We start from the raw sequence: 56,009 nt of genomic DNA, 5'->3' as shown, positions 1-56,009 counted from the left end.
CACGATCATCTGGGGCGTGCTGATCTATGTGCGGTTCCTTGGGTTTGCGGACCTGCCGCACGCGTTTGCGGACTGGATCACGTCGCTCCACTACAGCCCGATGACGATCCTGATCTGCATCCTTTTGGCCTATGCGGTGCTGGGGATGTTCATGGACGCGATCGGGATGTTGCTGCTGACCTTGCCCGTGGTTTACCCCGCCGTCATGGCCCTGAACGGGGGCGAAGCTGTCAGCGCCGCTGACGCGACCTTTGGCATGTCGGGGCCCATGTGCGCGATCTGGTTCGGTATTCTGGTGGTCAAGATGGCCGAGTTCTGCCTGATCACCCCGCCCATCGGTCTGAACTGTTTCGTGGTCGCAGGCGTCCGCGATGACCTGAGTGTTCAGGACGTGTTTCGCGGGGTCACGCCGTTCTTTGTGGCCGATGCCGTGACCATCGCGCTGCTGGTGGCGTTTCCGCAAATCGTGCTCTGGTTGCCCTCGATGGCATAGGGTTCTCCGAAGAATCACCACAACCACACAGGCCGGCCCGCTTTCCCGCGGACCGGCCTTTTGATTGGCTGATAGTCCGCGATTTGCGGCGCAATGGTTCTGGTCGCCCGTCCTTCGGCGACCGCCGCGTATACCTTCGGACTATACGGCGGCGTTTTGTGCAGACGTTTTAACAGGATGCGGAGAAATCGCGCCAAGTCCACAATTGGGCATCGCGTTTTGTACTGCACCAAAGCTGCGCGGAGGACCCAATGGACAAGATCAAGATTAACCTGTCGTCGCAGATGACCACCACTCTGGCTGACCTCGAACCCGTCCGTTTCGGTTTCGAGGAGGCTGCCGGCACCGAGAGTGCGGAACTGACCACCGACATAGACGATGATAGCTCTGACGTGGTGCTGTTCGGCATTGCGCAACTGATCATGGTTGCTCTCAAGGAACAAGCCGTCACCAAGGATCAGGTGACAGCAACGCTTCTGACCTCACCCAAACTTGCAGAAGCATTCGTCCGTATCGGGCTGAGCGATGCGGAAATTGCTGCGCTGTCTGCGCGGCATTGATCCCCCTCCTTATTGGAAGACTAACATGAGTAAAGAAATCCTTATCGTCGATGACTCACCGTCGGTGCGTCGAATGGTTTCCATGACGCTTCAGCAGGCTGGCTACTCGGTCACCGAAGCCGTCGATGGCGCCAAAGGGCTGGAGGCCGCGAAGGCCCACCGTTATGCGATGGTCATCACCGACCAGAACATGCCCAACATGACCGGCCTTGAATTCATTCAGGCCTACCGCTCGGACCCCAGCAGTTCGGGCGTTCCGATCATCTTCCTGTCGACCGAAAGCGAAGGTGGACTGAAAGAAGCCGCCCGTGCCGCTGGCGCACTGGGTTGGATGGTGAAGCCGTTCGAAACCGAACAGCTTCTGGCTGTGGTCAAGAAGGTAGCCGGATAATGATGGACGCGGAAACGCAGGAGATCTTCCGTCAGGAAGCTGAAGCCCTCATGGAAGCCCTCCAGGAGGGGCTTTTGGTTCTTAAGGACACCCCCGACGACCTCGAGGTCGTCGCTGGCGTTTTCCGCGCCCTTCATACGATCAAGGGCACAGGCGCGATGTTCGGATTTTCGCGCCTCGCATCCTTTGTCCACAACTTCGAAGCCGCGTTCGAGGCCGTCCGGTCCGGCAAGGCCGTCGTCACCCCCGAATTGGTGAACGTCGCGCTAACCGCCTATGACCTGATCGCCGAACTGCTGGAAGGGGGCGATCCCGATCCGGCCAAGGACGCGGAACTGACCGCCGCCCTGAACGCAGCAACCACAGGAGAGGCCGCGCCGGCAACGGCTGCGGCCCCTGCTGCGAAAAAGGACGCCGCCCCCGCCAAGATTGAATCCTGGGATCTGCAGTTCCGTCTGCCTCAGGACTTCATGGAGATCGGCGGCAACCCCATCGCCATGCTGGACGAGCTGCGTGAAGTTGGCGGCGACAGCGTATCTGTCCGCCTCCTGACCGACCGCCTGCCTCCGATCGCGCAGATGGACCCGCGCGCGCTCTATGCCGGTTTTCAGGTGACCCTGCCCGGCACCATCAAAGAAGGCGCGATCCGCGATGTCTTCATGTTCCATGAAGACCAGATGGAACTGAACCTGACCGCCGTTCACGCCGCCGAGGCTGCTGCCCCTGCCCCCGCAGAGGCCCCCAAAGCCGCCGCACCTGCAGCCCCCGCTGCCCCTGCGGCAGAGCCCAAAGCCGAAACCGCCGCCAAGGCGAACAAGGCCGCATCCGCTGCCGTCGCCCAACTGCGCGTGGCCGCCGACCGCGTGGACCTGATCATGGACCGCGTGGGCGAGTTGGTCATCGCCGAGGCCCGTCTGGCCGCCATCGCCGCCCAACTCCAGAACGAAGCGCTGCTTGGCGTGGTCGAGGACATCCAGCGTCTGGCGCTGGGTCTGCGCGACTCCACCATGGCGCTGCGGATGACCCCGCTGTCCAGCATCATGGGCCGCTTCCGCCGCCTGAGCCACGATCTGGCCGAAACCACCGGCAAGACCTTTGACTTCATCGTCGAGGGCGAAGAGACCGAGCTGGACAAAACCGTGGTCGAAAAGCTGACCGACCCGCTGGTCCACATGATCCGCAACTCGGTCGACCACGGTCTGGAAACCCCCGAACAACGCGCCGAGGCCGGCAAGCCCGAGCGCGGTCTGGTCAAACTGTCGGCCCGCCATGCCGGTGCCGAAGTGATCATCGAGATCATCGACGACGGACGCGGCATGAACGAAGCCGCCATCCGCAAGCGCGCCATCGAGCGCGGCCTGATGACCGAGGACAGCGACATCCCCCGCAGCGAAGTGCTGAAGATGGTGCTGGAGCCCGGCTTCTCGACCGCTGAACAGGTGACCGCTCTGTCCGGTCGCGGCGTGGGTGCGGACGTGGTGAAACAGGCGATTGAATCGCTGAACGGCTCGATCGACATCACCTCGGAGCCCGGTTTCGGCACGACCTTCTGTCTGCGCCTGCCGCTGACCCTAGCCATCATCGAGGGCCTCTTGATCGGCGTTGCGAACGATCGCTACGCCCTGCCCCTGCTGGCCGTCGAACAGATCCTCGAGCTGCCCGAAAAGCTGGCCAAGGGTGACAGCGCCACCGACGTGATCGAACTGAACAACGAACTGGTGCCCGTGCTGCGCCTGCGTCAGGTGTTCAACCGTACCGGCACCCCTGCGGCCCACCCCAAAATCGTCATCGTCGGCGCCAACGACACCCGCGTGGGTCTGGTCGTGGACGAGATCATCGGCACCAACCAGACCGTGATCAAGCAACTCTCGCCGCTGCACAGCCGCCTGAAAATCTTCTCGGGGGCGACCATCCTCGGGGATGGCTGCGTGGCTCTGATCCTTGACGTGATCCACCTTGTGACTCTGGGACAGGAAATCGAGCAGCGCCTGAAAGGAAACGCAGCATGACCAAGAACAAAGGCTATGCCGACCTGATCCCGCGCCTGAACAGCGTGGTCGCCTTCGAGATGGGCGGCGAGTTGATGGCCCTGCCCACCGATGTCCTGCGAGAGGTTCTGGAACTGCCGAACCTGACCCCCGTGCCCTGCGCGGGGCCGTTCTCGGCGGGTCTGATCAACATCCGCGGTGTGGTTCTGCCCGTGGCCGACCTGCGCCCGCTGTTCCGGATGCCGGTCAAGGAAAACGACCGCGAGACCCGCATCCTGATCATCGAAACCACCGTCCACGAAAAGTCGCTGACCGTCGGTGTCATCGCCGAGGCCGTCCACGCCATCGCCGAAATCGACCCCGAAACCCTGCGTCCCGTGCCCGCTGTGGGCACCCGTTGGCCACAAGGCACGCTTCATGCAATGGCCCGCTGGAATGACCAGTTCGTTGCGATCCCGGATGTTGTGCAGATCTTCGAAACCCACATCGCCCAAGAACCCCAGCTCGTGTCGGTAGACTGAGAAAGACCCATTATGCGATTGACCATCAAAGCCAAGCTTGTCGTAACCTGTGCGGTCCTGATCGGCCTGTCCACGACATCTGGGATGATTGCCCTGCGCGACCTTCAAAAGATGAAAGAGCGCAACGAATTCGTCGTGATCGAGAACGTGGACGCCATCGAGCATTCCTTCGAGATGATGCTGCTGCAGGACAAGATCGACGAAGCGATCCGTGATTACGTGCTGTCCAGCGACGTGGCAACCAAGCGCGATCTGGACACCAAGATGCTGGAACTGCGCAACGCGCAGACCGACATGATCGCGCAGGCCCGCGAGCACGCCTTTACAGACGAAGCGCAGGCCACCATCGACGAGTTTGAGAAGCTGCGCGACGAAGTCGCTTCCATGAACAAAGAAGTCATGCAGCTGCTGCTGTTCGACATGACCAAAGAGGCCGGCACCCTGCTGCGTGAAAAGGGCGGCGAGCTGAACGAAAAGATGACCGAAGTCACCGAGCGTCTGCTTGTCCAGAACGACAAGGTGATGGCCGACAGCATGGTTGTTTCGAACGCAGAGTTCCGCAAGACCCAGATCCTGATCTGGACCCTCAGCGGTCTGGCGGCGACCTTGGGTACTTTGGCCGGTCTGTGGATTCTCATGTCCCTGTCGCGCGGCCTGAACCGTGCCAAGGAACTGACCAAGGCCGTGGCCGAAGGCGACCTGACCCGTACCGCGACCCTCAAGGGCAGCGACGAGATCACCGAAGTGCTGCGCCACGCCAACACCATGGTCGAGCGTCTGCGCACCGTCGTGGGCGAAGTGGCCTCGGGGGCCAGCAACGTGTCGACCGGCGCGAACCAGATGGCCAAAACCTCTGAGGAAATGAGCGACGTCGCGACCCAGCAGGCGGCCTCGACCGAAGAGGCGTCGGCCTCGATGGAGCAGATGGCCTCGAACATCGCGCAGACCGCCGAGAACGCCCAAGAGACCGAGAAGATGGCCAAGCAATCCGCCGACCGTGCCCGCGCCAGCGGACAGGCCGTGCGCGAGGCCGTGAAGGCCGTGAACACCATCGCCGACCGCATCAACGTGGTGCAGGAAATCGCCCGTCAGACCGACCTTCTGGCGCTGAACGCGGCTGTTGAGGCCGCCCGCGCGGGCGAGCATGGCCGCGGCTTTGCTGTGGTTGCCTCCGAAGTGCGCAAGCTGGCCGAACGCAGCCAAGCCGCCGCAGGCGAGATCAACGAGCTGTCGGTCCAGACCATCACCGCCGCACTGGATGCGGGCCAGATGATCGACAAACTGGTACCCGATATCGAACGCACCGCCGATCTGGTTAGTGACATCACCCGCGCCAACACCGAAATGTCGGCAGGTGGCACTCAGGTGAATAACGCGATCCAGAACCTTGACCGCGTGACCCAGTCGAACACCGCCGCCGCCGAAGAGATGTCCGCCACCGCCGAGGAACTGGCCGCTCAGGCCGCGACCCTGCGCTCGTCGATCTCGTTCTTCCGCACCGGCGATTACGACACCACCGTCACCGCCGAGGATATCCTCGACATGACCTCGCTGGCCCCTGCCCCCGAGGCCCCCAAGCCCGCCGCAGCCCCTGCGAAAAAGGCCGAAGCCAAGCCTGCACCCAAGCCCGCAGCGGCGGCCCCTGCGCCTGCGCCCGCAAAGGCCCCCGCGGCCACCGTCAAAACCCAAGAGAACGTCGTGTCGTTCTCTCCGGCGCCGATCAAGAATGGCGGGTTCTCGTTCGATCTTGGCGAGACGCAGGATGACGACAAGGTAGATTTCAAACCGGAGCAGCCCCATGCCTGAGCAAAAGAAACAAGCACCGGCCTCTAGCGGCACTTTCCTGAACTTCATGCTTGGCGATGCCCTGATGGCCATCCCCGTCGAGCGTGTCCGCGAAATTCTGGATGCCCGTGACATCAACCCGCTGCCGCAGGCGCCCGACTATATCATGGGCTTTATCGACCTGCGCGGCGACAGCATCGTCGTGGTGGACCTGCGCACGCTGATCGGCCGCCCCTACAAGAAAGACGATCTGGACACCCGGATCGTCGTTCTGTGGGTGCAGGAAGGCGAGCGCGAGCAGGTTCTGGCCCTGCGCACCGACAAGGTAACCGAGGTCAGCCGCTTTGACGGCGACCGGATCGAGCCCATCGAAACCGGCACCATGCTGAACTGGGACCACCGTATCGTCTCGGGTCTGGCGCGCCGCAGCGGCAACTACGTCACCCTGCTGGATCTGGACCGTCTGCTGAGCAGCAAGATCATCGCCAGCCTCGACAAACACATCGAGGACGCGGTGGGCGGTGCACTTGCATGAGCCCCGCGACCGAAACGGCCGAGGATAGCAGAAAGGCACGCTTTCGTGCCATCGTCACGCAGGCAACTGGGATCCAGATGCCTGCTTCCAAACAAAGCATGATCGAAGGGCGGATGCGCCGCCGGTTCTCGTCGCTGGGACTGTCGAACATGGACGCCTATCTTGAGCACCTGTTCGAACAGAACGCGCTCAAGGACGAGCTGCCCCATATCGTGGACCTGATGTCCACGAACAAAACCGACTTCTTTCGCGAGCCTGCCCACTTCAAGTGGCTGATGCACAAGATCATCCCCGAGCACCCCGCCGGTCAGCCCTTCAAGATGTGGAGCGCGGCGTCATCCTCGGGACAAGAGGCCTATACGGCCGCCATGCTGCTGTCCGAGCACGCCCGTAAGGACACCAGCTTCAAATACGGCATTCTGGGCACCGACATCTCTCAGGGGATCGTCGACGAGGCCCGTGCCGGCGTCTATTCCGAGGACCAGCTTCTGGACATCCCCGAGGCCCTGATCGACCGCTATTTCGTAATGGGACACAACTCCAAGGGGTTACGCTGCGGGCGCGTCGTAAAAACTTTGCGTCAGCGCGTGCGGTTCGAGCAGATGAATCTGATCCACGGAAATTATCCCGTCGACACAAATCTCGACGTGATTTTTCTGCGTAACGTCCTGATTTACTTTGATGTTCCCACACAAACCCGAGTCATCCGAGACATCACCGATCACCTGAAAATCGGCGGTCATCTGTTTGTCGGCCACTCTGAATCGATGGTCGTGACGGATTCCCGCTTAAAACAAGTGTCGTTTGCCGTTTTCAAGAAGGAGAGGGCAACATGAATACAGTCAAGAAACATGCCGATGCTATCCGTGTCATGATCGTGGAAGACTCGATCACGGCCCGCACTATGCTCAAGATGATGCTTGAGAGTGCGCCGGATATCACCGTTATGGAAACGGCACGCGATCCCTTTGACGCGGTCGAAAAGATGAAAGCGGGCCTGCCCGACGTCATCTTGCTGGATATCGAAATGCCCCGCATGGACGGCCTGACCTTCCTGCGCCGGATCATGGCACAGCACCCGCTGCCCGTCGTGATCTGTTCCAACCATACCGAAGCCGGATCGCAGACCGCGATGAAGGCTCTGGAGATGGGCGCAGTGGAAGTCATGTCGAAATCGCAGCTTGGCAACTCCATGTCGGACGAAGCCAAGATCCAGATCTGCGACTCTGTCCGTGCTGCTGCCCATGCCCGCGTGCGTCCGAACAAGAAACCGGTCGAACGCCAGCTGGTCGCTGAAAAGAAGCTGTCGGCAGATGTGATCCTGCCGGCGCGCCCCGAAAACGCTCCGCCTGTGCCGCGCACCGAACCGATCATCTCGATCGGCGCGTCTACTGGCGGCACCGACGCACTGGCCAAAGTCCTGACCGGCCTGACCCCCGATTGCGCTCCCGTGGTGATTGTACAGCACATGCCCGAACGCTTTACCGAAGCGTTTGCGCGCCGTCTTGATGGCCTGTGCAGCATCCACGTCAAGGAAGCCGAAGACGGGGACATGCTGGAAAAGGGTCTGGCCCTGATCGCGCCCGGTCATTCGCACGTCACCCTGACCCGTCTGGGTCGTGGCTACCGCTGCAACGTCATCGGCGGCCCCTATGTCAGCCGTCACCGTCCCTCTGTGGACGTGCTGTTCCGCTCGACCTCTCGCGAGGCAGGGGCGAACGCACTGGGGATCCTGATGACCGGCATGGGCGACGATGGCGCCGACGGTATGTGCGAAATGCGCAAGGCGGGGGCAATGACTCTGGCCCAGGACGAAGCCTCGTGCGTCGTCTACGGGATGCCCCGCGAAGCCGTAAAGCGCGGCGGTGCAGTCCGGTCGGTCAGCCTGAACAATATCGCCGGTGAAATCATGAATTTCTCGGCGGGCAAACTCGCATCAAACACCGCAATGGGACGCTAAAACCATGGCAGCCTCTGTACAAAACGAACATAACGCTATCCTGCGCAGCCCCCTTTTCCGTCTGGAATCGGTCTTCAGTCGTGTGACTGACAGCCTGTTCTTTGCCAGTGAAAAGGCCGCGCTGCTCAAGGGCGCTATGGGGGATCTGGTCGAAATCACCAACCAGCACCAGATCGACATCGTGTCTCAGGGGCGCAAGGACATCAACACGTTCGCCACCCAGGTCGACGAGCGCATCAGCCAGTCGTCCGGTTTCCTGCGTGAAATCGGGCGCAAGCGCCAGATGATGAACGCCGAAATCAAGGATCTGGCCCAGAACATCCACTCGGCCAGCATCGTCTCGCTGAACGCCCGCATTATCGCGCAGGGGCACCGTACCCTGAAACAGGGCGAACAGCTGGTCCGTCTGGCCGAGAATATCTCGGGCATCACCGACAACGCCTCGCAGCAGGTTGCCGAGATGCTGAAGGCCACCGAGAGCATCACCAAAGCCCTGCAAAAGCTGCTGGTCTACGCAGAGGACCAGTCGCTGACCCTGGCCGACACCATCCGTCCCGAAATCCGGTCGCTGGAGAAATCTCTCCAGACCCTGAGCCGCGCGCTGGAAAACTCGCACGAGGCGGCGGAATGGATGAACGAATACTACCGCAAAGCCGAAGGCGACGTGATGATGGTCATCCAGTCGCTGCAGGTGGGCGACCGTGCCCGCCAGCGCGCCGAGCACATCCAGCAAATCCTGCACGAAGCTGCATCGTTCCCCACCGGATCGCACGAAAACCAGCTGCTGACCGCGCTGGCCGACATCCAGATGGAACAGGCCGTTCAGGAAACCCTGACCGACGCGGAAAAGGCCATGGTCACCCTGACCGGTCTGGCCGCCGATCTGGACCGCTACCAGCAGAACAACAGCGCCCTGCGCAAGGCTTTTGCCGACCGTCACGAACTGAACAACGGCGTTTTGCAGACCGACCTTCTGAACAAGCAAAAGGCCGAAATGGCTGGCGGTTCGAATGAAAGTCAGGCCCTGATGAACCAGATCCGCGAGAGCGACGAGCGCCTCAAGGAACACAGCCGCAACCTGAACAACGCCGCGTTCCAGATGCAGCTGGCCTCGCTGAACACCATCATCGCCTGTGCCCGCGAAGGCCGCGCCGCAGCCGATATGATCGTGATTTCGCAGCAGGTGAACTCGGTCGTGTCGACCGTGCCCGAGATCTATGTGACCTTCAGCGCCGCCTTGGACAGCACCAAGCAGCACCTCGAGGATTATCTTGCGGGCGTCACCTCTAGCAGCAGCGGCAACATCAACGCCGAAGTCATTGCGATGATCCCCGTGGTCGTCACCGTCGTGTCGGACCTGATGCCCAAGCTGGCATCGGACTCCGAACAGGTGGCCCGCGCGATCGAGGCCAGCGACCGCATGCTGCGCGAACTGGTCAATGACCTGAAGCAGACCAACCGCAAGGGTACTTCGGTCAAGCGCCGCTTCCCGACCTCGCTCGAGCTGGAGCCGCGGTTCCAGCGCGTGTCTGCCCGTATTCGCAAGCTCTACACCATGCAGGCCGAACGTGACCTGCACGACGGCCTGCTGGCGAACTACATCGAAGCCGACGAAGCGCCCGCTCCGGCGGCCAAGAAAGACGATGTGAAGTTCGAGATGTTCGACGAGGCCCCCGCACCCAAGGCCGAAGCGGCCCCCTCGGGTGGCAGCGATCTGTCGGATATCCTGTTCTGATCAGCCAGCCATTGCGCTGACCACAGTCACCGGAACCATCGCGGCGGCGGCCATCAGGACTGCCGCCGTTGCTGCGAACAGACCATCCCGCGTCAGCAGCGCGGTCGAGATCAGCAGCACAGCCAGCCCCAGAATGGACGAGGAAAACGGCACCAACTCCAGAAAGGGCATCGCCCCCCCGCACAGGATGCACATGAACTCCAGCCCTTTGCGCATGGGGCCGCGAACCATGAACAGCATCCGGCGTTTGGCCCGTTCGTCCAGCCAGTCCGCCCCTCTGGTGATGCGGCGCAAGGCTCCGCACAGGCGGGTACCGCTGACCTTCTGGTTCATCACGAATTTCGGCAGCCAAAGATGATCGCGCCCCATAAACATCTGCGAGGCGACAAAGGCGATCGACAGCCCGCACACCGATGAAAACAGGGGAATGCCGCTGAGCGGGGATACCACGAGCAGCGCGGCGGCCATCATCACCGGCAGAAAGGACGTCTGCCCGAACCCCGCGATCATGTCGCGGACGGTCACTTCGGGCTTGTCCGCATGGACCGTCAGGCGATCCACCACGTCCCTCACCGGCCCGTTGGGGCTGTCGGGGATAATAAACCGTTTGGGGAAATACACACGCATCGCAACTCCGGGAGCCATCGAACGATCCGCCGCTGAAAATATGAGGGAAAAGAAAAGGCAGGCCGCACAGCCTGCCGGATGACGCTGATTACTGAGCTTCTTGCGAGGCGTTGGTGATCGCTTCGCCGGTATGCTCGATATCGCGGCCCGCGCCTTCGATGGTCTCGCAGGCGGCAAGGCCGAAGATCACCAGAAACGATGCCAGCACGTAATTGGACTTGAACATCTAAATAACCCTTCCGTGTTTTTCTTTATAAGAAATCAACGCAGAAGGGTTATATTTGTTCCCGATCAGGCGGCCTCTTCGTCATCTTCTTCGTTATCGAACATGATCCCGAAAGTGACGTGAATGCCGTAGCGTTCGGGCAGGTCCTCGACCTCGATCCGGCCTTGCAGTTGCGAGGCAAAGGACTGGATCAGGCTGCGCCCCAAGGAGGGTTCATCAGCGGCAGAGGCCTTCAGGGGCTCGCCCTTGGAGTTCACTATGGAAAAGCACACCTCGTCCTGACCCAGATCGGACAGAACCAGCGAAATCCACCCTGCCCCGTCCTGACGGGCGCCGCAGTATTTGATCGCGTTGGTTACGGCCTCGGTCACCATCAGGGACAGCGGCACGGACTGTTCGGGCGTAATCTCGATCGGGGCGAAGTTAGTGCTGATTTTCACGCGGCTCTTGGCGCTGTCCATACCGCCCACAACGACCATCTGGCTGATGATATCCTCGAGCAGCAGGTCGGCCCGCACCATCGACAGTTTGCGCGCGGTGTACAGATAGCGGTGCACGGCGGCCAAGGCCATCACACGCTCTTGCACGCGGCGCAGCAGGCGCTTGGCCTCGTCGCTGCGAGCGTTGCGCACCTGCATGTTCATGATGCTGCAAATGAGCTGGAGGTTGTTTTTGACCCGGTGGTGGACTTCTTTCAGCAGGATGGTCTTTTCGGTCAGATCCTCGGCCCGCTGGCGTTCCTGATTGCTCAGGCGCTGCGCCATATCGCGGAAGGCTTGGGCGACGGCCTCAAGCTCCTCCGGGGCGTTGTCCAGACGGGCGCTTCTGACCTCGGACCGGCCAGCCGCATAAAGACGCATCCACACCCGCAGGCGCTGGATGTGACGGATGACCAGACGGTGTGTGCCGAAATAGGCGACCAGAATGCCCACGCCCCACATCAACAGCGGGAAATACAGCGCCATCACGCGGCCCATCAGCGGGAACGGCGCGACGTCCTCGGGCTCCCAACTGCCCATGACAAAGGCCTGATCTTCCATGATCGGCACAACGGCGAACTGGCGCTTTTCGCCCTGCTGGTTCAGGCCGGTATAAAGCTGGCGCTGGGGCTGGACGAAATCGTTCAGGGACCGCCCTTGGGGCAAGAAGGCGAAGAGCTCTTCTTCGGTGAAATCCGCGGCCAGGGGCGCGCCGGTGGCGTCGAATATCACCAGATCCACGTCAGAGGTGTTGTTCTGGAGCAGCGTGTTGGCCAGCGCGTAGGGGATCGAAATCCAGACATAGCCCTGACGTTCGGCCACCGGACCAACCGGCACAGCAAGGCTGAGCGCCGCTTGGGGGCCGCTGGAGGTGTTGGACCAGAATTCCGCGTCCCCGTTGCTTTGCTGGATTTTCGAGAACATGTCCCGACCGATGCGCAGGGTCTCGTCATTCATCGCCGAGGCGCAGGCCACGCGGCCCGACGCCGTCAGATACCCCGCCATAGAATAACTGTTGTCGCCTTTGACCAGGCTTTGCAGAACGCCGTTACACAGGTTCGCATCCTCGGCCATAACGATTTCGGTTTCCGCCAGCGCCTTGGCCGCGCCAAGGGCCGACTGGATCAATTCGCGCTCGCGCGAGGCGGCGCGTTCTGTCCGGTCCAGTAGAACGGTTTCGGACAGGTTGTCGGACTCCTTCATCACTTGGGCAGTCTGATAAAAGGAAATGAGCGCCAGCGGTAAAATCGCCAGCGTCATCACACCGATCAGCCGCAGCGCCAACCCACCGGTAGCGCTGCGCATTGCCTCAAGCTTTTCGTCCATCATGCCGCCGGTTTCCCCGACAGTACGGCCAGCGTTCTGGCATCGGTGACTTCGTAGGTCTCGTTCTCTTCCATGCCCATCAGCTCGGCCAGACGCTTGCGGGCGCGGTTGGTCCGGCTTTTGATGGTGCCTACGGCGCAACCACACATGTCGGCTGCTTCCTCATAGGAGAAGCCCTCGGCGCCAACCAGCGTCAGCGCTTCGCGCTGTTCGTCGTTCAGCTGCATAAACGCCACTTGGAAGTCACGCATGGCAAGGCTGCCATCATGGCTGGGTTTGACCGACAATTGACCGGCCATCACTCCATCGGGGTCCTCGACCTCGCGGCGACGTTTGCGATGCAAAGAGTAGTAGGTGTTCCGGAGAATGGTAAAAAGCCATGCCCGCATGTTGGTACCGGGCTGGAAACTGTCAAAGTTGGACCACGCCTTGACCAGCGAGTCCTGCACCAGATCATCGGCGGCGGCACTGTTGCGCGCAAGGCTCAGCGCGAACGCCCGCATTGCCGGCAAGTGTGTCACCAGTTCGTCTCTTGGATCGCTCATGTCGGACCTCACGCATCCGCCTCGCTTTTTTCGGAATCTGTCTCGCTCTTGCGCAATTGCGCAAGAAGTTGGGCGAAACGATCGGGCACAGGCTCGTTCACCGCGGACTGGTAGACGCGACGCAGGTTCTCGTCGATCTGCTCGTCCAATCGGTTTTTGGGCTTTTCGGACATTCGGTATGACCTGTTAAATTTTTCACTCTCTCGGGGAACCAAACACGTTTCGTTGCATTAGGTTCCCGACACGATCAAAAATTTTGAGGAACGAAATGTCTAGCACCGCAGGGACCCCTGATATCTCGGCACAGATTGCAGCCGACCTTCCCTACCTGCGCCGGTATGCCCGCGCGCTCACGGGTAGCCAGACCACTGGTGACAAGTACGCGATTACCACCCTCGAAGCGATTTTGGCCGACCCTGCCATCTTTGACCGCATGACCTCGCCTCGGGTGGCATTGTTCAAAGCTTTCAACTCGATCTGGATGTCCTCGGGCGCGCCGATCGAAGCAGACATTGATTTGACCGGCCCCGAAGCCCGCGCTCAGATGCGTTTGTCCCGCCTGACCTCGGGCACCCGCGAAGCCCTGCTGCTGCAGAGCATCGAAGGTTTTACCGCAGACCAGATCGGCGAGATCGTCGGCGTGTCCGGTGACGAAGCTGCCAGCCTGCTGGACATCGCCCGTGATGAAATGAGCAAAGGTATTCTTGGCAACGTCATGGTCATTGAGGACGAGGCCATCATCGCCATGGATATTTCGGAAATCGTTGCCCAGATGGGCCACGAGGTTACCGGCATTGCCCGCACCAAGACCGCCGCCGTGGAACTGGCGCGCCGCACCCCGCCGGACATGATCCTTGCCGACATCCAGCTGGCCGACAAATCCTCGGGCATCGACGCGGTGAACGAAATTCTGGCCGAGCTTGGTGATCGTCCTGTCGTCTTTATCACCGCCTTCCCCGAACGCCTGCTGACCGGCGACCGCCCCGAACCTGCGTTCCTGATCACCAAACCCTATTCCGAAGATCAGGTCCGCTCTGCCGTGAGCCAGGCCATGTTCTTTACCAGCACCGAAACTCTGCTGGCCTAACCGGTTTTTGTAAGCCGCTCAAAGCTTGTAAGTGGTAAAAGGAAACGCCCCGCGGATCGTCACTGCGGGGCGTTTTCTATTGGCCCCGAGGGGCGGTGGCGCCGGATTACTCCGACGCGATCGCCCGCAGCATCCAAGCTGCTTTTTCGTGGAATGCCGAACGCGCGGTGGCCATGTCGTCGGTCACAGGGTCGTTCGCCTTGCCTGCCAGTTCGACCAGCGCGTGCATCCGGTATGCGATGCGTTCGTGATCTTTGGCCAGCTCTTCGATCATGGCGCGGGCGTCGGGCGTGCCTTCGGCATCCTTGATCACCGAGCGTTCAACGATCTCGGACAGTGTCATCGGCGCCAGAGCCCCCAAGGCACGCATCCGCTCGGCCAGTTCATCTGCGGCCTCGAACAGGTTTTCGTACTGCTCTTCGGTCAGATGGTGGATCGAGTAGAACAGCGGTCCTTCTACGTTCCAGTGGTAGGCGTGGGTTTTGTACAGCAGGCAGTACGTATCGGCCAACACATCGGCCAGTCCGGTGGCGACCGAGGCAGGCTCGGTCACGCCGGTGTTTACGTCCTGGGTTTGCGGGGTGGTTTGCAGAATATCTTTCATGATCCCTCTCCGGTCAGGTGTGAATGTGGGGTGGGCGCAGCGTTAGCTACGCACCAGCCGCGCAATCAGGGTCACCACGAACAGGATCAGGAACAGGAAGAACAGAATTTGCGCGATACCCGCCGAAGCAGAGGCGATCCCGCCGAAACCGAACACGCCGGCAACAAGTGCAACAACAAAGAAAACAAGAGCCCAGTAGAGCATTGGTCTATCCTCTCGACAAAGAATGAAATCTGGCTGCTCAACGTAAGCGAGAGGGAAATGGTTCCCCGAAACGGACTCAATTATTTTCTGGGTGGAATTTCATTCTATAGGGAACCTTTTTGAGCCCCGTGCGTTCTGCTTTCAACGACGCATTCAACTCAAGAGGTTTCCAAATGGCTATGACCAAAACCAACCCCGATGTTAATGATCTTTCGGCTCAGATCGACGCTCTGAAGGCAGATATCAGCCGCATCACCACCACCCTGACCGAGATCGGCTCGGCGAAAAAAGACGCCGCTGTCGCATCGGCCCGCGAAGGTGCAGCCACCCTGCGCGCCGAAGGTGCCAAGCAGGTCGAGTACGCCCAAGCGACCGCCGAAGAGTACGGCGCACAGGCCGCTGACGCGATCCGCCGCCAGCCCGCAGCTGCCGTGGGTATCGCAGTTGCCGCCGGTTTCCTTGCTGGCATGCTGACCGGCCGCAAGTAATGATGTTGCTCCACAGCCTGCGGCGCTCGGTGCGCCGCACGGTGGGGCGTCTTGCGCTGACTTCGGTCGCCGGACTTTTGGTAGCGGTCGGGATTGGGTTTCTGACCGCCGCCTTATGGATGCTGATCGCCGCCACCCACGGCGCCATGATGGCCGCTACGATTATCGGTGGCCTCTATGTGGGTGTAGGCCTGATTATGATGGCCGTGGCTATGCCAAGCCGCAGCCGCCACCATCACCACCATGCCCCCGCCGTTGACCCCACTGCCCTTGTGCTGGCGCAAATCGCCGAAGGGTTTGTCACCGGAATGCGGGCCGGTCGCGCCACCCGCCGCTAAATCCCGAGATTGAATAAAAAAAGCCCCGCCATAAGGCGGGGCAGTTCCCGTTAAGGGATTGGGACGAGCCGCCAGAAATCTGGGAATGTATGACATCCGGCAGGAATGCGGGGGACAAGGGATGGTCCCGCATATCTGTTACTATAACGCAGGAATCGCGATTTGGTTTCCTGTGTTCGTAAAAATTTATTTCAGATCCGTTTCGACCGGGGCCCGAAGAAAAGCCACAGGATAAAGCCAAGGATCGGCAGGAACAGCACCAGCAAAACCCAGATCACTTTGCTGCCCGTTCCACGGTGCGAGCCCACGATCGACACCAGCGCCCAGATGTCGAGCACCAGCACGATAAAGCCGCCAATTCCCGAATATTCCATCATCGTAATTATCCTTCTCCGAATACGAACCGGTGAAAATCTGTCTGTTTCAAGGAACCGCCAGCGCGGTGAAGCGTTCCTTTGGAAACCTTTCTTTTTTGCTTCAGGTTCCAAAATGAACATGACCGCAGTCCAAGAATTTCAGAAAACCCATACCGCTGCTTCTGTAGGTGGGGACGTTTGTGTCGTTCTCAACCCGCGTTCGGGGAAAAAGGACACCAAGCCCGAAACTCCCGACCTGTGCGGCATGATCCAGCAGTCCCTTGGCGGCAATTGCGAGATCAAGCAGGTGTCGCGCGATGCCTCTCCGACGCAGCTGGCCAATCAGGCGATCAAAGAGGGCTATTCGACCGTCATCGCCGCCGGTGGCGACGGCACAATTGCCGGTGTCGCAACCGCCCTGATGGAGACCGACGTGGTGATGGGCGTTCTGCCCATGGGCACCTTCAACTATTTCTCGCGGGGGCTCGGCCTGCCCGAAACCATCCCCGAGGCTGTGTCCGCGCTGGGGCAATCCTCGGTCCAGACGATGCATATCGGCGACATCAACGGACGCATTTTCCTGAATAACGCGAGCCTCGGGATCTATCCGACCATCCTGCGAGAACGGGAGTCCCTGTATAAAAAGTGGGGCCGCAACCGGATCACCGCCTATTGGTCGGTGCTGCTGGGGCTTGCGGGGCTGAAGCGCCCCTATCACCTGAAAATCACCGTCGATGGCGAGACCTTTGAAAAGAAGACCGCCCTGGCATTCGTGGCGAACAGCGCCTACCAGCTCGAGGCCTTTAGCCTCGAGGGGGCCGAGGCCGTGCGCGACGGAGAGCTCGCGCTGTACCTGACCAACGCCACCCGTTGGGGCGAGTTGGCCCGCCACTCCATGAACCTGATCCGCGGCGGCGCCATTCATGGCCGAGAGTTCCAACTGGTGACTGGCCAGACCATTACCATTGAGGCCGCGCGCAAAAACACGATGCTGATCGCCCGCGACGGCGAGAAAGAGCGTATGACCGCCCCCTTCAAATTTACCCTGCGCCGCAATGCCTTGAACGTACTGGTGCCTGATCCGGCATGACCACCCTTTACCACATCTCTGACCTGCACTTCGGGCGGGACCGCCCCGAACTGATCCCCCCGCTGCTCGAGGAACTGCAAAAGGCGGATATCGTCTCGGTGTCCGGCGACCTGACCCAGCGGGCGCGATCCGCGCAGTTTCTGGCAGCGCGGACGTTTCTGGACGGGATCACGGCGCCAACGCTGGTGGTGCCGGGGAACCATGACATTCCCCTGCATAACCCCCTGCGCAGGTTTCTGACCCCCTACCGCAACTACAAACGCTACATCACGCGGGACATGACCCCCGAAATCAGCGCCCCCGATATGACCGTCACCGGCATCAACACCGTTGCGCCTTGGTACTGGCAGCGGGGCAGCATCTCGTCCTCTCAGGTCAGCCGTTTGTGTCGGCGCATTCCGCAGATGCAGGGGCTGAAGATATTGGTGGCCCATCACCCCTTTGATCAGGACGACAGCAGCGACAAAGCCCGCATGAAGGGCGCGACCAAGGCGATGGGCAAGCTGGCCCATGCCGGTCTGGACATGGTGCTAACGGGGCACCTGCACCGCTGGCGATCAGAGCCCTTTGCGGCACGGCACGGGGGGCGGCAGGTCATTCATATCCACGTGGGCACCGGTCTTTCGACGCGCCTGCGCAACGAACAGAACGATTTCGCCATCATCCGCACCGAAGGGGATCAGGTCGAAATCACACGCATGACCGAAGATGGCGGCAAGTTTAACCCCGCCCTGACCCGCGTATTCCGCAGATCAGAGCGGGGCTGGCAAAGCGCTGACCAGAGCGGCTGAGTAATGGTCAGTGGCGGAGACCTGCTTTGCACTCTTGGGGAGGAATTTCAGTCGCTATGGTATGAGGACGTCCGCGCCCCCAATCAAGTTTCACGTGGCAACGAAAAATGTGAAACCTCTTATGACGAATCAAAAAGAGGCGCATCCGCGCCTCTGTCTGTTTCGGTATTTTGCACGGGTCAAAGGGTGGCTAAACTTTGGGATAAGTCACCCATGACCCGATGGTTGCGGTCAGCCCATACTTGCGACAGCGTCCTGACGGCTTTGACCCAGCCGGTACACGACCACCAGCGAGACCAGCGTCGAGACCAGCGTCGCGGCCAGAACCAAGAGCAAAATTCCGACAAGACCCTGAAAACCTACTACAATTCCGTACACAACAAGCACTGACAACGGCACATGGATACCCACAAATGCCACTGCCATCAGCTGGAAGGTGACCTTGTCCATCCCCTGAAGAAGTGATTGCATTACAGACGTCTCCCTTGCTGTTATGCACCTAATCGATCCCACCAGAAGGTAGCCCGATAGATGATAGATCAAGTGTCTCATGAAATCTCTCGGATGGCTACGGGAGAACGCGCGGCCCTTGATCGTGTCTATCGGATGACCTCGGGAAAGGTGTTCGCGATTTTGTTACGAATTCTTCGCGACCGGGCTGACGCAGAAGACGCGTTGCAGAACGTATACGTGAAAGCATGGCGTGGAGCGCCCCGATTTGACCCGTCCCGTAGCGGCGAGGCGTGGATCGCGACCATTGCTAGAAACGTAGCCATTGACCATCTGCGCAGTGCGCGCAGGCATGTACCGGATAGTGATGAGATGGATCAGATTGCAGACCCCAGCCAGACGTCGAGCGACCAATGGCAAATGAGAAAAGATCTGCTACACTGTCTGGAAACCCTGCCCGCCGAACAGGCGCGCGCTGTGGTACAGGTGTATCTTCAGGGGCTCTCCTATCAGGAGGTCGCGGACATCCTCGGGTCCCCGCTGAATACGGTCCGAACGTGGTTACGTCGAAGTTTGTTAAAACTCCGCTCCTGTCTGGGAGGTGACGATGTTACTGAGTGAAGAACGACAGATATTGGCCGCAGAGCTGGCCATGGGCCTGCTCGAAGGCCCCGACGAAACGCGGGCGGAACGCCTGAGGCGCGAGGACCGCGCTTTTGACGATGCCGTCTGGTGGTGGGAGGAAACCCTCTCTGGTGCCATCTCGCAAATTCCGGCGGCTTCGGCCCCGCCGCAGGCGCTGGCTGGCATCCAGACCGCTCTCTTCGGCAAAGAGGTCAAGACCGCCCAAGGCAAGCTGAAGTGGAAGCCGATTGTCGGCGGCATTGTCGGCGTCAAGGCCGTGCTGCTGTCGGCCTATTTGCTGTCCCGTGCGCTGAACACCGAAACCTATGTGGTCGAAACCCGCTATGGCGAGGCAACGGTGACATGGAACACCCGCGCCGGCACCCTGCAGGTCAAGAGCAGCGGCGACACCACGCTGCATCTGTGGAAGCAGACCGCGGATGGCTTCAACTATCTGGGGGCCGCCGGAGCGCGGATCACCGCGGCCATCGCGGCGGGCGACGTGATCATCCTGTCCGCAGACGGTCCGCTGGCCAAAGTCCCCGAACCCGTGGGCCGCGCCACCCTGACCGACGAATAAACAAAGGGGGCCGAGAGGCCCCCAACGTTTTAGTTCCAGAGCGCGTCCATCTCGTCGAACGCATCCCGCAGGGCCTGACTCCAACCCTTGGACAATGCGTCGAACTGGGGATCGTCCGCCTCGATCCGGCGCTGGTCCGAGATCGAGAATTCGTCCGTCCGTAGAACCGTCAGATCCAGCGGCATCCCCACCGACAGGTTCGACCGCAGGGTCGAGTCCATCGACAGAAGCGCCGCCGTAACCGCCGTTTTCAGCGGAGTCTCGCGGGTGATCACGCGGTCGATGATCGGCTTGCCGTATTTATGCTCGCCAATCTGGAAATAGGGGCTGTCCTCGGTCGCTTCGATGAAGTTGCCCGCAGCGTAAACGTGGAACAGACGCGGACGTCCGCCCGCGCGCTGACCGGCCACGATGATCGACGCCAGAGAGCTTTCGCCCATCTGCGCCAAGGCCGAACCGTGACGCTGTTGGATCGCACGCATCGCATCGCCCACGATTTCGGCCACGCGAAACATCGATTGGGCCGACAGCAGGGTCTCGATCCCAGGCTGCGGGTTGTCGATGTTTTCCTGCAGCAGACCGACCACCGCCTGAGTGATGGCCAGGTTGCCCGCACTCATCAGGACAATAGAGCGATCCCCGGGGACCTCCCAGGTGAAGCTTTTGCGGAACTTGGAGATATTATCCAAGCCAGCGTTGGTGCGCGTATCGGACAGACACACGATACCTTCGTTCAGCAGCATCGCCAGACAGTAGGTCACAACAAATCCTCCAGAGGATACCAAGCCCCCCAAATATCCGCGCCGCCCATGCAAAACAAGGGGGCACTTCTACTGGGTGCAGGTCTCCAATTTGCTGCTATCCTCTACTTCCTCGTCGGCGGCGTCCCGATCCACCTGCGAGAAGAAGCCGTAGCTTTCCCCTAGGGCATTCGCGAGCTTGTTGGTTTCCATGATCATGTCGGTCAGCCACTCGTGCAGGCCAAAGTCGATGATGTCATGGGCATCGGCCACACGCAGACGATCGCGGATTTCACGGGCATGGTCGGCCACAGCGCGCTGAGCCTTGGTATGAACGCCGATATTGTCGATGTTGTCGCAGATCGCCTCGTAGGTATAACGCAGCGAGCGCGGCGACTGGCTGTTCACCACCAGCAGGTCCACGACGCGGGGCGCACTGACCTGTTCGCGGTACACATGGCGGAACGCCCGCAGCGCGTTCGCCGCCCGCAGGATCTGTTGCCATTGCAGCAAGTCCAGACCAGCGCCGACCTCGTCGGTTTTGGGCAGCAGCACGTGGTACTTCACGTCCAGCATACGGGCAGTCGCATCCGCGCGCTCAATGTGTTTGCCCAGTTCGATGAACCACAGACGCTCGTCCCGCAGCAGGGTCGCGTTGATCGCGCCGCGGAAATGGAAGCTGGCCCCCAGAACGCTTTCGATAAAGTCGGCGTAGCGGCGTTCGTCCACTGCCTTCATGTCCAGCTTGCGCAGCTCGGACCACGTGCCGTTGATGGCGGTCCAGACCTCGGACGTGACGGCGCCGCGCATGGCACGGGCGTTTTCACGGGCCGCAGCAAAGCACGACAGGATGCTCGACGAGTTTTCGGGATCGAACGCCAGATGGAAGGTCGCGCTGTCGCGATCCGCCTCGTCCAGACGCTCTTCGCCAAAGGTCTCGCGGCAGCCGGCGGCGATGATGATCGACGGCCATTCGGTGTTGCCCGCAGCCTCGGCGCCCGGCAGCCCTTCGATGCGGCGGCCGGCGTCCAGCAGACGAGCGTTGTTTTCGGCGCGCTCCACATAGCGCGACATCCAGTACAAACCTTGTGCGGTACGGCTCAGCATCACAGACGCTCCCCTCGCAGAACCCACGTATCCTTGACCCCGCCGCCTTGGCTGGAGTTCACCACAAGCGATCCCTCGCGCAGCGCCACACGGGTCAGGCCGCCGGGGATCAAGTCAGTCTTGCCTTTGCCCGAAATTACAAAGGGACGCAGGTCCACGTGACGGGGGGCGAGCCCCTCGTTCACCAGCGACGGGACGGTGGACAGAGCCAGCGTCGGCTGCGCGATGTAGTTCGCCGGATTCTTGCGGATCAGTTCCGCGAATTTGGCGATCTCTTCCTTGGTGGATTTGGGGCCGATCAGCATGCCGTAGCCGCCCGATCCATGCACCTCTTTGACGACCAGCTCGGGCAGGTTGTCCATGACGTATTTGAATTCGGATTCGTCCGCGCACTGCCATGTTTCGACGTTCGGCAGGATCGGCTCTTCGCCCAGGAAGAAGCGGATCATCTCGGGGACATAGACATAGGTTGCCTTGTCGTCCGCCACGCCTGCGCCGGGGGCGTTCACGATGGTCACGCCGCCCGCCTTGTAGGCGCGCATCAGGCCGGGAACCCCCAGCATGCTGTCCTCGCGGAAGGCTTCGGGATCAAGGAACGCGTCGTCAATCCGGCGGTACAGGACGTGAATGCGTTCCGGCCCGCGAATGGTGCGCATGAACAGCATGTCGTTCTCGACGAACAGGTCCTGCCCTTCGACCAGTTCGATGCCCATAATGTCGGCAAGGAAGCTGTGCTCGAAATAGGCCGAGTTGAAATGGCCCGGTGTCAGGATCGCCAGCGTGGGACGCCCGTCACAATCATCGGGGGCCACAGACTGCATCGCGGCAGCCAGCATGTCGCCGTAATGGTCCACGGGGCGAATCTGCCCGCTGCGGAACATGCCCGGCATAATCCGCTGCATCACTTCGCGGTTTTGAAGAACATAGGAAATGCCCGACGGCGTGCGGCAGTTGTCTTCCAGCACGTTGAATTCATCGGGACCGGTGCGGACCAGATCCACCCCGATAATATGCGAGAAAATCTCTCCGACAGGTTTGATGCCTTGCATGATGGGTTCATAGGCGGGGTTGCCCTCGACCAGACGGGCGGGGATTTTACCGGCCTTGATGAACTCGCGCTTGCCGTAAACGTCGTTCAAAAACGCGTTCAGGGCGCGGGCGCGCTGGATCGAGCCGCGCTCGATGACATCCCATTCCTTGGCGCAAAAAACGCGCGGCATCAGATCAAAAGGAATTAACCGCTCGGGATCACCACCCTCGCCGTAAACTGCAAACGTAATACCGTTTCTTCTGAACAGACCTTCGGCCTCGCTCTGGCGCTGGCGCAATTCATCCGAAGAGGTTTCTTCGGCCCAGCGAGCGACATCCGCATATGCAGGCTTAATTCCTGCGCGGTCTTTCATTTCGTCGTAATAGGCGACCACTCAACCCCCCGTTTATTCTGGCTATCTTGATAAGAGTGGTGCAGGTTTGCGGTCGGACATCAAGCGCCCCTTAATAGATTTTGCTCACTAAACGCACGGACCGCCTAAAAATATGACAATTACTGTCTCGCTCCGACACCGCACGACCTATCAGTATGACAAGTTGGTCGGCCTTGGGGCCCATATTGTCCGTCTGAGGCCCGCGCCTCATACGCGGACCCCGATCAAGAGTTATGACCTGCAAATTACGCCCGCAGATCACTTTATGAACTGGCAGCAGGACGCGTTCGCAAACTGGCAGGCGCGTCTGGCATTTCCGGAAAAAGCCAAAGAACTCAGTGTCACAGTGACTTTGGTCGCTGAAATGGTGGCGATTAACCCGTTCGATTTCTTCCTTGATGAGACTGCGACCGAGGTTCCCTTTGATTACGGCCGCGACCTGACTGTCGATCTGGCGCCCTATCTGGCGCAGGTCGATCAAGCGAATGATTCGGCCGAGCATCGCGCCGCTTTCGAGCAAGTCATGAAGGACGCACCCCAGCCCGAGGGTGTAACAATTGATTGGTTGGTTTCGCTAAACAGTTACCTGCAGCAGGCCATCGCCTACACCGTGCGGATGGAGCCCGGTGTCCAGACCCCCGGTGAAACGATCACCAAGGCTTTGGGCTCCTGCCGCGACAGCGCGTGGCTGATGGTGGCCATGCTGCGCCGGTTCGGTTTCGCCGCACGATTCGTGTCGGGCTACCTGATCCAGCTGGCCGCCGACCTGAAAGCCGTGGACGGCCCCTCGGGCCCCGAAGAGGATTTCACCGACCTGCACGCCTGGTGCGAAGTCTACCTGCCCGGCGCAGGCTGGGTCGGTCTGGACCCGACTTCGGGTCTGTTCGCAGGCGAAGGCCACATCCCGCTGGCCTGCACCCCCTCGCCGTCGTCGGCCGCTCCGATCAGCGGCGCCCACGAACCCGCCGAGGTCAGCTTTGACTTCGAGATGTCGGTCACCCGCATCGCCGAGCCCCCGCGCATCACCCGCCCCCTGACCCCGACCCAATGGTCCGAGATCGACCGCGCGGGCAACGTGGTGGACGCCAAGCTGGCCAAGAATGACGTGCGCCTCACCATGGGCGGCGAGCCGACCTTTGTCGCCGAGATGAACCGCGACGCCGAGGAATGGACCGTCGGCGCCGTTGGCCCGACCAAGCGCGACTATGCTGACCGCCTGATCCGCCGCCTTCGCGACCGTTTCGCCCCCGGTGGGGTGCTGCACCACGGTCAGGGCAAATGGTACCCCGGTGAACCCCTGCCCCGCTGGTCGTTCTCGTTGATCTGGCGCGGGGATGGCGCGCCAATCTGGTCGGATGTGAACCTGATCTCGGAAGAGAAGCAGACGAATGCCGACCACGCCTCGGCGGCCCGCTTTATGGCGGCCCTGACCAATTCGCTGGACGTGGACCCCGAGGCAGCGATGCCCGCCTACGAAGACCCGCTCGAGTTCATGGAGATGGAGCACAAGCTGCCCGCCGACCTGACCCCCGCCGACAACCGGCTGGAAAATCCGGTGGACCGTCAGCGTTTGGCCCGCGTGTTCGACCGCGGCTTCAAGGACCCCGTTGCCTACGTTCTGCCCCTGCAACTGGCTCAGGCCGAGGACAAGCGCAAGAAGCGCCGCTTCCGCTGGCACGCGACCCGTTGGACCATGCGCCGTGGGCAAATCTTCCTGATCCCCGGTGACAGCCCCGCGGGCTTCCGTTTGCCGCTGAACTCGCTGAATGCGTACCCGGCCGCGGATTTCCCGATGTACCGCGATCCGATGACCCAGCCCCGCGATTTGGACCCCGAGACCGAGGCAGATCTGGACAAGCAGTCCATCGACACGATCCGCCAGATGCGCCTGCGCAGCCAGCAGGACTGGGTGGGTTCGGGCTCGCTAATTTCCAGCCCCGGCAATTTCTCTCGCACTGCGCTGTCGGTCGAACCCCGTGATGGCAAGCTGACGGTATTCCTGCCGCCGACCGCCTCGGGCGAGGCTTATATCGACCTGATCGAAGCCATCGAAGAGGCCGCAGCCGCCAGCGGTGAAACCGTCCGCATCGAGGGCTACGAGCCCCCGCACGACCCGCGCCTGAACGTGATTAAGGTCACTCCTGACCCCGGCGTGATCGAGGTGAACATTCACCCCGCCCACAACTGGGGCCAGCTATGCCAGATCACCGAGGCCCTCTACGAAGAGGCCCGCCAGTGCGGTCTGGATTCGACCACCTTCCAGATCGACGGTCGCCCCGTTGGTTCGGGCGGCGGCAACCACATCGTTGTGGGTGGCAACACCCCCGAAGACAGCCCCTTCTTGCGCCGTCCCGATGTGCTGGGGTCCATCGTCCGCTATTGGCAGAACCACCCGTCGCTGTCCTATCTGTTCTCGGGGCTGTTCATCGGGCCGACCTCTCAGGCGCCGCGTCTGGACGAGGCACGGCACGATTCGCTCTATGAGATGGAGATCGCGCTCAAGGAACTGGACCGTCTGGGCCAGAACCCGCCCCTGTGGCTGGTGGACCGCCTGTTCCGCAACCTGCTTGTGGACAGCACAGGCAACACCCACCGCGCCGAGATCTGCATCGACAAGATGTACTCGCCCGATGGCCCCACCGGCCGCTTGGGTCTGGTCGAGTTCCGCGGGTTCGAGATGCCGCCCCATTGGCAGATGAGCATGGCGCAGGCCCTGATCATCCGCGGCCTGATCGCGTGGTTCTGGGAAGAGCCCTATCGCGGCTCGCTGAAACCGATGGGCACGCATCTGCATGACAGCTACCTGCTGCCGACACCCTTGTGGGAGGATTTCCAGACCGTTCTCAACGATCTGTCCCGCGCCCACGGCGTGCCCTTCGATATCGAATGGTACAAGGCGCAGCTGAACTTCCGCTTCCCCGTGGCGGGTGTGTCTCAGGTCGGCGATGCCACCCTGACCGTCCGCAATGCCATCGAGCCTTGGCTGGTCTTGGGCGAAGAGGGCATCCCCGGCGGCACCGCCCGCTATGTGGACAGCTCGGTCGAGCGGATCGAGGTCCAGCTCGAGAACTTTGACGCGGGCCGCTATCAGCTGCTGTGTAACGGCGTGGTGGTTCCGGTGAAAAAGATGGCCGATGGATCGCATATCGCGGGCATCCGGTTCCGGTCGTGGCAGCCGTGGAAGGCTCTGCACCCGACCATTCCGGCCCACGGGCCCCTGCGTCTGGTTATCTACGATCCGTTCAGCGGCGTGTCTGTGGGCGGTGCGACCTATCACACCTATCACCCCGGAGGGCGGTCCCATGACTTCCGCCCGATCAACGCGCTCGAGGCCGAAGGCCGCCGTATGGCGCGCTTCTTCCCGGGGGCGGACCTGTGGCCGGGCCAGACACCGCAATACTTGGGGACCCATCCGGATTTCCCGATGACACTGGACCTGCGGCGCCTCTGAACGCTGCCTTTTGCACAAAAAACAGTCAGCCCGCCGAAAGATACTGTTTCGGCGGGCTTTTCCATACAGTCTCGTTTGTCAAAGCGCCCGAAAAACAGGCACTACACTGACAACTGCCACCCAGAGTGCGATTGCCCATGCCGCCGGAAGCGACCCCTTTATCCATTGTGCTGGTTGAACCGGACAAGGACCGCGCCATCCAGATCATCGACAGCCTTCAGGCTGCCGGTCACTACGACATTCGCGTCATCGCCCAAAGCACGGGTCTGGCGCGCGCTGTCACCTCCTTTAACCCCGATGTGGTGCTGGTCGATCTGGCGAACCCCTCGCGCGATATCATCGAGGAGCTGTCGCTGGCATCCTCGCCGCTAGAGCGCCCTGTGGCGATGTTCGTGGACCAGTCCGACGACGCCATGACCAAGGCCGCGATCGAGGCGGGCGTCTCCGCCTATGTGGTGGATGGCCTGCGCGCTGACCGCGTGAAGCCCATTCTGGACGCCGCCATCACCCGTTTCCACATGTTCCAGCGCGTCCGCAAGGAACTGGAGACCACCAAGCGCGCGCTCGAGGAACGCAAGATCATCGACCGCGCCAAGGGCCTCTTGATGAAGGCCCGCGGGATCGACGAAGAGGCCGCCTATAGCCTGCTGCGCAAAACCGCGATGGACCAGAACAAGCGCGTGGTCGATGTGGCCTCGGCGCTGGTGACGGCAGCGGGGTTGCTGGGATGAGAACATCGGAACTGACCCTGGGCTTTGTCCCCCTGCTGGATTCGGCGCCTTTGTTAATGGCGCAGGAAATGGGTTTCGCCGCCCAAGAAGGGCTGGACCTGAAATTCGAACGCGCTCCATCGTGGTCGAGCCTGCGGGATATGGTTGTGTTCGGCCGCGTCGATGCGGCCCACATGTTGGCGCCTGTGCCTGTGGCCATGGCGCTGGGACTGGGTGGGGCGCCTGCCCCGCTTCATGCAGCGATGGTGACTTCGGTGAACGGCAACGTCATCGGCGTAAGCCGCGCGCTGGCAGACCGGATGCGCGGCAACGGCGCCGCACTCGACTTCCACGATGCCACCGCGACCGGCCACGCCATGATGAAGTCCGCCGGGGATCGCCTGCGGATCGGCGTGCCGTTCCCGTTCTCGATGCATGCGGAGCTGCTGTATTACTGGCTTGGCGCACTGGGCTATTCCGCGCCCCAAGGGATCGACATCCGCACTGTCCCGCCGCCGCTGATGGCCGATGCCGTTGCGGCGGGCGAGATTGACGCCTTCTGCGTCGGGGAACCTTGGGGGTCTATTGCGGTGAACCGTGGCTACGGCGAATTGATTCTGCCGACCGCCGCGATCTGGAACTTTGCCCCCGAGAAAATTCTGGCGATGCGCAGCGATTGGCTGGCACAGCGCCCTGATTTGGCCAACCGCCTGATCCGCGCGGTCTGGCGCGCCTGCCGCTGGCTGTCCGATCCGGCCAGCCACGTCACCGCCACCGAGATACTGAGCCGCAAAGATGTGCTGAACGTCCCCTCCGAGGTGATCGACCGCACTCTGGCCGGTCAGCTGATCGTCAACCAGAACGGCGACGAACGCTCTTTCCCGAACTTTATCGAGTTCAACAAAGGGGCGGCGAACTTCCCGTGGCGTTCTCAGGCCGCTTGGATTGCACAGCGGATGGCAGGCCGCCTTGGGCTGGACAAATCCGAAGCCATGAGCGCCGCCCGCACGGTTTATCGCACGGACATCTATCGCAGCGCGCTGGCGCAAACCTCGGCCGAATTGCCCGGCGCCTCGCAAAAGGTCGAAGGGGGAATCGAGTTCCGCCAACCCGCCGCCAGCGCCAAGGGCACCCTGATGCTAGAGCGTGACCGTTTCTTTGATGGCGCGGTTTTTGACCCCTCTGCCCTCTAACGCCTGCGTTTTGTGCACTTGCAGCGAAAATTCAACTTTCTCGGGAACAAAACAAAGATTTTCGGAACTTTCGCCTTTTAGACTCGCCTAGCCAAAGGCAGTATCGATGCAGATGCAGCAAAGACGCTACATCTAGCTGATTTCTCCCAAAGATTGGGAAAATAAAGAGCAAAGCCGCTCGACCCGTCGCGATCCTCCCTTCGCGATGCGTGTCAGCGGCTTTTTGCGTTTTTGTCGATTGAACGGCACAACCAACAGAGGAAGTAAAGAATGAAGAAATTCGTGATGGCCCTCGCAGCGACCACCGCCCTGACCGGCGCGGCATATGCGGCGCCTCTGGAACTCGAGAAAGACGAAGTGAAATTCGGCTTTATCAAGCTGACTGACATGGCGCCCCTCGCTGTTGCATACGAACAGGGCTACTTCCTTGACGAAGGTCTGTTCGTGACCCTCGAGGCGCAGGCGAACTGGAAGGTTCTGCTGGACGGCGTCATCGACGGCAAACTGGACGGCGCGCACATGCTGGCCGGTCAGCCTCTGGCGGCGACCATCGGCTTCGGCACCGAAGCGCACATCGTGACCCCCTTCTCGATGGACCTGAACGGCAACGGCATCACCGTTTCCAACGAAATCTGGGACCAGATGAAGCCGAACATCCCCGTTGGTGCAGACGGCAAGCCCCAGCACCCCATCAGCGCGTCGGCTCTGAAGCCCGTCGTTGAAAAGTACAAGTCCGAAGGCAAGCCCTTCAACATGGGCATGGTGTTCCCCGTTTCGACCCACAACTACGAACTGCGCTACTGGCTGGCAGCAGGCGGACTGGAGCCCGGTTTCTACAGCCCCGACAACATCACCGGCCAGATCGGTGCAGACGTTCTGCTGTCCGTAACCCCTCCGCCGCAGATGCCCGCGACCCTCGAGGCCGGCACCATCTATGGTTACTGCGTGGGTGAGCCCTGGAACCAGCAGGCCGTGTTCAAAGGCATCGGCGTTCCGGTCGTCACCGACTACGAACTGTGGAAGAACAACCCCGAGAAGGTGTTCGGCATGACCGCCGAGTTCACCGAACAGTACCCCAACACCACTCTGGCGATCACCAAAGCGCTGATCCGCGCCGCGATGTGGCTGGACGAGAACGACAACGCCAACCGCCCCGAAGCCGTGGAAATCCTGTCGCGTCCCGAATACGTTGGTGCTGACTACGACGTGATCGCGAACTCGATGACCGGCACCTTCGAATACGAAAAAGGTGACAAGCGCGACGTTCCCGACTTCAACGTGTTCTTCCGTTACAACGCAACCTACCCCTACTACTCGGACGCGGTCTGGTATCTGACCCAGATGCGCCGCTGGGGCCAGATCGCCGAAGCCAAGCCCGACAGCTGGTACGACGAAGTGGCAAAGTCGGTCTACAAGCCTGAAATCTATCTGGAAGCAGCCCGCCTGCTGGTCGACGAAGGTCTGGCAAACGAAGCCGACTTCCCCTGGGATAGCGACGGCTACAAGGCACCGACCCCTGCCGAAGACGTCATCGACGGCATCGGCTACGACGGCAAAGCGCCCAACGCATACCTCGAGAGCCTGCCGATCGGCCTGAAAGGCGACCAGAAGGTCGTCGGCACCGAGATCCAAGGCTAACTCCTGAAACTTCGGGGGGCGGCCTTCGCCCCCCGCTTTTCTCCCTTTACCTCCCCTACCTTCCGCAGCCGCAGGAGCCCCGCACATGACCATCGCCGATCCTGAGTTTGCAGCCGCACAGGCCCGCGAGGCCCGCCGCGCCAAACTCTTCACCCGCATCAACTCTGCCGACAAATGGCTCACCGTTCTGGGTCTGGGTTGGGTCACTCCGATCCTGCGCGCCGCTGCTGGCGACAACCCCAAAGGTCAGGCCAAGGAAATCTGGCGCCTTCTCGGGATGCCGGTGATCGCAATTCTCGCCTTCCTGATGCTGTGGGCCACTCTGGCGCCGCAGGTTCAAACCTCGCTGGGTGCCGTACCCGGTCCCGTCGCCGTCTGGGAAGAAGCCGTTAACCTGCACGCCGACGCGCAGGCCAAAGCCGCCAAGCAAGCCAAATTCGAGGCGCAAGTCGCCGCCCGCAACGAAAAACTGATCGCCGCCGGCCGCGCTGACGAGGTCAAAGTCGTCGCCTATACCGGTGCGCCGAGCTACTACCAGCAGATCTGGACCTCGATCAAAACCGTGTTCTTCGGCTTCTTGCTGGCGACCATTGTTGCTGTCCCGCTGGGGATCATGGCCGGTCTGTCGCCCTATGCGAACGCTGCGCTGAACCCGATCATCCAGATCTTCAAGCCCGTGTCGCCGCTAGCATGGCTGCCCATCGTGACCATGGTCGTGTCGGCAACCTACACCACCACCGACGGCTGGTTCGCCAAGTCCTTTCTGACCTCGGCCATCACCGTGACCCTGTGTTCGCTGTGGCCGACCCTGATCAACACCGCGCTTGGTGTGGCCTCGATCGACAAGGATCTGGTCAACGTGTCCAAGGTTCTGAAAATGAACACCTGGACCAAGATCACCAAGCTGGTTCTGCCCTCGTCGCTGCCCCTGATCTTCACCGGTCTGCGTCTGTCGCTCGGTGTGGGCTGGATGGTTCTGATCGCGGCCGAAATGCTGGCCCAGAACCCCGGTCTTGGCAAATTCGTATGGGACGAATTCCAGAACGGCTCTTCCAGCTCGCTCGCCCGCATCATGGTTGCTGTGTTCACCATCGGCATCATCGGCTTCGCCCTTGACCGTCTGATGTACGCGATCCAGGCCGCCTTTACCTTCTCGAACAACCGGTGATCCCTATGTCCGTCATCGAATTCAAGAATGTGACCAAAACCTTCGGACAGGGCCTCCATGCCCACACCGTCCTGAAGAATATCAACCTGACTGTCGAAGAGGGCGAGTTCCTCGTCCTCCTCGGCTTCTCCGGCACCGGCAAGACCACTCTGATCAACCTGATGGCGGGCATCGAGAAGCCCACCCGCGGCACCGTCACCTATCGCGGTCAGGAAATCGACGGCCCCGGCCCCGAGCGCGGCGTGATCTTCCAGAACTATTCGCTGATGCCTTGGCTGACCGTGCACGGCAACGTCATGCTGGCGCTGGACACTGTCTTCCCCAAGATGCCCAAGGCGGAAAAGGAAGCCAAAGTCGCCCATTACATCAAGATGGTGGGCCTGAGCCACGCCACCGCACGCCGCCCCGCCGAACTGTCTGGCGGTATGCGCCAGCGTGTGAACGTGGCCCGCGCTCTGGCAATGAACCCCGATGTTCTGCTGCTGGACGAGCCCCTGTCGGCACTGGACGCCCTGACCCGCGCCAATCTGGGTGACGAAATCGAGGCGATCTGGAACGAAGACCAGAAAACCTGTGTTCTGATCACCAACGACGTGGACGAAGCCATCCTGCTGGCCGACCGCATCATCCCGCTGAACCCCGATGGAACGCTGGGTGACGCCTTCAAGGTGGACATCCCCCGTCCCCGTGACCGCGTCGCCATGAACCACGACGAGGATTTCAAGCGCCTGCGGATGGAGGTCACCAACTACCTCATGGACGTCGGCATCGAAGCCCGCGTCGAAGGCACCCGCCAGCTGCCCAACGTGACCCCGATCCACGGTATCCCCGCCGCCGTCAAAGACGCGCAGCAGGGCATGATCGAAGAGCGTTTCCTCGACTTCTCGCAGCTGCACAAAATCTACCCGACCCCCAAGGGCCCGCTGACCGTCGTCGAAAACTTTGACCTCAAGGTGAACCGCGGCGAATTCATCAGCCTGATCGGCCACTCGGGTTGCGGCAAATCCACCGTTCTGACCATGGCCGCCGGCCTGAACAGCATCTCCAAGGGTGCGATCAAGCTGGACGGTCGCCACGTCGAGGGCGCAGACCCCGAGCGTGCGGTTGTGTTCCAGTCGCCCAACCTGTTCCCGTGGCTGACCGCCAAGGAAAACGTGGCGATCGGTGTGGACAAGGTCTACCCCCGCGCCAGCCAGGCCGAGCGTCAGGATGTGGTCGAATACTACCTCGAGCGCGTTGGCCTTGGCGATGCGATGGACCGTGAGGCATCCTCGATGTCGAACGGGATGAAACAGCGCGTCGGTATCGCCCGCGCCTTCGCCCTGTCGCCCAAGCTGCTGCTGTTGGATGAGCCCTTTGGTATGCTCGACAGCTTGACCCGCTGGGAACTGCAAGAAGTGCTGATGGAAGTCTGGTCGCGCACCAAGGTTACCGCGATCTGCGTCACCCACGACGTGGACGAGGCGATCCTGCTGGCGGACCGCGTTGTCATGATGACCAACGGCCCGCAGGCCACCATCGGCAAGATCGTGAACGTCGATCTGCCCCGTCCCCGCACCCGCAAGGCCCTGCTAGAGCACCCGGACTACTACACCTACCGTCAGGAGGTCCTCGACTTCCTCGAGGAGTACGAGCACGGCGCCAAGCCCAAGGCCAAAGCCCAGAAAGCAATCGCGGCAGAGTAATTGATGACCCCGTTCGCCATCAGCCTGATCGAAGAAACCTTCGCCAAGATCGAGCCTCAGAAGGACGCCTTTGCGAAGCACTTCTACGAAGACCTGTTCGCCACAGCGCCCGAAACCCGTCCCTATTTCGACGGTAAGGACATGGACGAACAAGGCGCCAAGCTGATGGCGGCGATCACCTCTGTGGTGGAAGGCCTGAGCGACATCGAAAGCCTGATCCCCAAGGCCGAAGAGATCGCGCAGAAGCACGTCGCGTACGGCGTCCAGCCCGGTGATTACGACACCTTCGGGGCGTCCTTGATGCGGACCTTGGCCCGCACTCTGGAAGCAGATTTCCACCAAGAGGCCGAGATGGCCTGGGACGAATTATACAACCTGTTGGCCACGGTCATGAAATTCGCGGCCTACGACGTTGGCGGTCGCGGTTTCAAACCCACACGGCCTGCTGGACAGAAACCCTTTTGGAAGTTTTGGTGATGACACAAAAACTTGTTGTGATCGGCGCCGGGATGGCCTCTGGCCGCGCGCTCGAGCACCTCTTCGAGGCGGGGGCGGACTGGGATGTGACCCTGTTCAACGCCGAGCCTCGGGGCAACTACAACCGGATCATGCTGTCTCCCGTTCTGTCGGGCGAGAAGACCTATCAGGAAATCGTCACCCATGACGAAGCCTGGTACCAAGAGCGCGGCGTTGACACCCGTTTCGGCACCCGCGTGACCGAAGTGGACCGCGCGGCCAAGATTGTGCGCGGCAGCGATGGCAGCGAGATCGCTTATGACAAGCTGCTATTCGCGACCGGCTCGAACCCGTTCATCATCCCGATGCCCGGCCACGATCTGGAAGGCGTGATTGCCTACCGCGACCTCGAGGACACCGAGCGCATGATGAACATGCCCGCCGGGTCCAAAGTGGTCGTGATCGGTGGCGGCCTGCTCGGTCTGGAAGCGGCGGCCGGCATGGCGGCCCGCGGCGTCGAAGTCACCGTGGTGCACATCATGGGTCACCTGATGGAGCGCCAGTTGGACGAGCCCGCAGGGTACCTCTTGCGCCGCGCCCTGATGGACAAGGGCATCACCGTCAAGTGCAAGGCCAACTCCAAGGAAATTCTGGGTCAGGACGGCAAAGTCCGCGCCCTGCTCTTGGATGACGGCACCGAACTGCCCTGTGACCTGCTGGTCATGGCGGTCGGCATCCGCCCGAACACCAAACTGGGGGCCGATTGCGGTCTGGCGGTTGGTCGTGGCATCCACGTGGATGACCAGATGGTGACCTCTGACCCCGATGTGCTGGCGGTCGGCGAATGCGTCGAACACAACGGCGCGGTCTTTGGTCTGGTGGCGCCTCTCTATGACCAAGCCAAGGTTGTCGCCAAAACCCTGATGGGCGAAGAAGCGGCCTTCCAGCCCCGTGAAATCTCGACCAAGCTGAAGGTCACCGGCTGCGATCTGTTCAGCGCCGGCGACTTTGCCGAAGGGAACGGCCGCGAGGACATCGTATTCCGCGACCCGGCCCGCGGCGTCTACAAGCGCGTTGTGATCAAGGACAACAAGATCATCGGCGCCGTGATGTATGGCGACACTGCCGACGGCAACTGGTTCTACGGCATGATGAAAGACGGCACCGATATCTCGGATATGCGGGAGACGTTGATCTTTGGTCCGGCCTACCAAGGGGGCGCCTCTGTGGACCCTATGGCGGCCGTTGCAGCCTTACCGGCTGACGCAGAAATCTGCGGCTGCAACGGCATTTGTAAAGGTCAGATCGTTGACGCAATCAATGCGGGGGCCCACGACTTGGCGGGCATCCGCGCCACGACCAAGGCCAGCGCGTCCTGCGGGACCTGCACCGGATTGGTCGAACAGGTTCTGGCGGTGACTTTGGGCGACGAGTTTGTCATGCCCTCTGTCCAATCGGTGTGTGGCTGCACCGACCTCAGCCACGAGGACGTCCGCCGCCTGATCAAATCGCAGGAACTGAAGTCCCAGCAGGCCGTCTGGCAGGAACTGGGTTGGAAAACCGTGAACGGCTGCCACGTCTGCCGTCCGGCGATCAACTATTACCTGCTGGCCGATTGGCCGGTGGAATATCAGGATGACCCGCAGTCGCGTTTTGTGAACGAACGCAACCACGCGAACATCCAGAAAGACGGCACCTATTCGGTTGTGCCGCGCATGTGGGGCGGGATCACCACCCCTGACGAGCTGCGCGCCATCGCCGACGCCGCCGAGAAGTACAACGCCAAGACCGTCAAGGTGACCGGCGGCCAGCGCATCGACCTGCTTGGGATCAAGAAAGAGGACCTGCCCGGCATCTGGTACGATCTGAACCAGGCGGGCATGGTCTCGGGCCACGCCTATTCCAAGGGTCTACGCACGGTGAAAACCTGTGTGGGCACGGATCACTGCCGCTTTGGCACACAGGATTCGACCGGTCTGGGGATCAAGCTGGAAAAGGCGCTGTGGGGGTCGTGGACTCCGCACAAGGTCAAGCTCGCGGTCTCTGGCTGCCCCCGCAACTGCGCTGAGGCGACTTGCAAGGACGTTGGCATCATCTGCGTGGATTCGGGCTACGAGGTCAGCGTCGCTGGGGCGGCAGGCATGGACGTCAAGGAAACCGAATTCCTTGCCAAAGTGCCGACCGAAGCCGAAGCGCTGGAACTGACCTGCGCCTTCATCCAGATTTACCGCGAGAACGCCAAGTATCTGGACCGCGCCTACAAATGGGTCGCCAAAGTCGGCCTCGATTGGGTCAAGGAACAGGTCGTTGATGATCTGGCCAACCGCAAGGCGCTGGCCGAACGGTTTGAGCTGTCCCAATCCATCTACCGCAAGGATCCGTGGGCGGATCTAGCCGCGCCTCAACAGGCCGAGCGTTTCGCCCCCGTCGCAGATTTCACCCTGGAGGCTGCAGAATGAGCTGGACCGACATCGCCGCACTGGAAGACATCCCCGTGCGCGGCGCACGGATCGTGAAAACCCACGCGGGCTGCATCGCGGTGTTCCGTACCGATGACGACGAGGTCTTCGCGACCTCGGACCGCTGCCCCCACAAGGGCGGCCCCCTGTCCGAGGGCATCGTCCACGGCAAGTCCGTGACCTGCCCTCTGCACAACTGGGTGTTCAGTCTGGAAACCGGCGAGGCTCAGGGCGCTGACGAAGGTCAGATCGCCACCTACCCCGCCCGCGTCGAGAATGGCCGCGTTCTCATGGATCTAAGCGAAATCAACAAGGTAGCAGCATAATGGATGGTGCAGATCTTCCCCGCTCCGTATCCCGCCGTTCCGGCCCCATGGCAGCTGGCGCGACGGTCTGTACCACTTGTCCCTATTGCGGCACCGGTTGCGGCGTGCTGGCCACGCCCGACGTATCCGGCGGCCTAAGTGTCAAGGGTGACCCCAACCACCCCGCGAACCTTGGCCGCCTGTGCTCCAAGGGCTCTGCCCTTGGAGAAACAGTTGATCTGGACGGTCGCCTGCTGCAGCCCAAGCTGCATGGCAAAGATGTCCCATGGAACGACGCGCTGGATTTGGTGGCGCGCAAGTTTCAGGACGCGATCGACCGGTACGGGCCCGATTCCGTGGCCTTCTACGTCTCGGGTCAGCTGCTGACCGAGGATTACTATGTGGCCAACAAGTTGATGAAAGGATTCATCGGCTCGGCCAATATCGACACCAACTCGCGCCTGTGCATGGCCTCTACCGTGGCGGGCCACAAGCGGGCGTTCGGCACCGACACCGTCCCTGGCGTGTACGAAGATCTGGAGACCTGCGATCTGCTGGTTCTGGTCGGCTCGAACCTCGCGTGGTGCCACCCCGTGCTGTACCAGCGCGTCGCGGCCGCCAAGGCCGAGAACCCCAAGATGCGCGTGATCACCGTCGATCCGCGCCGGACGGCAACGTCCGACCTCAGCGATCTTCACTTGGCGTTGCAGCCGGGCACCGACGTGGCCCTGTTCAACTATCTGCTCGCGGAAATCGCTGAGCGTGGCGCAGTGGATCAGAGCTTTGTGGACAGCCATGTCGAGGGCTTCGACGATGCGCTCCAGTCCGCGATGGCGAACAATCCCGCTGTGACCGGCCTGTCTGCCGCGGACCTGAAGGCCTTTGCCGACATGTGGATCGGCACCGAGAAGGTTGTGACCGTGTTCAGCCAAGGCGTGAACCAGTCCTCCTCGGGCAGTGACAAGGTAAACGCGATCCTGAACTGCCACCTCGCCACCGGTCGCATTGGCCGCGAGGGGATGGGCCCGTTCAGCGTCACCGGTCAACCCAACGCCATGGGCGGGCGCGAGGTTGGCGGTTTGGCCAACATGCTGGCCTGCCACTTGGACATTGAGAACGCCGAGCACCGCCATGTGGTCCAGAACTTCTGGAACGCACCGCGGATGCCCGAAAAGGCAGGGCTGAAGGCCGTGGACATGTTCCGCGCCATGTCCGACGGCAAGATCAAGGCCCTGTGGGTCATGTGCACCAACCCCGCCGTGTCCCTGCCCGAAGCCGACGCCGTGGCCAACGCCATCCGCGACTGTGACTTCGTTGTCGTCAGCGACCTGACCGACCAAACCGACACCGCGAAACTGGCCGATCTGGTCCTGCCCGCCACCGGCTGGGGGGAAAAGGACGGCACCGTCACCAATTCGGACCGCACCATCAGCCGTCAGCGCGCGGTGCTGCCCGCGCCCGGATTGGCCCGCCACGATTGGGCGATCATCGCCGATGTGGGTCGCCGGATGGGATACGCCGAGGCGTTCGACTATGAAACCGGTGCCGAGATTTTCCGCGAATACGCTGCGCTGTCGGGGCTGGCTGCTGACATGGGGCGGGACTTTGACATTTCCGGCCTGAGCGACATTTCCGACGCCGAATACAACGCGATGAAACCCCAGCGCTGGCCCGTGACCTCGAAGGGTCCGACCGGCCGCATGTTCGGCGACGGCAAGTTCTTTACCCCCTCGGGCAAAGGGCGGATGCTGGCGCTGACCCACCGCGCGCCCTTGTCCCAACCGACCGCCGAATTGCCCTTCCGCCTGAACACCGGACGGGTGCGCGACCAGTGGCACACGATGACCCGCACGGGCAAATCGGCACGCCTTACGCAGCACATTGCCGAGCCTTTCGCCGAATTGCACCCCATGGACGCACAAAGGCTCGGCGTTTCGGATGCGGACCTGATCCAGCTGTCGAACCCCAATGGCGAGGCGATCCTGCGTGTTCTGATCACCGACCGAGCGCAGGCCGGATCAATCTTTGCGCCCATCCACTGGACCGGCCAGAACGCCCCCACGGGCCGCATCGACCGTCTGGTGACCGCTCATGTGGACCCCGTCTCGGGCCAGCCCGAGAGCAAAGCCAGCGTCACCGCCGCTGAGCGGTTCGACGCGACTTGGTACGGTTTCGCTGCCAGCTCCAAGGAATTCACGCCGAACGCAAGCTACTGGGCCTTGGGCCGCAGCAACTCTGGCTACCGCGCGGAATTGGCGGGCCTGCAGATCAAGGACGACTGGGAAGACTACGCCCGCGACCTGTTCGGCATGCCAAACGCCGAAGCCGTGGTGTTCGACGATCCGACCAAGGGCATCGCCCGCGTCGCCCTGATGGAAGAAGGCCGCGTTCAGGCTGTTCTGTTCGTCGCGCCGGACCCTGTTGCCCTGTCTCGCACCCATGTGATTTCGGAATTGGGCAAAGCTGGTCCAGAATTGTTGGCAGGTCGGCCCGGCGCCGACCAACCCGATCCGGGGGCCACGGTCTGCGCCTGCCTAAACGTGGGCATCAACACCATCCTCAACGCAATCACCGAGCAGGGCTTGACCTCGGTCGCTCAAATCGGTGAGGCACTCGGAGCGGGAACAAGCTGTGGCTCTTGTCGGCCAGAGCTGGCACAATTGTTGGCCAAACGTCCCGTTCCGGAGGCTGCTGAATGAACCAACTTGCTCCTTTCGTCCGCATTCTGGGCCGTGGCCCGGGGCGCAGTCGCAATCTGACCGCCGAAGAAGCGCAGGAGGCCATGGCCATCATCCTGCGCGGCGAATGCGCCCCCGAGGCGGTTGGCGGGTTGCTGATGCTGATGCGGTACAGAGGGGAAGAGCCTCAGGAGATTGAGGGGTTCGTGCGCGCCTTCCGCGCCACGCTGCCGGAATGGCAGGGTGACCGTCCGGCGCTGGACTGGCCGACCTATGCCGCGGGCCGCAGCCGCGGGTTGCCGTGGTTCCTGTTGTCCGCGCGGATCGTCGCGATGGCGGGCCATTCGGTGCTGCTGCACGGTTGGAACAGCTATCAGGCCGAGGGGGCGGACGTCCGCTCGGCGCTGCCGTTTGTGGGCATTCCGATGGCGGCCGATTATGCCGATGCGAACCGCCTGCTGGCCGAAGGGCAGATCGCCTATCTGCCGCTGGAAAACTTTGCGCCTCAGGCGCTGGCGCTGCTGAAGCTGCGCGATGTATTGGGCCTTCGGTCCTGCATTAACACCACCTGCCGCGTGATGAACCCTGCCGAAGCACCTGCTCAGGTCCAAGGCGTGTTCCACCCGCCCTATCTGACGCTTCAGGCCGAAGCATCCGCCCTGCTGGGGCAACCGCAACTGTCCGTCCTGAAGGGCGGCGGCGGCGAATTCGAACGCAACCCCGCAAAGCCGATTGCCTTGCACGGGCTGCGCGATGGTCAGCTGTGGAACGGGATGGCGAACCCCATTCTGGACGTCCACCAGCGCCTGTCCGAAACCGACACCCCGCACGAGGCCGAGTACCTGACCAAGTTCTGGGAGGGCACCCACCAAGACCCCTATGCTGAGGCGATCGTTCTGGGGACCGCCGCTGTCGCGCTGGAAACGGTCGGTGCCGCTGCTGACGGTCAGGGCCTTGCACTTGCACAAGACCTGTGGGCAAAACGGTCGGCAACCGTAACGGCCTGATATTTCGGGTTACAGGAGTAGTGCCATGAAATCTTTCCCCATGTTCCTGACGATGGCCGGTCGCCGCGTGGTGATCGTGGGTGGAGATGAACAAGCCGCTCAGAAATCCCGTCTGATCCTGAAGACCGAGGCCGAGATTGTGTTGGCCGCGCCAGAGTTAGAGCCCGAGCTGGCGGCCTTGGTCGATTCGGGGCGTGCGAGCCACTATGCGGGTCCGATCACGCCCGATCTGTTCCGTGGGGCCGCGCTGGTGTTTATCGGCACCGGCTGCCCCGGCATCGACGCCAGCATACACGCCATCGCCAAAGAGGCGGGTGTCGTGGTGAACGTGGTGGACCAACCCCATCTGTGTGACGCGACCACCCCGTCGCTGGTGGACCGCGATCCGGTCGTCGTCGCCATCGGGACCGAGGGCACCGCGCCCGTCCTTGGCCGTCAGATCAAGACCCAGATCGAAACCATGCTCGACCCGCGCCTCGGGGGCTTTGCCGCTTTGGCGGGGCGTTTGCGCGATGCCGTGGCCTTCCGCGTACCCAAAGAGGCCCGCCGCGAATTCTGGCGCCGGACGTTCAGCGGCGCGGCATGGGACAAGCACCGCTCGGGCGCCGAGCGCGAAGCAGCTCAGATGCTAAAAGCCGAGATCGAGGCTGGCGGGATTGCCGAGCCGACCGTGGGCAGTATTGCATTGGTCGGCGCCGGACCGGGCGCGCGCGATCTGCTGACCATGCGCGCCGTGGCCCGCCTGCAAGAAGCGGACATCATTTATTATGACCGTCTGGTCGATCCCGACGTGCTGGAACTGGCCCGCCGCGACGCCGAGCGTGTGTTCGTCGGCAAAGAGGTCGGCGCGCACAGTTGGCCTCAAGACAAGATCAACCAAGTCATCGTCGCCAGCGCCAAGCAGGGCAAGAAAGTGGTCCGCCTGAAGTCCGGTGACCCCTCGCTCTTTGGCCGCAGCACCGAGGAAATGGCCGCCGCCGAAGCCGCGGGCATCGCGGTGGAAATCGTTCCCGGCGTGACATCGGCCAGTGCAGCAGCGGCCTCCCTGAACCGAGCGTTGACCGAACGCGGGCAGACCGACCATGTGGTGATTTCGACCGGCACCTGCCGCCCCGGCGCGCCGAACCCCGACTGGGGCCGGATGCTGAACGAAGGCGCGACCTTGGCGCTTTATATGGCCGTGGCCCGCGCCGGAGAGATCGCGGACACCCTGATGGGCAACGGTGCCCCCGCCGACTGCACGGTGGAAATCGTGGCCCGCGCCAGCCATTCGGACGAGGCGATCTGGAAAACCACTCTGGGGGATCTGGCCCGCACCGTGGCCGAGGATGGCGTGGAAAACCCCGCCATTATACTGGTGCGCCGCCCCAAGATCATCGAACCAGAGGCGCAGCGGGCGAAGGGCTGATCAGCCCTTCATCAGCGCATTGCGATCCACAAGGAACCGTTCGGACAACGGCAGGCTTGCCGCGCCCAAGGCACGGGCGTCGCTGCCTATGGTGCCCGCCTGAATGTGGGGCAGCTCGATGCCTGCGGTGTTCAGGCTGGACGCTTTGTCTTGGGTACGTTTGACCAGCTCTTCGCGGATATCCTCGGGCATCCAACCGTCGATCATCACACAGCCAAAGTCGATCAGCGATGACGCCGAGGCGATGGCATAGGCCAACCCTTCGCTCGCGTCCTCGATCCATGTGTCGATCAGGCTTTGGGGAACCGACCAGCTTTGGGGGTTGGCCCAGATGGCGTCTGCGGTCAGGCCCTGTTCGACCATCGCGTTTTCCAGACAAGACAGCGAGGCCACGTCCACCAACTGGGTCAAGCGCGTGCCATTGAACGCGATCGGGACCGAACCCACCGCGCCCGCGTTGCCGGTTTTGCCGGTGTAAACGGTGTTATCCAGCACCAGACCGCCGCCCACAAAGAACCCGATGAAGAAGTAGAGAAAGTCGTTGGGGCGCCCGTCGGCCTCTCCGAACACAACCTCTGCGCTGCAGGCGGCCGAAGCGTCGTTCTGCAGGAACACGGGGAAGTCGCAGCGGCTCTCGATCTCGGCGCGGATGTCGCGGGTGCGCCAGTCGTCCATCGCATCGGGCGCCAGACCCAGCGATTTGGCCCAGTCCCACAGGCGGAACGGCACGGCGATTCCCACGCCGGCGATACGTCCACGCTCTTCTTCCGAGAGTTGGTCGAGCAGTTGGGCGATGCCGTGATTCGCGAACATCACCGTCCCATCGGGGGTCGGAAAGCGGTGAGTCAGGTGCACGCGGCTGCGGATCACCCCCAGAAAATCGGTCAGAACCAGGTCCAGACTACGCCGTCCGACCTTGAGCCCCAGAAAAAATGCACCGTCCTGACGCAGTTTGATCGGGACCGAGGGTTGGCCGACTTTGCCGCGAACAGGCTCGCCTTTGGTCAGCAGGCCATCAGCCTCGAGCGAGCGCATGATCACAGAAACTGTCTGTGCAGACAAACCGGTTAGCCGCGCAATCTCTGCCTTGGCCAAGGGTCCATGCTGACGGATGAGCGTCAAAACCAGCCGTTCGTTATGGGCGCGTACACCGGTTTGGTTAGACCCGCGAACGCGGCCTACCGTCTTATTACCAGTAGCGGCAAAAGTCTGACTGTCCATTCTCTCTCCCTCAGGCGCCCTTGGTATTCCGCCTGCGCAATCCCCACAAGCTTCTAAAAATCCGGCAGTCTGTCAATATTAAATCAGATTGATTTATTTATTGACGAACGGTCGTGAATCAGGTTTTTCTTTCGGCCAAGGGAGACAGCAATGTCGATCCGGTGACCGTGAGGACGGTCAGTTTTATACTTGGGAGGAACCAAATGAAGACCACTATCAAAACCGCACTGATGGCGGGCGCAGCCGTTGCAGCATCGATCGCAGCAGCTCCTGCAATGGCAGCAAGCCACGAAGTTGGCGCATGCCTCATCACCAAAACCGACACCAACCCCTTCTTCGTGAAAATGAAGGAAGGCGCGATCGCTGGCGCAGAAGCCAACGGCATCAACCTGCAGACCTTTGCCGGCAAAATCGACGGCGACGTAGAAACCCAGGTTGCAGCGGTTGAAACCTGCATCGCATCGGGCGCCAAGGGCATCCTGATCACTCCGTCGGACAGCCGCGCTCTGGCACCCGTTGTGACCCAGGCGCGCGAAGCTGGCCTGCTGGTTATCGCGCTGGACACCCCGTTCGAGCCCGCAGACACCGCTGACGCGACCTTTGCGACCGACAACTTCAAAGCTGGCGTTCTGATCGGCGAGTGGGCCAAAGCGACCCTCGGCGACGGTGCAGCAAACGCGAAAATCGCGCTGCTGGACCTGAACGCTTCGGAAATCTCGGTCGACTATCTGCGCGACAACGGCTTCCTGCAGGGCTTTGGCATCGACATCAAAGACCCCACCGACATCGGTGACGAAGACGACGCACGCATCGTTGGCAACGACGTGACCAACGGCAACGAAGAAGGCGGCCGTACCGCGATGGAGAACCTTCTCCAGAAGGACCCCGAGATCAACGTCGTCTACACCATCAACGAGCCCGCAGCAGCTGGCGCCTATGAAGCTCTGAAGTCGGTTGGCCGTGAGAACGACGTTCTGATCGTATCGGTCGACGGCGGCTGCCCCGGCGTGCAGAACATCAAGGACGGCGTGATCGGCGCGACCTCGATGCAGTTCCCGCTGCTGATGGCCTCCAAAGGCATCGAAGCGATCAAGCATTTCGCTGAAACCGGCGAGAAGCCCCAGAACTCCGAAGGTCTGGACTTCTACAACACCGGCGTCGAACTGATCACCGACAAGCCCGTTGACGGCATCGAGTCGATCACCTCGGAAGCTGGCCTGGGCAAGTGCTGGGGCTAATCCAAGCCTGACCGCCATACAGGGGGGCGGACTATCCGCCCCCCGATTTGTTTATACCTTTCTCTCCCCCGAAACACTCAGTCACCGCAGCTGCATCGCAGGCAGCCATGGAGGAGCGCATGAGCGACGAGACCCTATCCCGACCCAAAGGTCAGGATTTTGAAGCATCCCTCGACCGGAGCGACAAAACCGTCGCCTCCTTCGAGCACAATCAAAAAGGGCTGATGGACCACATCCAGAAGGCCCTCCACGGCAACCCCACCTTGGTGCCGGTTATTGTCCTTGCCCTGTCCGTCGCTGTGTTCGGTGTGATTGCAGGGGGCAAATTCTTCTCTGCCTTCAACCTGACCCTGATTATGCAGCAGGTGTCGATCATCGGTCTGCTGGCTGCCGCGCAGTCGCTGATCGTTCTGACCGCAGGCATCGACCTGTCCGTTGCCGCGATCATGGTTCTGATGAGCGTGATCATGGGCAACACCGCGATTTCGCTGGGTGTGCCGACCTTCTTTGCGCTGCTGATCGGCTTTGCTGGCGGCACTGCGGCCGGTTTCCTGAACGGCCTGATGGTCACCCGCCTGAAACTGCCCCCGTTCATCGTGACCCTTGGCACGTGGAACATCTTTTACGCGCTGAACCTGTGGCTGTCGGGCGCGCAGTCCATCCGCTCGCAGGATATCGACGCCAGCGCCGCCGCCCTGAAATTCTTTGGCGAAGCGTTCAAGCTGGGTTCGGCCCGCGTGACCTATGGCTCGATCCTGATGATCGTCGTGTTCTTTGCCCTGTGGTACCTGCTGAACAAGACCGCATGGGGCCGCCACGTCTATGCCATCGGTGACGACAAAGAAGCCGCCGAACTGGCCGGTATCCGCACTGACCGCACCTTGGTTCAAGTCTACATGCTGGCCGGTTTCATCTGCGCGATTGCTGCATGGAGCAGCGTTGGCCGCATCGGTTCGATCAGCCCTCAGGCGTTCTACGAAGGTAACCTGCAGTCCATCACCGCGGTTGTGATCGGGGGCATCTCGCTGTTCGGTGGGCGCGGCTCGATCCTTGGGGCGCTGTTTGGCGCGCTGATCGTGGGCGTGTTCCAGTCGGGCCTGAAGCTGGCTGGCGTGGACGTGCTCTGGCAGGTGTTTGCAGTGGGTTGGCTGATCATCCTCGCTGTTTCGATTGACCAATGGATCCGGAAGGTGTCGGCATGATGACCCAAGAACCCATTCTCAAAGCCCGTGGTCTGGTAAAACGCTACGGCAAAGTGACCGCCCTGAACAACGCCGACTTCGATCTGTACCCCGGCGAGATCCTCGCTGTGATCGGCGACAACGGCGCGGGAAAGTCCAGCCTGATCAAAGCCATCTCGGGCGCGGTTGTGCCCGACGAAGGCGAGATCACCCTCGAAGGCAAGCGCATCCAGTTCCAGTCGCCGCTCGAGGCACGGGACGCAGGCATCGAGACCGTGTACCAGACGCTGGCCCTGTCCCCTGCCCTGTCGATCACCGACAACATGTTTGTCGGCCGTGAACTGCGCAAGCCGGGCTTCATGGGCAAATACTTCCGCATGCTGGACAACAAGGCGATGGAAGCCTTTGCCCGCGAAAAGCTGAACGAACTGGGCCTGATGACCATCCAGAACATCAACCAGGCGGTTGAAACCCTGTCCGGTGGCCAGCGTCAGGGCGTTGCCGTGGCTCGTGCGGCTGCGTTCGGCTCCAAGGTGATCATTCTTGACGAACCGACCGCTGCGCTGGGGGTCAAGGAAAGCCGCAAGGTGCTGGAACTCATTCAGGACGTCCGTTCGCGCGGTATTCCGATTGTGCTGATCAGCCACAACATGCCCCACGTGTTCGAGGTCGCAGACCGCATCCACGTGCACCGCTTGGGCCGCCGTCTGTGCACCATCAACCCCAAGGACTACACCATGTCCGATGCGGTAGCATTCATGACCGGCGCGGCTGAACCGCCCGCCGAGGCCGCAGCCGCCTGATCTCTCCTGGCAAAGAACAAACCTCCCCTTTCCTGTTCTTTGCGCATTGCGCGGGTTGGTTCACACCAGCCCGCGCTTTTTCTTTGTCAAACGCCCATGCTGCGCTTGCGGCAAAACGGGTGGCAGGCTACGCCCGAAATGAATTTCCAGAACGTTTCGTCAGGTATCGGAGAATTTTCATGAACGCTGACCGGCTCGGATTTGCCGTCGCGCTTGCCCGCAAGGCAGGCCAACTGGCCCAAGAGATGCGCGCTCAGGCCGGTGGTCTGGATTACACCATCAAGGCCCCCGAAGATTACGCCACCAACGCCGACTATGCCGTCGAGGCGCTGATCCGCGAGCGCATTGCCCAGACCTATCCCGAAGATGGCGTACTGGGAGAGGAAGAGGGCCTGAAAGGCCGTCTGGACGGTTGCTGGATCGTGGACCCCATCGACGGGACCACCAACTTCAGCCGCGGTATGGACGATTGGGGGATCTCGATCGCCTATTTCAACGGGACCGAGTTCGAACTGGGTGTGATCTTTGCCCCCGACAAGGACCTGATGGCCAGCGGTCAGATCGGGCGCGGTGCCTGTGTGAACGGTTTGCCCGTGGATTTTGCGCGCGTTCATCCGGATCAAGTGCGGCTGGTGTCCATCGGCTATTCCGACCGCGCGCCGATGCACGAATACACCGACCGCATCGCCCGCATCCGCGAGGCGGGCATGGATCACCGCCGCCACGGCGCGGCGACCATCGGGTTCCTCGGGGTGCTGTCCGGCTGGTTCGACGCGTATTACGAGAGCGTCCTGAACATCTGGGATGCCGCCGCCGGTCTGGCGATGGTCAAGGCGGCGGGCGGTGTGATCCAGCACGGCCCCATCGACGCCTTTGTCCAAGGGCCGGTGCATGTGCTGGCCCATAACGGGCGCATCCCCGACATCGGGCAGATCGTCTCGCCGGTCCGCGCCCAAGCCGCCGAATAACAAAACGCCGCCCCGATCAAGGGGCGGCGTTTTTCTTTTGCTGTTGGGCTCCCCTTAGGCGGCTTTTTTACGGCGCTGGGTGGCCTGACGGACGATCACGTAGAACGCAGGCACCATGAACACGCCGATAAAGGTCGCCGTGGCCATGCCCCCCAGCACGCCGATACCGATGGCGTTCTGGGCTGCGGCCCCTGCCCCCGTCGCGGTCGCCAAGGGCACAACCCCCAGCATGAACGCGAGCGAGGTCATCAGGATCGGGCGCAGACGCAGGCGCGCGGCCTCCATCGTGGCGTCGATCAGGGACTTGCCTTGGGCTTCCAGATCCTTGGCGAACTCGACGATCAGAATGGCGTTTTTCGCAGCCAGACCGATGGTCGTCAGGATGCCCACCTTGAAGTAGACGTCGTTCGACTGACCGAACAGATACGCCGCGGCCAAGGCCCCCAGCACACCGACCGGAACCGCCAGCATGACCGAGAACGGCACCGTCCAGCTTTCGTACAGGGCGGCAAGGCACAGGAACACCACCAGCACGGCAAGTGCATAAAGGTACGGTGCCTGATCGCCAGACTGACGTTCCTGATAGCTGATACCGGTCCATTCCACGCCGTAGCCACCGTCGATGGTTGCGGCCAGTTCCTCCATCGCGTCCATCGCGGCCCCCGAAGAGGACGTGTCGCTGTTGCTACCCGAAATCTCGATCGCGTCAGAGCCGGAATAGCGGGACAGCTTGGGCTGAACCGAAACCCACTCGGTGGTGACAAAGCTCGAGAACGGCACCATCTCGCCCGAGTCGTTGCGGGCGTACCAGCTTTCGATGTCTTCGGGCTGCATACGGTTGGCGGCCTCGGCCTGAACGATCACGGGGCGCAGGTTGCCCTGTAGAACGAAATCGTTGACCTCGGAGCCGCTGAACACCACCGATAGCATCGAGTTGATGTCGGACAGAGACACGCCGAACGCCTCGACCTTTTGCTGGTCGATGTTGATGCGCAGGGCGCTTTCAGGATCGACGCCAGACACGCGGACGTTGGTCAGGCGGCTGTCGCTTCCTGCCTTGGAGACCAGTTCGTTAGCAGCCTCGATCAGGCTGTCGTACCCGTTGCCCCCGTTATCCACGAGGTACATCGAGAAGCCGTTGGTGTTGCCCAGACCCTGAATTGCGGGCGGCTGCATAAAGAATATCTGCCCCGCGCGGTGCCCCATGAAGCGCATGTTGGCACGGGTGGCCAGCGCGCTTGCTGCCTGTTCGGCAGCGGCACGGTCGTCAAAGTCGTGCAGCTTGATGAACAGCATCGCGTTGTTCTGCCCCGTCCCGCCGAAGCCGAAGCCAAGCGCGGCAAACACGCTTTCCACGGTGTCGGTTTCGTCGGTCAGCAGGTAATCCTCGATCTCTTGGACCACAGACAGGGTTTGCTGCGTGGTCGAGCCTTCGGTCAGCTGGACCATGGTCATCAGCATCCCCTGGTCTTCGGTCGGCAAGAAGGACGAGGACAGACGTTCGTAGATCTGCCAAGCCCCCACACCGATCCCGGCCAACAGGACGATCATGATGATCGGCTTGCGCAGGATGCGGCCCACGGTGTTTTCATAACCACGGTTCAGGCGGTCAAAGTTGCGGTTGAACCAGCGGGCGGGCGCGATACCGGCCCCGTGGGTGCGGCGCAACATGCTGGCGCACAGAGCAGGCGTCAGGATCAGCGCCACCACAGCGGACAGCACCATCGCCGAGATGATCGTGACCGAGAACTGGCGATAGATCACACCGGTCGAGCCACCAAAGAACGCCATCGGCAGGAACACCGCCGACAGAACCAGCGCGATACCGATCAGCGCGCCGGTGATCTGGCCCATGCTGCGCTCGGTGGCGGGCAAGGGCTCCAGCTTGTCCTGATCCATCACCCGCTCGACGTTCTCCACGACCACAATCGCGTCGTCCACCAAGAGGCCGATGGCCAGAACCATGGCGAACATGGTCAGCGTGTTGATCGTGAACCCAAGGGCCGCAAGGATCGCGAACGTCCCCATAAGAACCACAGGAACGGCGATGATCGGAATGATGGTCGCACGCCAGTTCTGCAGGAAGATCAGGATCACAAGGAACACCAGAACCACGGCTTCGATCAGGGTATGATAGACCTTCTCGATCGACAGCTCGACAAAGGGCGAGGTGTCATAAGCATAGCGGATCTCGACCCCTTCGGGCAGAGCGGGCTCTAGCTGGGTCAGCACTTCGCGCACGGCGGCTGCGGTGTCCACAGCGTTCGCACCGGTGGCAAGGTTCACACCGAAACCGGCGGCGTTCAGACCGCTAAAGCGGCTGTCCCCGCCATAGCTTTCCTGACCGACCTCGACCCGCGCGACATCCCCCAGATAAACGGCGCTGCCGTCCTCTTCGGTTTTCAGCAGGATGGCTTCGAATTCCTCGACGCTGGTCAGCTGGCTTTGGGCGGTGATGGTGGCGGTGAACTGCTGGCCCTGAACGGTGGGCTGGGTGCCAAGGCTACCGACCGACACGGTGGTATTCTGGGCCGTCACAGCACTGGTGATATCCGAGGGCGTCAGCTGGTATTGCGCCAGCTTCAGCGGGTCCAGCCAGATGCGCATCGCATAGCCCGAACCGAACACGTTGATCCCGCCCACGCCGTCGGCGCGCTGCACGGGGCCCTTGATGGTCTGGTCCAGAATGTCCCCCAGCTGCACCGCGCTATAGCGGCCATCGGTGGACACAAGCGCCCCCACCATCAGGATCGAGCTGGTCGAACGGCGCACGCTGACGCCGGACTGCTGCACGCGGTCGGGCAGCTGGCTTTCGACTTGGCGGACCTTGGTCTGGACCTCGTTCTGGGCATCAATACCTTCGACGCTTTCGTCAAAGGTCAGCGTGATGCTGGATGACCCCTCACTGGAATCGGACACCATATAAAGCAGACCGTCGATGCCGGTCATGGCATCCTCGATCGTCGAGGTCACAGAGTTCTGCACGGCCTCGGCAGTGGCACCGGTATAGGTGGCCGAGACGCGGACGGTGGTTGGCGCAATGTCGGGGTACTGGGACACAGGCAGCTGCGTCAGCGAAAACGCCCCCGCCAGCATGGTCACAATCGCCAGCACCCACGCAAAGACGGGTCGGTGAATAAAGAAATTAACCAAAGAGCTTACTCCGCTGCGGGGGCGGGTTCAGCCGCCGCGTCAGAGGTTTCCGGCGCCGCATCGGTCACAACGCCATCCGCGTCGATGGTCACGGCAACGGTTTCCACCTCGGCATCGGCGCGCAGGTTTTTCAGGCCGTCCACGATCAGCATGTCGCCCGCCGAAACACCATCGGTCACGACCCAAGCGTTCTGGTAGGTGCCTGCAGAAGTCAGCGTGACCTGCTGGGCCTTGCCATCCTTGGCGACAAAGGCGGTCAGCTTGCCGGTGGCGCTGCGGTCGGTGGCGCGCTGAGGCACCAGAACCGCGTCGGTCTCACCAACGGTCACGTTGGCGCGCAGGAACATGCCAGGCATGATCAGGTTATCGGGGTTATCGAACTGCATCCGGAAATCCACCGACCCCGTGGTCGAGGACACCAGACGACCGGGGCTGACGAGAGACCCCTTGATGTCATAGCTCTGGCCGTTTTCCAGCGTCAGCGACACGTCCAGTTTGTCGCCCATCTTCAGCTGGCCGTCCGCGATGCGCTCACGGGTGCGCAGCAGGCGCGCGCTGGATTCAGTCAGGTCTACATAGATCGGGTCCAAGCGGGTCAGCGTGGTCAGCGCGTCCGACTGGTTGGCCGTTACCAGCGCCCCGACCGAGAATTCCGACACTTCGGGCACACCCTGAATGGGCGCGCGGATTTCAGTACGGTCCACGTTCAGCTGCGCGGTCTTTAGCGACGCTTCGGCCGAGCGTTGGTCAGCCTCGGCCTGCATCAGCGCCACCTCTGCGCTCTCTACATCCTCGCGGGTCACCCCCACCCCGTCGAGTTTGCGATAGCGTTCAGCGGTGGCCGTGGCCGACTGCACACTGGCCTTGGCACCGGCCAAAGCCGCCTCGGCGGCGGCCAGCTCTGCCTCGTAAGAGGCGCCTTCGATCCGGTACATCAGATCCCCGACCTGCAAGGGCGCGCCCGGCGTATAGACGATTTCCTCGATCACGCCTTCGACGCGGGGGCGGATGTCGGTCTGCTCAAACGCAACCGCACGTCCCGGCAACGTCACCTGATAGGGCACCTTGGCCTCGGTCAGTTCAATCACGCCAACCTTGGTTTTGGAGGCCCCACCCGGAGCCATCTGGGCAAATGCAGGCGCAGCGCACGCCAACAACAGCGCCGCCCCAAGGGCTAATCTGCGCGGTCTGGAAAAATTGGGGAGTGTTCTCATGAGGTGACCCGATCTCGGCTTCTTATATCAAAGGTTTGCGACGGAATGCGGCGCGTGAACTATCTACGTACAGGTAGTATGCATTCTGTCGCGGGTAGATGCTGCAGTTGCAAAGTTCACGGGAATGTCAGCGCAAACACGCGCACCAAGCCCCTTTTTCACCCGCTTCCCTGCATCTGCGCAGGGTTTTCTGCGCATTTCAGCAGGGACCGGCACCACAGTCTTTGCCTTAGCTGCACTTTCGCTCTAATGGGGGTTAATCAAGAGAAGCATCCCATGTCCAAGATCCCGTCTAGCACCGACACCGCCTTTGATCGTTTGATGGCCGAAAAGACGCCCGCCGACAGCCGTCAGGCCCGTCAGCTGGAGCGCCGCAAGATGATCACCGAGGCCGTGATGGCCGAAGGCACCATGCGGATCGAGGACCTGACAGACCGTTTCGGCATCAGCCTGATGACCGTCCACCGCGATCTGGATGAGCTGGTCAGTCTGGGCCTGTTGCGGAAAACCCGCGGGATCGTGTCCGCCGCGCCGACGAACCTGATCGAAAGCAGCGACATCTACCGCTCGTCCCGCCAAGTGGCCGAAAAGCGCGCCATCGCCGCCAAAGCGATGGAGTTCGTCGAACCCGGTCAGGCGATTTTCCTCGATGACTCGACGACCGTCTGGCAGATGGTCGAGCTGCTGGAAAGCAAGACGCCTCTGACCGTGCTGACCAATTCGCTGCTGATGATCAACGAGTTGAAAGAGGTTCGCGACATCGCGCTGATCGCTTTGGGCGGGCAATTCTATAACTGGTGTAACGCCTTTATGGGCCGGATGACCCGCAGCCAGATCGCGCAGGTTCGCGCCGATACGGTCTTCGTGTCTATGTCCGCGATCGCCAATGACGTGGTCTATCACCAGTCGCCCGAGATGGTCGAAACCAAGCGCGCCATGCTGGAATGCGCGGACAAACGCATCCTCTTGGCCGACCACACCAAGTTCAACCACCGCGCACTGCACAGCTTTGCCTCGCTGACGGAATTCGATGCGGTGATCGTGGACGACAACATCGCCCCCGAGGACCTGCGCCGTATGCAGGACAAGGGCATCAACGTCGCCATCGCCGAGGTCGGTAAAGCCAAATCCCGCACCGTCCGCATTTCCGGTTCTTCCGACGAGGAAGAGTAAAAAAGAGGGGGCCCGGAGGCCCCCTTAGTGCACGGAAACTTGTGCAGAACTCGTTAATTCACAATCGTCGCTTCGGTCGCGGCGCGCAGTTCCTCTTCGGTGACGCCGTCTGCCAGTTCGACCAGCTTCAGGCCGCCTTCGACCACGTCCAGAACACCGAGGTTGGTGATGATGCGGTCCACAACCGACTTGCCGGTCAGGGGCAGAGTGCAAGCCTTCAGCACCTTCGACTCGCCGTGTTTGTTGGTGTGGTCCATGACAACGACCACGCGGCCCACGCCGGCCACCAGATCCATCGCGCCGCCCATGCCTTTGACCAGCTTGCCGGGGATCATCCAGTTCGCCAGATCGCCGTTTTCAGCCACTTCCATCGCGCCAAGGATCGCCGCTGCGATCTTGCCGCCGCGGATCATGCCAAAGCTGGTGGCCGAATCGAAATAACTGGTCTCGGGCAGTTCGGTGATGGTCTGCTTGCCCGCGTTGATCAGATCGGGGTCTTCATCACCCTCGTAGGGGAACGGGCCCATGCCGAGCATCCCGTTTTCCGACTGCAGAACGACCTGCACGCCCTCGGGGATGAAGTTCGGAACCAGCGTCGGGATGCCGATCCCGAGGTTCACATAGGTGCCGTTTTCCAGCTCCAGCGCCGCACGGGCGGCCATTTGATTGCGATCCCAACCCATATCAGGCCTCCTTCTTGCGCACGGTGCGCTGTTCGATCCGCTTCTCGTGGTCACCCTGAATCAGGCGGTGCACGTAGATGCCGGGCAGGTGGATGTGGTCGGGGTCAAGGCTGCCTGCGGGGACGATTTCCTCGACCTCCATCACGCAGATCTTGCCACACATCGCGGCGGGCGGGTTGAAGTTGCGGGCGGTCTTGCGGAAAATCGCGTTGCCGGTCTCGTCCGCTTTCCAGGCTTTCACGATGGAAAGATCGGCGAAAATGCCTTCTTCCATGATGTATTCCTGACCGTTGAAGATTTTCACGTCTTTGCCTTCGGCAATCACGGTGCCCACACCGGTTTTGGTGTAGAAACCGGGGATGCCGGCGCCGCCAGCGCGCATCCGCTCGGCCAAGGTGCCCTGCGGGTTGAATTCCAGCTCCAGCTCGCCCGACAGGTACTGACGCATGAATTCCGCGTTTTCGCCCACATAAGAGCTCATCATTTTCTTGATCTGGCGGGTATCCAGCAGTTTACCAAGGCCAAACCCGTCCACACCGGCGTTGTTCGAGGCAACGGTCAGCCCTTTGACGCCGCTTTCCACAATCGCATCGATCAAGAGTTCGGGAATCCCGCAGAGGCCAAAGCCCCCCGCCGCGATCAGCATGTCGTCGCGCAAAAGACCCTCAAGGGCCTCGGCCGCGCTGCCATACACTTTGTTCATTTCGTCTCCTCCAAAGAGTTGGTTCGATTGGCAAAGATCGCCTTTGCCTGCGCCTGCGACGGCGCGATGGCCTGACGGGGATCAAGGATTTGCACCCAGTCGATCCCGTCGGGCCCGATTTCGGACAGGGCTTCGGTCAGGGTTTTGCCCTGCCCGTTCACCAGTTTCAGAGCATCCTTCACCAGCGTCTGCGCCTCGGCCCGCGGCATGTGCACGGCAAGGGCAAAGCTGGCGGCCTCGGACATGATCGCGCCGCCGTTTGCGTCCAGCATCCGCGCCATGTTGTCGGGGAAGGCTTGCAGGGTCGCGGCCAGATCGGCCCCGTGACGCAGGGCAGCTGCCCCCGCGATCAGGATTTGCGGCAGGGCGAACCATTCCATCGCCCAACGGCCGCCGTCCCGCTCTTCTGCGGGGCTGGCCGCCATAGCGAGCATGGGGTTCAGCGCGGTGGCATAGGCGTTCAGGGTAACGATCGCCTCGGACGCGACGGGGTTGGATTTTTGCGGCATGGTCGACGATCCGCCGCCCTTGCCTGCCTTGCCCTCGGCGGCTTCGGACCGGCCCATCAGGATCAGGTCGCCCGCCATCTTGGCCAGAGCTGCGGTCAAGCGGCCCACCCAAGCACCCACGGCCATGACCGCGCTGCGATCACCGTGCCACTGAATTGCAGCGCCAAGGCCCAATTCAGACGCCAAGGTCGCGGCGATGTCTGCCCCGTGGGGTGCCACGGCCAGATTGTTGCCTGCGGCTCCTCCGAACTGGACCCGTGCGATACGAGACTTGAGCGCGGGCAGTTCTGCCTCGAGCGCGATCAGCGGCGCGGCCCAAGTGGCGATCCGCATGCCAAAGGTGATCGGGGTCGCCACTTGCGAACGGGTGCGCCCGCCCATGACCACGTCGCCGAATGCTTCGGACTGCTGCTGAAGCGCGTCGATCAGAACAGACACGCGGCCCGCGTACAGGTCCAGCACATCGCGCAGGGCCATCGCGGTCGCGGTGTCCACCACGTCTTGGGATGTCGCGCCCCAGTGCAGAGCCTGCCCCGCCTCGCCGCACGCGCCGCGCAGTTGCGCGACCAGCGCAGGCACGGGCACACCAGCGGATGCGGTCCCCTGCCCCAATCCGGTCAGGTCCGCGTCGAACCCGTCCAGAGCCGCAGCGATTGCGTCAGCACTGCCGGTTTCGGTCAGGCCAGCAGCCTCGGTCGCGCGGGCCAAGGCGATCTCGAAGGCGACCATATGCGCGGCGACCGCCTCTTCTGACAGAAGGGCGGTGGCCTGCATATCGCCATAGAGCGGCGCCATCACGGCGCCAGTCAAAGGGGTCGGGGTCATGCGATTGCGGGGACCTTGAGGTTCAGCATTTCACGCGCTTGCTGCCAAGTGGCAACGGGGCGCTCGTACTTGTCGCACAGATCAACCACGCGCTGCACCAGTGCCGCGTTCGAGGGTGCCAGTGTGTCGCGGTCGATGCGGACGTTGTCTTCCAGACCAGTGCGGGCATGACCGCCCGAGGACACGGCCCAGTCGTTCAGGGTGATCTGGTGGGCACCGATACCGGCGGCGCACCAGTTGGCATCCTCGCCGAACAGGCGGTGCACAGTTTTGATGTAGTAATCAAAGACATCGCGGTCCACGGGCATCGCGTTTTTCACACCCATCACGAACTGGACGTAGGGGGTTTCCGCGATCTGGCCCTTCTTGAACATGTCGGCGGCCTTGAGAATGTGGCTCAGGTCGAACGCCTCGATCTCGGGCTTCACGCCATATTTCACCATCTCGGAGGCCAGCCAATCGACCAGTTCCGGCGGGTTCTCGTAGACGCGGGTGGGGAAGTTGTTCGAGCCAACCGACAGCGACGCCATGTCGGGCGACAGGGGCAGCATACCGCCACGGGTCTGGCCCGCACCGGAACGGCCACCGGTCGACAACTGCACGATCATGCCGGGGCAATGCTTTTCCAGACCCTCTTTCAGACGCGCAAAACGCTCGGGGTCCGAGGTCGGCTTGCCTTCGTCGTCACGCACGTGGCAGTGGGCGATGGTTGCGCCAGCCTCGAAAGCTTCCTGAGTGCTTTCGATCTGCTCTGCCACAGTGATCGGCACTGCGGGGTTGTTCTCTTTGGTCGGCAGCGAGCCGGTGATGGCCACGCAGATAATGCAGGGTTTGGTCATGTTCGCGTCTTTCATGCAGAGGGGCGCCCACGTATGGACGCCCCGAATGACTTAGATGTCGAGGAAAACCGTCTCGCCTTCGCCCTGAAGGCGGATGTCGAAGCGGTATTTGCCGTCGGCGGTCTTTTTCGCGATCAGCGTGTCCACGCGGGGACGCTGTTCGATGCGGGCCAGCAGCGGATCGGTGCTGTTGTCCTCGTCCTCGAAGTAGATGCGGGTTTGCAGGCCGATGTTGATGCCACGCGCGCAGATCCACAGCGAGATATGCGGAGCCGAGAACCCGCCAC

54 protein-coding genes (2 of these 54 running past the window's edge) are annotated in these 56,009 nt (G+C 61.7%); 34 read left to right on the top strand and 20 right to left on the bottom strand.

What is annotated here, in order from left to right; all coding sequences use genetic code 11:
* The 10 genes from HJ536_RS14730 to HJ536_RS14685 all read left to right on the top strand — a co-directional run.
* Window positions 1-493, top strand: partial view of a TRAP transporter large permease gene (locus tag HJ536_RS14730; RefSeq protein WP_177158276.1) — the 3' portion only. Its footprint begins 908 nt before the window's first position; only the last 493 of its 1,401 coding nucleotides appear in the window; its start codon lies off the left edge, out of view; the stop codon is at window positions 491-493.
* Window positions 494-744: 251 nt separating this feature from the next.
* Window positions 745-1,053 carry a hypothetical protein gene (locus HJ536_RS14725; RefSeq protein WP_176855529.1) on the top strand — a complete coding sequence of 103 codons (309 nt, stop codon included), beginning with the start codon at window positions 745-747 and terminating at the stop codon, window positions 1,051-1,053.
* Window positions 1,054-1,078: 25 nt separating this feature from the next.
* Window positions 1,079-1,444, top strand: coding sequence for a response regulator (locus HJ536_RS14720; RefSeq protein WP_176855528.1), 366 nt, complete (start codon window positions 1,079-1,081; stop codon window positions 1,442-1,444).
* The gene (locus HJ536_RS14715) at window positions 1,444-3,453 is read left to right on the top strand and encodes a chemotaxis protein CheA (protein WP_177158275.1); all 2,010 of its coding nucleotides are present in this window, start codon (window positions 1,444-1,446) and stop codon (window positions 3,451-3,453) included. The genes HJ536_RS14720 and HJ536_RS14715 overlap by 1 nt, the downstream gene beginning before the upstream one ends.
* Window positions 3,450-3,953, top strand: coding sequence for a chemotaxis protein CheW (locus tag HJ536_RS14710; RefSeq protein WP_177158274.1), 504 nt, complete (start codon window positions 3,450-3,452; stop codon window positions 3,951-3,953). The genes HJ536_RS14715 and HJ536_RS14710 overlap by 4 nt, the downstream gene beginning before the upstream one ends.
* A 12-nt stretch (window positions 3,954-3,965) precedes the next feature.
* A complete protein-coding gene (locus tag HJ536_RS20920) occupies window positions 3,966-5,759 on the top strand; it encodes a methyl-accepting chemotaxis protein (RefSeq protein ID WP_228028733.1) in 1,794 nt (597 codons plus the stop codon).
* Window positions 5,752-6,273: a chemotaxis protein CheW gene (locus HJ536_RS14700; RefSeq protein ID WP_176855525.1), complete on the top strand. Its 522-nt coding sequence runs from the start codon at window positions 5,752-5,754 to the stop codon at window positions 6,271-6,273. The genes HJ536_RS20920 and HJ536_RS14700 overlap by 8 nt, the downstream gene beginning before the upstream one ends.
* Window positions 6,270-7,109 carry a CheR family methyltransferase gene (locus tag HJ536_RS14695; RefSeq protein WP_176855524.1) on the top strand — a complete coding sequence of 280 codons (840 nt, stop codon included), beginning with the start codon at window positions 6,270-6,272 and terminating at the stop codon, window positions 7,107-7,109. Before HJ536_RS14700 ends, HJ536_RS14695 begins: the two co-directional genes overlap by 4 nt.
* Window positions 7,106-8,233, top strand: a complete 1,128-nt coding sequence (locus tag HJ536_RS14690) for a protein-glutamate methylesterase/protein-glutamine glutaminase (protein ID WP_176855523.1) — start codon at window positions 7,106-7,108, stop codon at window positions 8,231-8,233. Before HJ536_RS14695 ends, HJ536_RS14690 begins: the two co-directional genes overlap by 4 nt.
* Window positions 8,234-8,237: 4 nt before the next feature.
* Complete coding sequence (locus HJ536_RS14685) at window positions 8,238-9,968, top strand: hypothetical protein (protein WP_177158273.1); 1,731 nt, start codon at window positions 8,238-8,240, stop codon at window positions 9,966-9,968.
* Here HJ536_RS14685 and HJ536_RS14680 read toward each other — a convergent pair whose 3' ends face one another.
* The 5 genes from HJ536_RS14680 to HJ536_RS14660 all read right to left on the bottom strand — a co-directional run bounded on the left by HJ536_RS14680 (window position 9,969) and on the right by HJ536_RS14660 (window position 13,344).
* Window positions 9,969-10,613 (bottom strand): exopolysaccharide biosynthesis protein, encoded by a 645-nt coding sequence (locus HJ536_RS14680; protein ID WP_228028502.1) that lies wholly within the window; start codon window positions 10,611-10,613, stop codon window positions 9,969-9,971. It lies immediately after the preceding gene.
* A 70-nt stretch (window positions 10,614-10,683) separates the two neighbouring features.
* Window positions 10,684-10,821 (bottom strand): entericidin A/B family lipoprotein, encoded by a 138-nt coding sequence (locus HJ536_RS14675; protein WP_176855521.1) that lies wholly within the window; start codon window positions 10,819-10,821, stop codon window positions 10,684-10,686.
* Window positions 10,822-10,886: 65 nt separating this feature from the next.
* Window positions 10,887-12,629 carry a sensor histidine kinase gene (locus HJ536_RS14670; RefSeq protein WP_177158272.1) on the bottom strand — a complete coding sequence of 581 codons (1,743 nt, stop codon included), beginning with the start codon at window positions 12,627-12,629 and terminating at the stop codon, window positions 10,887-10,889.
* On the bottom strand, window positions 12,626-13,171 hold the full coding sequence (locus HJ536_RS14665; RefSeq protein ID WP_177158271.1) for an RNA polymerase sigma factor: 546 nt from the start codon (window positions 13,169-13,171) through the stop codon (window positions 12,626-12,628). Before HJ536_RS14665 ends, HJ536_RS14670 begins: the two co-directional genes overlap by 4 nt.
* An 8-nt stretch (window positions 13,172-13,179) precedes the next feature.
* Entirely contained in the window at window positions 13,180-13,344 is a 165-nt protein-coding gene (locus HJ536_RS14660) for a NepR family anti-sigma factor (RefSeq protein ID WP_176855518.1), read from the bottom strand.
* A gap of 95 nt (window positions 13,345-13,439) precedes the next feature.
* Between HJ536_RS14660 and HJ536_RS14655 the strand changes: the two genes are divergently transcribed.
* The gene (locus HJ536_RS14655; protein WP_176855517.1) at window positions 13,440-14,258 is read left to right on the top strand and encodes a response regulator; all 819 of its coding nucleotides are present in this window, start codon (window positions 13,440-13,442) and stop codon (window positions 14,256-14,258) included.
* A gap of 106 nt (window positions 14,259-14,364) precedes the next feature.
* Here HJ536_RS14655 and HJ536_RS14650 read toward each other — a convergent pair whose 3' ends face one another.
* Window positions 14,365-14,862 carry a Dps family protein gene (locus tag HJ536_RS14650; protein WP_176855516.1) on the bottom strand — a complete coding sequence of 166 codons (498 nt, stop codon included), beginning with the start codon at window positions 14,860-14,862 and terminating at the stop codon, window positions 14,365-14,367.
* A gap of 42 nt (window positions 14,863-14,904) precedes the next feature.
* Window positions 14,905-15,066 carry a DUF1328 domain-containing protein gene (locus HJ536_RS14645; protein WP_176855515.1) on the bottom strand — a complete coding sequence of 54 codons (162 nt, stop codon included), beginning with the start codon at window positions 15,064-15,066 and terminating at the stop codon, window positions 14,905-14,907.
* 173 nt (window positions 15,067-15,239) lie between these two features.
* On the opposite strand from HJ536_RS14645, the gene HJ536_RS14640 reads away from it, so the two are divergent.
* Both HJ536_RS14640 and HJ536_RS14635 read left to right on the top strand, forming a co-directional pair.
* The gene (locus HJ536_RS14640) at window positions 15,240-15,554 is read left to right on the top strand and encodes a DUF883 family protein (protein ID WP_176855514.1); all 315 of its coding nucleotides are present in this window, start codon (window positions 15,240-15,242) and stop codon (window positions 15,552-15,554) included.
* On the top strand, window positions 15,554-15,892 hold the full coding sequence (locus HJ536_RS14635; protein WP_177158270.1) for a phage holin family protein: 339 nt from the start codon (window positions 15,554-15,556) through the stop codon (window positions 15,890-15,892). Before HJ536_RS14640 ends, HJ536_RS14635 begins: the two co-directional genes overlap by 1 nt.
* Window positions 15,893-16,083: 191 nt before the next feature.
* Here HJ536_RS14635 and HJ536_RS14630 read toward each other — a convergent pair whose 3' ends face one another.
* Window positions 16,084-16,269 (bottom strand): PLD nuclease N-terminal domain-containing protein, encoded by a 186-nt coding sequence (locus HJ536_RS14630; RefSeq protein ID WP_228028732.1) that lies wholly within the window; start codon window positions 16,267-16,269, stop codon window positions 16,084-16,086.
* A gap of 118 nt (window positions 16,270-16,387) precedes the next feature.
* On the opposite strand from HJ536_RS14630, the gene HJ536_RS14625 reads away from it, so the two are divergent.
* The gene (locus HJ536_RS14625; protein WP_177158269.1) at window positions 16,388-17,338 is read left to right on the top strand and encodes a diacylglycerol/lipid kinase family protein; all 951 of its coding nucleotides are present in this window, start codon (window positions 16,388-16,390) and stop codon (window positions 17,336-17,338) included.
* Window positions 17,335-18,129: a metallophosphoesterase family protein gene (locus HJ536_RS14620; RefSeq protein ID WP_177158268.1), complete on the top strand. Its 795-nt coding sequence runs from the start codon at window positions 17,335-17,337 to the stop codon at window positions 18,127-18,129. Before HJ536_RS14625 ends, HJ536_RS14620 begins: the two co-directional genes overlap by 4 nt.
* 231 nt (window positions 18,130-18,360) lie before the next feature.
* Here the strand turns inward: HJ536_RS14620 and HJ536_RS14615 are convergent, their stop codons facing one another.
* Window positions 18,361-18,600, bottom strand: coding sequence for a hypothetical protein (locus HJ536_RS14615; RefSeq protein WP_176855510.1), 240 nt, complete (start codon window positions 18,598-18,600; stop codon window positions 18,361-18,363).
* A gap of 60 nt (window positions 18,601-18,660) precedes the next feature.
* On the opposite strand from HJ536_RS14615, the gene HJ536_RS14610 reads away from it, so the two are divergent.
* The gene (locus tag HJ536_RS14610) at window positions 18,661-19,200 is read left to right on the top strand and encodes a sigma-70 family RNA polymerase sigma factor (protein ID WP_176855509.1); all 540 of its coding nucleotides are present in this window, start codon (window positions 18,661-18,663) and stop codon (window positions 19,198-19,200) included.
* Window positions 19,187-19,783 (top strand): hypothetical protein, encoded by a 597-nt coding sequence (locus HJ536_RS14605; RefSeq protein ID WP_177158267.1) that lies wholly within the window; start codon window positions 19,187-19,189, stop codon window positions 19,781-19,783. The genes HJ536_RS14610 and HJ536_RS14605 overlap by 14 nt, the downstream gene beginning before the upstream one ends.
* Window positions 19,784-19,812: 29 nt before the next feature.
* Here the strand turns inward: HJ536_RS14605 and HJ536_RS14600 are convergent, their stop codons facing one another.
* The 3 genes from HJ536_RS14600 to HJ536_RS14590 form a co-directional block, all read right to left on the bottom strand.
* Window positions 19,813-20,544, bottom strand: a complete 732-nt coding sequence (locus tag HJ536_RS14600; RefSeq protein ID WP_176855507.1) for a proteasome-type protease — start codon at window positions 20,542-20,544, stop codon at window positions 19,813-19,815.
* A 69-nt stretch (window positions 20,545-20,613) separates the two neighbouring features.
* Entirely contained in the window at window positions 20,614-21,630 is a 1,017-nt protein-coding gene (locus HJ536_RS14595) for an alpha-E domain-containing protein (protein ID WP_177158266.1), read from the bottom strand.
* Window positions 21,630-23,033, bottom strand: a complete 1,404-nt coding sequence (locus HJ536_RS14590; RefSeq protein ID WP_177158289.1) for a circularly permuted type 2 ATP-grasp protein — start codon at window positions 23,031-23,033, stop codon at window positions 21,630-21,632. Before HJ536_RS14590 ends, HJ536_RS14595 begins: the two co-directional genes overlap by 1 nt.
* A 133-nt stretch (window positions 23,034-23,166) precedes the next feature.
* On the opposite strand from HJ536_RS14590, the gene HJ536_RS14585 reads away from it, so the two are divergent.
* The 12 genes from HJ536_RS14585 (at window position 23,167) to cysG (ending at window position 41,212) form a co-directional block, all read left to right on the top strand.
* A complete protein-coding gene (locus tag HJ536_RS14585) occupies window positions 23,167-26,505 on the top strand; it encodes a transglutaminase family protein (protein ID WP_177158265.1) in 3,339 nt (1,112 codons plus the stop codon).
* A 137-nt stretch (window positions 26,506-26,642) separates the two neighbouring features.
* Window positions 26,643-27,236 carry an ANTAR domain-containing response regulator gene (locus HJ536_RS14580; RefSeq protein ID WP_176855504.1) on the top strand — a complete coding sequence of 198 codons (594 nt, stop codon included), beginning with the start codon at window positions 26,643-26,645 and terminating at the stop codon, window positions 27,234-27,236.
* Complete coding sequence (locus tag HJ536_RS14575; RefSeq protein WP_177158264.1) at window positions 27,233-28,408, top strand: CmpA/NrtA family ABC transporter substrate-binding protein; 1,176 nt, start codon at window positions 27,233-27,235, stop codon at window positions 28,406-28,408. The genes HJ536_RS14580 and HJ536_RS14575 overlap by 4 nt, the downstream gene beginning before the upstream one ends.
* A 270-nt stretch (window positions 28,409-28,678) precedes the next feature.
* Window positions 28,679-30,046 (top strand): CmpA/NrtA family ABC transporter substrate-binding protein, encoded by a 1,368-nt coding sequence (locus tag HJ536_RS14570; RefSeq protein WP_177158263.1) that lies wholly within the window; start codon window positions 28,679-28,681, stop codon window positions 30,044-30,046.
* 85 nt (window positions 30,047-30,131) lie between these two features.
* A complete protein-coding gene (locus HJ536_RS14565; protein ID WP_176855501.1) occupies window positions 30,132-31,214 on the top strand; it encodes an ABC transporter permease in 1,083 nt (360 codons plus the stop codon).
* 5 nt (window positions 31,215-31,219) lie between these two features.
* The gene (locus tag HJ536_RS14560; protein WP_177158262.1) at window positions 31,220-32,899 is read left to right on the top strand and encodes an ABC transporter ATP-binding protein; all 1,680 of its coding nucleotides are present in this window, start codon (window positions 31,220-31,222) and stop codon (window positions 32,897-32,899) included.
* A 3-nt stretch (window positions 32,900-32,902) separates the two neighbouring features.
* Complete coding sequence (locus tag HJ536_RS14555; RefSeq protein ID WP_177158261.1) at window positions 32,903-33,376, top strand: globin domain-containing protein; 474 nt, start codon at window positions 32,903-32,905, stop codon at window positions 33,374-33,376.
* Window positions 33,376-35,814, top strand: coding sequence for a nitrite reductase large subunit NirB (gene nirB, locus HJ536_RS14550; protein ID WP_177158260.1), 2,439 nt, complete (start codon window positions 33,376-33,378; stop codon window positions 35,812-35,814). The genes HJ536_RS14555 and nirB overlap by 1 nt, the downstream gene beginning before the upstream one ends.
* Window positions 35,811-36,140, top strand: a complete 330-nt coding sequence (nirD, locus tag HJ536_RS14545; RefSeq protein WP_177158259.1) for a nitrite reductase small subunit NirD — start codon at window positions 35,811-35,813, stop codon at window positions 36,138-36,140. Before nirB ends, nirD begins: the two co-directional genes overlap by 4 nt.
* Window positions 36,140-38,818: a nitrate reductase gene (locus HJ536_RS14540; RefSeq protein WP_177158258.1), complete on the top strand. Its 2,679-nt coding sequence runs from the start codon at window positions 36,140-36,142 to the stop codon at window positions 38,816-38,818. The genes nirD and HJ536_RS14540 overlap by 1 nt, the downstream gene beginning before the upstream one ends.
* Complete coding sequence (locus HJ536_RS14535) at window positions 38,815-39,804, top strand: glycosyl transferase family protein (protein ID WP_177158257.1); 990 nt, start codon at window positions 38,815-38,817, stop codon at window positions 39,802-39,804. Before HJ536_RS14540 ends, HJ536_RS14535 begins: the two co-directional genes overlap by 4 nt.
* Window positions 39,805-39,829: 25 nt before the next feature.
* Window positions 39,830-41,212 (top strand): siroheme synthase CysG, encoded by a 1,383-nt coding sequence (gene cysG / locus HJ536_RS14530; protein ID WP_177158256.1) that lies wholly within the window; start codon window positions 39,830-39,832, stop codon window positions 41,210-41,212.
* Here cysG and HJ536_RS14525 read toward each other — a convergent pair whose 3' ends face one another.
* Window positions 41,213-42,433 (bottom strand): ROK family transcriptional regulator, encoded by a 1,221-nt coding sequence (locus HJ536_RS14525; RefSeq protein WP_177158255.1) that lies wholly within the window; start codon window positions 42,431-42,433, stop codon window positions 41,213-41,215.
* A 203-nt stretch (window positions 42,434-42,636) separates the two neighbouring features.
* On the opposite strand from HJ536_RS14525, the gene HJ536_RS14520 reads away from it, so the two are divergent.
* From HJ536_RS14520 to HJ536_RS14505, 4 genes are all read left to right on the top strand, one after another.
* Complete coding sequence (locus tag HJ536_RS14520; RefSeq protein ID WP_176855492.1) at window positions 42,637-43,671, top strand: sugar ABC transporter substrate-binding protein; 1,035 nt, start codon at window positions 42,637-42,639, stop codon at window positions 43,669-43,671.
* A gap of 119 nt (window positions 43,672-43,790) precedes the next feature.
* Window positions 43,791-44,873, top strand: a complete 1,083-nt coding sequence (locus tag HJ536_RS14515; RefSeq protein ID WP_176855491.1) for an ABC transporter permease — start codon at window positions 43,791-43,793, stop codon at window positions 44,871-44,873.
* Window positions 44,873-45,655 carry an ATP-binding cassette domain-containing protein gene (locus HJ536_RS14510; RefSeq protein WP_176855545.1) on the top strand — a complete coding sequence of 261 codons (783 nt, stop codon included), beginning with the start codon at window positions 44,873-44,875 and terminating at the stop codon, window positions 45,653-45,655. The genes HJ536_RS14515 and HJ536_RS14510 overlap by 1 nt, the downstream gene beginning before the upstream one ends.
* A gap of 179 nt (window positions 45,656-45,834) precedes the next feature.
* A complete protein-coding gene (locus tag HJ536_RS14505) occupies window positions 45,835-46,623 on the top strand; it encodes an inositol monophosphatase family protein (RefSeq protein ID WP_177158254.1) in 789 nt (262 codons plus the stop codon).
* A gap of 54 nt (window positions 46,624-46,677) precedes the next feature.
* Here HJ536_RS14505 and HJ536_RS14500 read toward each other — a convergent pair whose 3' ends face one another.
* Together HJ536_RS14500 and HJ536_RS14495 are read right to left on the bottom strand one after the other, a co-directional pair.
* A complete protein-coding gene (locus HJ536_RS14500; RefSeq protein ID WP_177158253.1) occupies window positions 46,678-49,776 on the bottom strand; it encodes an efflux RND transporter permease subunit in 3,099 nt (1,032 codons plus the stop codon).
* 5 nt (window positions 49,777-49,781) lie between these two features.
* Entirely contained in the window at window positions 49,782-50,900 is a 1,119-nt protein-coding gene (locus HJ536_RS14495; protein ID WP_228028731.1) for an efflux RND transporter periplasmic adaptor subunit, read from the bottom strand.
* 366 nt (window positions 50,901-51,266) lie between these two features.
* Between HJ536_RS14495 and HJ536_RS14490 the strand changes: the two genes are divergently transcribed.
* Window positions 51,267-52,163: a DeoR/GlpR family DNA-binding transcription regulator gene (locus HJ536_RS14490; RefSeq protein ID WP_176855487.1), complete on the top strand. Its 897-nt coding sequence runs from the start codon at window positions 51,267-51,269 to the stop codon at window positions 52,161-52,163.
* A gap of 53 nt (window positions 52,164-52,216) precedes the next feature.
* On the opposite strand, the gene HJ536_RS14485 is transcribed toward HJ536_RS14490, so the two are convergent.
* The 5 genes in view from HJ536_RS14485 to pcaG are tightly spaced (at most 51 nt apart) and all read right to left on the bottom strand, a layout consistent with a single transcriptional unit that may run on beyond the window.
* Window positions 52,217-52,846 (bottom strand): 3-oxoacid CoA-transferase subunit B, encoded by a 630-nt coding sequence (locus tag HJ536_RS14485; protein WP_176855086.1) that lies wholly within the window; start codon window positions 52,844-52,846, stop codon window positions 52,217-52,219.
* A 1-nt stretch (window position 52,847) separates the two neighbouring features.
* Window positions 52,848-53,549 (bottom strand): CoA transferase subunit A, encoded by a 702-nt coding sequence (locus HJ536_RS14480; protein WP_176855087.1) that lies wholly within the window; start codon window positions 53,547-53,549, stop codon window positions 52,848-52,850.
* Window positions 53,546-54,883, bottom strand: a complete 1,338-nt coding sequence (locus tag HJ536_RS14475) for a lyase family protein (protein ID WP_177158251.1) — start codon at window positions 54,881-54,883, stop codon at window positions 53,546-53,548. Before HJ536_RS14475 ends, HJ536_RS14480 begins: the two co-directional genes overlap by 4 nt.
* A complete protein-coding gene (locus HJ536_RS14470) occupies window positions 54,880-55,722 on the bottom strand; it encodes a 3-oxoadipate:acetyl-CoA acetyltransferase (RefSeq protein ID WP_177158250.1) in 843 nt (280 codons plus the stop codon). The genes HJ536_RS14475 and HJ536_RS14470 overlap by 4 nt, the downstream gene beginning before the upstream one ends.
* Window positions 55,723-55,773: 51 nt before the next feature.
* Window positions 55,774-56,009 carry the final stretch of a protocatechuate 3,4-dioxygenase subunit alpha gene (gene pcaG, locus HJ536_RS14465; RefSeq protein WP_176855484.1) on the bottom strand. The gene runs 364 nt beyond the window's last position, so the window shows 236 of its 600 coding nt (coding positions 365-600); its start codon lies off the right edge, out of view — the gene reads right to left on this strand; its stop codon occupies window positions 55,774-55,776.

Origin of the sequence: Donghicola mangrovi (assembly GCF_013377535.1) — a bacterium.
In the GTDB taxonomy this organism is placed as follows: domain Bacteria; phylum Pseudomonadota; class Alphaproteobacteria; order Rhodobacterales; family Rhodobacteraceae; genus Donghicola; species Donghicola mangrovi.
The sequence above is the reverse complement of the archived record's forward strand: the minus strand, read 5'-3'. Positions and strand labels throughout refer to the sequence as shown.

What these genes read in the sequence shown, in the direction of transcription:
- HJ536_RS14540 (WP_177158258.1), top strand. Translation starts at nt 36,140, where the DNA reads ATGGATGGTGCAGATCTTCCCCGCTCCGTATCCCGCCGTTCCGGCCCC.
- HJ536_RS14515 (WP_176855491.1), top strand. Translation starts at nt 43,791, where the DNA reads ATGAGCGACGAGACCCTATCCCGACCCAAAGGTCAGGATTTTGAAGCA.
- HJ536_RS14595 (WP_177158266.1), bottom strand. Translation starts at nt 21,630, where the DNA reads ATGCTGAGCCGTACCGCACAAGGTTTGTACTGGATGTCGCGCTATGTG.
- nirD (WP_177158259.1), top strand. Translation starts at nt 35,811, where the DNA reads ATGAGCTGGACCGACATCGCCGCACTGGAAGACATCCCCGTGCGCGGC.
- HJ536_RS14715 (WP_177158275.1), top strand. Translation starts at nt 1,444, where the DNA reads ATGATGGACGCGGAAACGCAGGAGATCTTCCGTCAGGAAGCTGAAGCC.
- HJ536_RS14605 (WP_177158267.1), top strand. Translation starts at nt 19,187, where the DNA reads ATGTTACTGAGTGAAGAACGACAGATATTGGCCGCAGAGCTGGCCATG.
- HJ536_RS14490 (WP_176855487.1), top strand. Translation starts at nt 51,267, where the DNA reads ATGTCCAAGATCCCGTCTAGCACCGACACCGCCTTTGATCGTTTGATG.
- HJ536_RS14690 (WP_176855523.1), top strand. Translation starts at nt 7,106, where the DNA reads ATGAATACAGTCAAGAAACATGCCGATGCTATCCGTGTCATGATCGTG.
- HJ536_RS14650 (WP_176855516.1), bottom strand. Translation starts at nt 14,862, where the DNA reads ATGAAAGATATTCTGCAAACCACCCCGCAAACCCAGGACGTAAACACC.
- HJ536_RS14660 (WP_176855518.1), bottom strand. Translation starts at nt 13,344, where the DNA reads ATGTCCGAAAAGCCCAAAAACCGATTGGACGAGCAGATCGACGAGAAC.
- HJ536_RS14555 (WP_177158261.1), top strand. Translation starts at nt 32,903, where the DNA reads ATGACCCCGTTCGCCATCAGCCTGATCGAAGAAACCTTCGCCAAGATC.
- HJ536_RS14670 (WP_177158272.1), bottom strand. Translation starts at nt 12,629, where the DNA reads ATGATGGACGAAAAGCTTGAGGCAATGCGCAGCGCTACCGGTGGGTTG.
- HJ536_RS14700 (WP_176855525.1), top strand. Translation starts at nt 5,752, where the DNA reads ATGCCTGAGCAAAAGAAACAAGCACCGGCCTCTAGCGGCACTTTCCTG.
- HJ536_RS14630 (WP_228028732.1), bottom strand. Translation starts at nt 16,269, where the DNA reads ATGATGGAATATTCGGGAATTGGCGGCTTTATCGTGCTGGTGCTCGAC.
- HJ536_RS14725 (WP_176855529.1), top strand. Translation starts at nt 745, where the DNA reads ATGGACAAGATCAAGATTAACCTGTCGTCGCAGATGACCACCACTCTG.
- HJ536_RS14485 (WP_176855086.1), bottom strand. Translation starts at nt 52,846, where the DNA reads ATGGGTTGGGATCGCAATCAAATGGCCGCCCGTGCGGCGCTGGAGCTG.
- nirB (WP_177158260.1), top strand. Translation starts at nt 33,376, where the DNA reads ATGACACAAAAACTTGTTGTGATCGGCGCCGGGATGGCCTCTGGCCGC.
- HJ536_RS14575 (WP_177158264.1), top strand. Translation starts at nt 27,233, where the DNA reads ATGAGAACATCGGAACTGACCCTGGGCTTTGTCCCCCTGCTGGATTCG.
- HJ536_RS14480 (WP_176855087.1), bottom strand. Translation starts at nt 53,549, where the DNA reads ATGAACAAAGTGTATGGCAGCGCGGCCGAGGCCCTTGAGGGTCTTTTG.
- HJ536_RS14625 (WP_177158269.1), top strand. Translation starts at nt 16,388, where the DNA reads ATGACCGCAGTCCAAGAATTTCAGAAAACCCATACCGCTGCTTCTGTA.
- HJ536_RS14685 (WP_177158273.1), top strand. Translation starts at nt 8,238, where the DNA reads ATGGCAGCCTCTGTACAAAACGAACATAACGCTATCCTGCGCAGCCCC.
- HJ536_RS14590 (WP_177158289.1), bottom strand. Translation starts at nt 23,033, where the DNA reads ATGAAAGACCGCGCAGGAATTAAGCCTGCATATGCGGATGTCGCTCGC.
- HJ536_RS14520 (WP_176855492.1), top strand. Translation starts at nt 42,637, where the DNA reads ATGAAGACCACTATCAAAACCGCACTGATGGCGGGCGCAGCCGTTGCA.
- HJ536_RS14470 (WP_177158250.1), bottom strand. Translation starts at nt 55,722, where the DNA reads ATGACCAAACCCTGCATTATCTGCGTGGCCATCACCGGCTCGCTGCCG.
- HJ536_RS14645 (WP_176855515.1), bottom strand. Translation starts at nt 15,066, where the DNA reads ATGCTCTACTGGGCTCTTGTTTTCTTTGTTGTTGCACTTGTTGCCGGC.
- HJ536_RS20920 (WP_228028733.1), top strand. Translation starts at nt 3,966, where the DNA reads ATGCGATTGACCATCAAAGCCAAGCTTGTCGTAACCTGTGCGGTCCTG.
- HJ536_RS14665 (WP_177158271.1), bottom strand. Translation starts at nt 13,171, where the DNA reads ATGAGCGATCCAAGAGACGAACTGGTGACACACTTGCCGGCAATGCGG.
- HJ536_RS14720 (WP_176855528.1), top strand. Translation starts at nt 1,079, where the DNA reads ATGAGTAAAGAAATCCTTATCGTCGATGACTCACCGTCGGTGCGTCGA.
- HJ536_RS14580 (WP_176855504.1), top strand. Translation starts at nt 26,643, where the DNA reads ATGCCGCCGGAAGCGACCCCTTTATCCATTGTGCTGGTTGAACCGGAC.
- HJ536_RS14570 (WP_177158263.1), top strand. Translation starts at nt 28,679, where the DNA reads ATGAAGAAATTCGTGATGGCCCTCGCAGCGACCACCGCCCTGACCGGC.
- HJ536_RS14525 (WP_177158255.1), bottom strand. Translation starts at nt 42,433, where the DNA reads ATGGACAGTCAGACTTTTGCCGCTACTGGTAATAAGACGGTAGGCCGC.
- HJ536_RS14505 (WP_177158254.1), top strand. Translation starts at nt 45,835, where the DNA reads ATGAACGCTGACCGGCTCGGATTTGCCGTCGCGCTTGCCCGCAAGGCA.
- HJ536_RS14565 (WP_176855501.1), top strand. Translation starts at nt 30,132, where the DNA reads ATGACCATCGCCGATCCTGAGTTTGCAGCCGCACAGGCCCGCGAGGCC.
- HJ536_RS14615 (WP_176855510.1), bottom strand. Translation starts at nt 18,600, where the DNA reads ATGCAATCACTTCTTCAGGGGATGGACAAGGTCACCTTCCAGCTGATG.
- cysG (WP_177158256.1), top strand. Translation starts at nt 39,830, where the DNA reads ATGAAATCTTTCCCCATGTTCCTGACGATGGCCGGTCGCCGCGTGGTG.
- HJ536_RS14495 (WP_228028731.1), bottom strand. Translation starts at nt 50,900, where the DNA reads ATGGCTCCGGGTGGGGCCTCCAAAACCAAGGTTGGCGTGATTGAACTG.
- HJ536_RS14475 (WP_177158251.1), bottom strand. Translation starts at nt 54,883, where the DNA reads ATGACCCCGACCCCTTTGACTGGCGCCGTGATGGCGCCGCTCTATGGC.
- HJ536_RS14675 (WP_176855521.1), bottom strand. Translation starts at nt 10,821, where the DNA reads ATGTTCAAGTCCAATTACGTGCTGGCATCGTTTCTGGTGATCTTCGGC.
- HJ536_RS14640 (WP_176855514.1), top strand. Translation starts at nt 15,240, where the DNA reads ATGGCTATGACCAAAACCAACCCCGATGTTAATGATCTTTCGGCTCAG.
- HJ536_RS14610 (WP_176855509.1), top strand. Translation starts at nt 18,661, where the DNA reads ATGATAGATCAAGTGTCTCATGAAATCTCTCGGATGGCTACGGGAGAA.
- HJ536_RS14585 (WP_177158265.1), top strand. Translation starts at nt 23,167, where the DNA reads ATGACAATTACTGTCTCGCTCCGACACCGCACGACCTATCAGTATGAC.
- HJ536_RS14710 (WP_177158274.1), top strand. Translation starts at nt 3,450, where the DNA reads ATGACCAAGAACAAAGGCTATGCCGACCTGATCCCGCGCCTGAACAGC.
- HJ536_RS14560 (WP_177158262.1), top strand. Translation starts at nt 31,220, where the DNA reads ATGTCCGTCATCGAATTCAAGAATGTGACCAAAACCTTCGGACAGGGC.
- HJ536_RS14620 (WP_177158268.1), top strand. Translation starts at nt 17,335, where the DNA reads ATGACCACCCTTTACCACATCTCTGACCTGCACTTCGGGCGGGACCGC.
- HJ536_RS14695 (WP_176855524.1), top strand. Translation starts at nt 6,270, where the DNA reads ATGAGCCCCGCGACCGAAACGGCCGAGGATAGCAGAAAGGCACGCTTT.
- HJ536_RS14510 (WP_176855545.1), top strand. Translation starts at nt 44,873, where the DNA reads ATGACCCAAGAACCCATTCTCAAAGCCCGTGGTCTGGTAAAACGCTAC.
- HJ536_RS14655 (WP_176855517.1), top strand. Translation starts at nt 13,440, where the DNA reads ATGTCTAGCACCGCAGGGACCCCTGATATCTCGGCACAGATTGCAGCC.
- HJ536_RS14680 (WP_228028502.1), bottom strand. Translation starts at nt 10,613, where the DNA reads ATGGCTCCCGGAGTTGCGATGCGTGTGTATTTCCCCAAACGGTTTATT.
- HJ536_RS14635 (WP_177158270.1), top strand. Translation starts at nt 15,554, where the DNA reads ATGATGTTGCTCCACAGCCTGCGGCGCTCGGTGCGCCGCACGGTGGGG.
- HJ536_RS14535 (WP_177158257.1), top strand. Translation starts at nt 38,815, where the DNA reads ATGAACCAACTTGCTCCTTTCGTCCGCATTCTGGGCCGTGGCCCGGGG.